The following is a 57,671-nucleotide window of genomic DNA, read 5'->3' as shown; positions in this document are numbered from 1 at the left end:
CCGACGACCCCGCCGAAGACGACGGAGCCCGAGCCGGGCAAGTCGCCCACCGCGGTGCCCTCGCCGACCGCGAGCCCGTCGGCGTCCAAGCCGGTGGAGAAGCCGGCCGAGAAGCCCGTGGCGCCGGCCCAGAAGCAGGCGGTCCCCGCTCCGGCGGCCAAGGCCTCGAACCCGCTGGACCCGCTGGGCGTGGGCGACGCCCTCAAGGGCCTCGTGGACGAGCTCGGCAAGCCCCTCAAGGGCGCGCCCGCTCCTTCCTCGACACCCACCCCGGCAGTGCCGAAGGCCGCGACCCCGAAGCCGGCGGACAAGCCCGCCCCCGCCGCGGACCCGTCCGCGGACGCGATCCGTGCCGCCGCCGACAAGGCGGGCGTCACGGTCACGGACCTCTCCCAGGAGGTCAAGGACACCGCGACCACCCCGAAGGACGAGACGGGCGCCACCGGGGACGCGGCCAAGGCCAAGACGGACACCAAGGCCGCGGACACGAAGGCCACGGACACCAAGGCCGCGGACGGGAAGGAACCCTTCCCCTGCCCGACCTACGACGCCAAGGCCCTGGCCGACGCCGAAGTGGAGCAGGGCATCCCGCTGCTCCCGGACGAGCCCTGGTACCTGAACAGTTCGCTGCTGACCCTCTACGGCCTGGACTACGCGGGCATCGTCGAGGTGAAGACGGCGGGCGGCAAGACCAAGAAGGTCCTGAAGTTCACGGCGGACTCGCTGGACATCAAGGACCTGTACCAGACGGTCGGCACCGGGCAGACCGTCGCCCACCTGAAGTCCCGTCCGGGTTCGACGTCGAAGATCCGCGGGGCCAAGGTGACGATGTACACCGAGAGCCTCAAGGGCAACCTCTTCGGCCTGATCCCGATCGAGTTCACCCCGAACAGCCCGCCGCCCCTGAACGTCCCCTTCGCGTTCTTCACGAACGTCAAGGTCGTCCAGGCCGGCCAGTTCGGCGGCACACTGACCGTCCCGGGCCTGAAGAACTACATCGGCCCGGCGGAGTAACGGCCCGGCAGCGGGCGAACGGTCGGTCCCCGGATGCCCCGTCCTTCGGAAATGAAGGACGGGGCATCCACTTGTCTCGAATCAACCCCCTTTATGTTTACGGAAGTTAAAAACTTCCTTAAGGTGATCTTGTCGCTGCCGCAGGCGCGGCGCGTTGGGTGTCTCAGGGGGGATGCGCGAGTTCTCGGTGTGCCTGTGGCATGCCCGCGCTCGGGACTTCCGTGAGGACCTGTTACTCGATGCTGCTGAAATCCATGAACCGCTCGGTGCGCCGGGCGGTGATCTGCGCGATCGGCCTGGTGCTGGCCGCTGTCGCGGCGGGGCTGTCCGGTGTGGCACCGCCGCTCTGGCCGGGCGGGACGGTCAACGCGGCCTCCGCGGGGACACAGGCCGTGGGCCCGCCTCTGAAGACGTTCCCGCTCTTCGCGCGCAACGCGAGCACCGGCAAGCTCCGGGCGTACGAGCCGCTCGGCACGGGCGGCCTCAAGCCCGCCTTCGAGATGGGCGGCGGCTTCGGCGATGCCACAGCCCTCTTCCAGGCCAACGTCTCCGAAGGGGGCCGGGCCAACGACCTCTACCACCGTGCCGGCGGAACGCTCTACTACACCGCCGAGCACGGCAACGACACCAAGGTCATCGGCGGCGGCTGGGACATCTACGACACGATCGTCTCCGTCGGGAACATGGGCGGAACGGCCGACCCGGACATCCTGGGGCGCGACGCCTCCGGGAACCTCTGGTACTACCAGGGAAGGCCCGACGGGAGCTTCGCGCCCCGGCTGAGGGCGGGTACCGGCTGGGGCGGCATGACCCTCGCGGGACGCGGCGACTACACGGGTGACGGCAAGGCCGACCTCCTCGCGCGCTCCACCGACGGCACCCTGTACGTCTACCCCGGGACGGGCGTGGCCACGGCGGACGCCGTACTCGGGCCGCGTACCACCGTGGGCACCGGCTGGCAGGCGTACAAGACGCTCGTCTCCGCCGGAGACACCAACGGAGACGGGAAGACCGACCTGATCGCCGTGGACACCGCCGGCGCCCTGTGGCTGTTCAAGGGCACCGGCAACGCCGCCGCCCCCTTCGCCGCACGGGCCCAGATCGGCACCTCGGGCTGGGCCGCCTTCGATGTCCTCTTCTGAGCAGAACGGCTGACACGGATATGCGCAAGAACGCACAGCCGTCCGGACGCCGTCGATTCGGCAACTGGACGAGCTTCCTGACCGCCACGGCCGTGGCGACCGCCGCGGCCGTCACCTTCACCAGTAGCGGGGTGCACCCCCTCACCGACGCCCGCCCGGCCGCCGCCGCGGAACCCGCTCCCTACGACCTGGACGCGGCCCAGAAGGTCCGCGAGGCCCAGTGCCTGCTCGGTAACGTGCTCCGCAAGGGCGGCGCGGAGATGAAAGCCGTCGCCCGTACGGGGCTGAAGGGGACCGAGTCCGAGCTGCTCGCCGCCGCGGCGCGCAACTACTGGGACGGAACGCCGCTGTCGGCCGCGTACGCCAAGGACCATGCCGCCGCGAATGCCAAGTTCGGCGAGATGGACGAGCGCAACAAGGCGTGGCAGGCCTCCCTGTACATGAGCGACATCCCACCCGGCTACACGAACACCGGATTCCAGTGGCCACCGGACGATCCGACCATCTTCATGGCGACGGGCTACGCAGGCTGGATCGCAGACCGGTTCTGGACGGGTGAGAGCGAGTTCTACACCAATCCGAACGCGGTCGCCGGCAAGGAATCGGTCGATGCGGCCACCAAGATAGCGAAGGCCCGGTACTACCCGGAGACCGCGGCGAACTACGAGGACCGCTCGGCCTGGGAATGGAAGATGGCCGGGTCCACCCCCATGTACGCCGACGACGCCCGCATCTTCCTCCAGAACGGCGGTTTCCCCACCAGCGCCCCGCCCCTGGACTCGATGGAGTTCCGGATCGACGTGGAGCAGCTGAAGGCGCGCTTCGCCTCCTGCACGACGAGCAACCCGATCGACCCGCACAAGGTCCTGGACGCCGAGGCGGCCGTTGCCGCCCAGGAGTGGCAGGCCGAGATCGCGGGCCAGAGCACCCAGCGGGACGCCATCCTCGGTGCCGAGCAGGCCGCTTCCAAGGACCTGCAGATCGCCGCGCAGGCCATGGCCGAGGCGCTCGGCCAGTCCATGATCGCGAGCCGCCTGACCGACTGGGAGGCGTACTTCCTGAAGGTTCCGGCGGGCAGCGGACGACCGGCGGCAGCCGAGTTCACCAAGGCCCGCACCTGGATCGAGCAGGCCAAGGCCCGCGCGACCGGGCGGCTCTACGTGGCTTCGCGCGCGGCCCAGGACGCCCAGGCGCAGGCCGCCAACGTGACGGCCGCGCAGAACGCTGCCTACGCGATCGCCGACCAGGCGGGACTGCCCCGGGGCCGGGGTCTGCTCTACGGCCAGCAGGCGGCGCAGATCACCAAGGCCTCGGCGGCCGCCGCCCAGGCCGCGGCCAAGGCCACGGAGACCGCGCTGAACGCGACGCGCGCCTCCGCGGCGGACAGCAAGACCCTGAACTCGCTGGCCATGACGCAGGCGCACGCCTCGAAGGCGGAGTTCCGCCGCAAGGCCGCCGAGGAGGCCGCCGCCCAGGCGAAGGCCTCGGCCGAAGGCGCGGCGGCGCAGGCCGTGAAGGCCGCGGAGAACGCCGCGAAGGCCAAGGCGGCGCAGACCAAGGCGGAGAACGCGGAGAAGGACGCCAAGACCGCGGCCCAGGACGCGAAGGCCAAGCGGGAGAAGGCCGAGGCGGAGCGCGACTACGCCAAGGCGCAGAAGGAGCTGGCGGACTCCGAGCGGGCGAAGGCCGCGACGGCGGAGGCGAAGGCCCAGACCCAGCGGACCGAGGCGGGCAACCAGCTGGCCGCGGCGCAGACTGCGGGAACCACCGCCGAGAACAAGATGAAGGACGCGGTCGCCGCCGAGAAGAAGGCAGTGACGGCCCGGAACAACGCGGTCGACGCGGAACAGCAGCGCGACGCACTGGAAGCCAAGGCCTACGCCAAGGAGTCCAAGGCCGCCGCGGACGAGGGAACCGAGGCGGCGGAAGGGTCGCGTGCCGCGGCGACAACCGCGCGTACCGCGGCCGACGACGCGGGTACGGCCGCCAAGGCCGCACGGGCCGAGGCGGACACGGCGACCGAGGCCGCGACCAACGCGCGGGCGGCGGCCACCCGCGCCCAGGGCGCGGCGAAGCGTGCCCAGGCGGCAGCCGACGGGGCCAAGCGGGACGTGGCCGTCACCGAGGCCGCCGTCAGGACGGCGCACGCGGCGGCGGCCGAGGCCATCGACGCCTCGGACGCGGCCAAGTGGAACGCGATCACCGCGAAGTCGCAGGCGGAGACGGCCCATCAGAATGCGGAGAAGGCCAAGACGGATGCCGCGGTGGCCCGCAGCGAAGCGGTGGCCGCCGGAGTGGAATCCATCCGCACGGCCGGGTTCGCCTTCGCCACGGCGCAGGCGGCCGTGGCCGCCAGCGCATCGGCGATGCAGGTGGTCAAGCCGGCCAACGACGCCGTCGAGCTGGGTTCTCCGTACAAGGAGACCGATTCCTCGGCGGGTCTGGCCGTGTTGACCGGCCAGGCCGCCAAGACGGCGGCCGAGCAGCAGGCGGCCCTGGCCCAGGCCAAGGCCGACCAGGCGGCCAAGGCGGCGGCCGAGGCGAAGAAGCTCGCCGAGCAAGCGGACGCGGATGCCAAGGCCGCGGTGGAGGCCGCGGTGCAGGCGGCCGACTGGGCCGCCAAGGCGGCGAAGTCGGCGCAGGCCGCGCAGGCCTCGGCCAACGAGGCGGCAGCGGCGGCGAAGGCGGCGAAGGCCGCCGAGACCAGGACGGTCGAGTACAACCGGCAGGCCACAGCGGACGCCGTGGCGGCCCAGACCGCGGCCACCACGGCGGGCACCTACGCGTCCGCCGCGGACGCCGCGGCCACGGACGCGGAGCGCGACGCCGCTTCGGCCCGCAAGGCGGCAGCGGCGGCGGAGGCCGACGCGGCCACCGCGAACACGGTCGCGACGAAGGCCGAGACCGACGCCACCACGGCGGAGGCTGCGGCGAAGCGGGCCCAGGAAGCAGCGAAGGAGGCGCAGGACGCGGCGACCCGAGCGGAGAACCAGAAGAGCCACGATGCCATCGCCTCAGGCGGTGTGACCGGCCAGAAGGGCGTGTTCGCGCGCAACACCATCGAACCGGTCGGGGATCCGGTCGACCAGAACAAGTGCGTCCTGGACATCGGTTTCGACGGCTGTACGGTGACCTTCAGGCTGACCTACAACCTCACCATCGATTTCTACCTGTGCACGGACCCCGCGGCCCCGGAGAACGTGACCGAGGCGAACTGCCCGGCCGAGTACGTGAACTGGATCAGCGTCGAGCACCTGGGCCTGCAGACGTACGACAAGGACGTGTACTTCAGCCGTCTGGAGATCGCCCTGATCTTCGACAAGGCGTTCCTGAAGACCCTCTGGCACATGATCACGGACGACTTCGTCAGCTGTTACAAGGGCGATGTGAAGGCCTGCATCTCGCTGAACATCGACGCGATCATGGGGCTCAAGAACAAGCGCCTCGAACTCCTCATGGACGCGATGCTGGCCTACCGCGCCGTCATGAGGACCGGGGTGGGGCTGGAGGACGCCAGGGCGCTGGCCAAGAAGGCCGAGATGGACCCGAGCACGATCGCCGCTCTCGAAAACGAGATCGAGGTGTCCCAGCGGCTGTTCAGCTCGTGCAAGCGGAACAGCTTCCCCGCATCGGTGCCCGTGCTCATGGCGGACGGTTCACACAAGACGATCGGGTCTGTGCGGGTCGGTGACATGGTGATGGCGGGCGACATCGCGTCGGGGACGGCCAAGCCGCAGCAGGTGACCGCCGCCTTCGGGCACGACACGAGTCGGTTGATCGACATCACCCTGACCGACGGCAGCCGGCTGAGCACCACGGCCGGTCACCGGCTCTTCGTCGTGGGCCGTGGTTGGATCTTCGCCTCGGACCTGGCGGTGGACGACCGACTGCAGGATCCGGCGGGCCGGGAGCGGGCGATCGCCGCTCTGGGCGATCGCGGGAACATCGCTCCCGTAGGGGTGTTCGACCTCACCGTCGACGGCCTGCACACCTTCTTCGTACAGGCTCAGGGCCCGGAGCCGGTGGACGTGCTCGTCCACAACTGCCTGGACATCGTCGGTGACGAGGGCGTCTCGGGTGCCCACACCATCACCGACCATGTCGGCCTGGACCGGGCGAAGATCCTGGAGAAGCTGGAGAAGGGCCCGTACGCCACCGAGTGGACTGACGAGGCCACCGCTGTTTCCTCCGTCCGGCAGGCCTTCGACGAGTGGAGCGCGGCCCCGGGCAACAAGGAAGCGCTCAAGGCGTGGCTGGACAAGAAGCGGAAGGCGAACAAGAACTTCGACCCGCGCTTCGACCTCTACACGATCAAGTGGACGCTGAAGAACAAGGGCTCCCTGGGCAACAGGTGGACCAAGGGCCCGCCGGACGCGAACGGCAATCCGACCCTCGTGTCGACTCCGGTCGGGAACGAGGTGTTCATCCAGATCAAGATGGTGCCGAATCAGAAGGGCCCCGGCGGAAAGCATCCGGGCGGATACGTTGTGTACACGAGCTACCCGCAGTAAAGGACATATGGGTGAACCACCACCACCGGCTCGGCTCGGACATCGGGCTCAGCTGTCTGATGAAAACGTTCCACTATCCCCGGACGAACAGGATGTCCATCGCCCTCGCCACCGTGTGGTCGTTCGCGGACCGCGAGGACGGTGCGTTCGCCCATCAGCTGCTGGACGACGCCAGGCGACTGTTGGCCTCGGACCTGTCCGGCCCGGAGCTGTCCGTGCTGTGGCGTGCGGGGACGTTCGGTGACTTCGACCTGGAGGCCTGCGGGATCGAGGGACGCCAGTGGCTCACCTGGATCGAGGAGATCGCCGAGTACCGGATCACCTGGAACGTGGGGAACGCACCCGTCCCGGTGGATCCGCCACCCGCTCGTGGGCTGGGGGAAGCGGTGCTGGGTGAGATCGCGCTGGTGGCCCGGGACCTGGAGTCGGCCACGGCCGGGCACGCCTACGCGGCGGTGTCCGGCGTGGTTCCGGCGCTGCGCCGGGTCGTCTCCGAGGTCGATCCCGATCTCGGGTTCAGGCTGCTGCTACGGGTGGTCAAGTCCTACTCCGTGGTGATCGGCCCCGAGCGGGTCGAGGCCTACCGCGCGCTCGCGGAGCCGATGGGGCTGGAGCGGGACGTAGTGGACGATGGTGATTTCAACCTCCGTCGTGACTGATCCCGCCTGAGCGGCGCCCGGAGAAAACCCGAGGGCGGCACCCCGGATCCTCATCGGATCAGGGGTGCCGCCCTCGGTCTCTGTGCGGCAGAGTTCTGACGGCGGGTGCGAGGTCAGTCGCGGGCGCCGCCGCCCAGGTGGTGGACGCGGACCATGTTGGTCGTGCCCGGGACGCCGGGGGGCGAGCCGGCCGTGATGATCATGGTGTCGCCCTTGTTGTAGCGCTTGAGCTTGAGCAGCTCGGCGTCCACGAGGTCGACCATCGCGTCGGTGTTGTCCACGTGGGGGACCACGTAGGAGTCGACGCCCCAGCTCAGGGTGAGCTGGTTGCGGGTGCCCTCGTCGGTGGTGAAGGCCAGGATCGGCTGGGAGGCGCGGTAGCGCGACAGCCGGCGGGCGGTGTCACCGGAGTGGGTGAAGGCGACCAGGGCCTTGCCGTCGAGGAAGTCCGCGATCTCGCAGGCCGCACGGGCGACGGCGCCGCCCTGGGTACGGGGCTTCTTGCCCGGGACCAGCGGCTGGAGGCCCTTGGACAGGAGCTCCTCCTCGGCCGCCTCGACGATCTTCGACATCGTCTTGACGGTCTCGATCGGGTAGGCGCCGACCGAGGATTCGGCGGACAGCATGACCGCGTCCGCGCCGTCGAGGATCGCGTTGGCCACGTCGGAGGCCTCCGCGCGCGTCGGGCGGGAGTTGGTGATCATCGACTCCATCATCTGGGTCGCGACGATCACCGGCTTGGCGTTGCGGCGGCAGAGCTCCACGAGGCGCTTCTGCACCATCGGGACCTTCTCCAGCGGGTACTCCACGGCCAGGTCGCCACGGGCCACCATGACCGCGTCGAAGGCGGCCACGACGCCCTCCATGTTGGCGACGGCCTGCGGCTTCTCGACCTTGGCGATGACGGGGACCCGGCGGCCGACCTCGTCCATGACCTTGTGGACGTCCTTGACGTCGTTGGCGTCACGCACGAAGGACAGGGCGACCATGTCGGCGCCCATCCGCAGGGCGAAGCGGAGGTCGTCGATGTCCTTTTCCGACAGGGCGGGGACGTTGACGGCGGCACCCGGCAGGTTGATGCCCTTGTGGTCCGAGATGACACCGCCCTCGATGACGATGGTCTTGACCAGGGGGCCCTCGACCGAGGTCACCCGGAGCTCGACGTTGCCGTCGTTGATCAGGATCGGGTCGCCCTTGGAGACGTCGCCCGGCAGACCCTTGTAGGTGGTGCCGCAGATGGACTTGTCGCCCGGGACGTCCTCGGTGGTGATGGTGAACTCGTCACCGCGGACGAGTTCGACGGGACCCTCGGCGAAGGTTTCCAGACGGATCTTCGGGCCCTGGAGGTCGGCGAGGACGCCGACGGCACGCCCGGTGTCCGCGGAGACCTGCCGGACGCGGTCGTACCGCTCCTGGTGTTCTGCCTGGGATCCGTGGCTGAAGTTGAATCGGGCCACGTTCATACCGGCCTCTACGAGCGCTTTCAGCTGCTCGTAAGAGTCGACGGCGGGGCCCAGCGTGCAGACGATTTTGGAACGGCGCATGGAGCGGATCCTATCGGTTTGTTTCGTAGCGGAATATTCCGTCTGGTGGAAAGTCCAAAGTGACTACCGGGTAACCAGCTCGTACGTCTGGCTGGCGATCTCCAGTTCCTCGTCCGTGGGGACCACGGCCACGGCCACCCGGGCGTACTCCGCGGAGACCAGGCGCGGCTCGGGGGACCGTACCGAGTTCGCCTCCAGGTCGAGCGCCAGACCCAGCTCGGCCAGACCGGCCAGGGCCATTTCCCGGATCGACGAGGAGTTCTCGCCCACGCCCGCCGTGAAGGCGACCGCGTCGACCCGGCCCAGGACCGCCGAGTAGGCACCGATGTACTTCTTCAGGCGGTGGACGTACGAGGCCAGGGCCAGGCGCGCCGAGGCGTCGCCCTCGTCCGCCCGCCGCTGCACCTCGCGCATGTCGTTGTCGCCGCACAGACCCAGCAGACCGCTCTTCTTGTTCAGCAGCGAGTCGATCTCGTCGATCGACATGCCGCCCACCCGTGCCAGGTGGAAGACGACCGCCGGGTCCAGATCGCCCGAACGGGTGCCCATGACCAGCCCCTCCAGCGGGGTCAGTCCCATCGAGGTCTCCACGCAGACCCCGCCGTGCACGGCCGAGGCCGAGGCGCCGTTGCCCAGGTGCAGCACGATCACGTTCACGTCCTCCTCGGCCTTGCCGAGGAGCCTGGCCGTCGCCCGGGCCACGTAGGCGTGGGAGGTGCCGTGGAACCCGTACCGCCGGATGGAGTACTTGTCCGCCGTCGCCGCGTCGATCGCGTACCGGGCCACGTGCTCCGGCATCGTCGAGTGGAAGGCCGTGTCGAAGACGGCCACCTGGGGCAGGTCCGGGCGGAGCTCGCGCGCCACCTCGATGCCCGTCACGTTCGCCGGGTTGTGCAGCGGCGCCAGCGGGATCAGCGCGCGGATCTCGGCCAGCACCGCGTCGTCGATCAGCGTCGGGTGCGTGAACTTGGTCCCGCCGTGCACCACCCGGTGGCCCACGGCCGCCAGTTCGGGGGAGTCCAGGCCCAGCCCGTCGGTGGCCAGCTCCGCCGCGACCGCCCGCAGCGCGGCCGCGTGGTCCGCGATCGGTCCTTCGTGCACGCGCTTGCCGCCGGCCGCGCCCGGTCCGGTCAGCGGCTCGTGCGTGAGCCTGGAGGTCGCCTCGCCGATGCGCTCCACCAGACCGACCGCCAGGCGGGAGGAGTCCGCCATGTCGAGCAGCTGGTACTTCACCGACGAGGAGCCGGAGTTGAGGACGAGTACGCGCGATGCGGTCACGATGGAGGTCATTCCTTCTGGGTGAGGGCTCGGTGGAGGGCTCGGGTGCGGGAGGGTCAGCCGGCCACGGGCCGGGACTGCGCCTGGATCGCGGTGATGGCGACGGTGGTGACGATGTCCTGGACCAGTGCGCCGCGCGAGAGGTCGTTGACCGGCTTGCGCAGGCCCTGGAGGACCGGGCCGACCGCCACGGCGCCCGCGGAGCGCTGCACGGCCTTGTACGTGTTGTTGCCGGTGTTGAGGTCCGGGAAGATCAGCACCGTGGCGCGGCCGGCCACCTCGGACCCGGGCAGCTTGGTCAGCGCGACCGAGGGCTCCACGGCGGCGTCGTACTGGATCGGGCCCTCGATCAGCAGGTCGGGACGGAGCGCGCGGACGATCTCGGTGGCCTTGCGGACCTTGTCCACGTCCGCACCCGAACCGGAGGTGCCGGTCGAGTACGAGAGCATCGCGATCCGCGGCTCCAGCCCGAAGGCGGCCGCGGTGGTCGCCGACTGGACGGCGATGTCGGCGAGCTGCTCGGCGTTGGGGTCCGGGTTGACGGCGCAGTCCCCGTAGGCGAGGACCTTGTCGGCCAGGCACATGAAGAAGACCGAGGAGACGATGGACGCGTCGGGCTTGGTCTTGATGATCTCGAAGGCCGGGCGGATGGTGGCGGCGGTGGAGTGGACCGAGCCGGAGACCATGCCGTCGGCGAGGCCCTCCTGGACCATCAGGGTGCCGAAGTAGTTGACGTCGGTGACCACGTCGGCGGCCAGCTCGACCGTCATGCCCTTGTGGGCACGGACCTTGGCGTAGTACTCGGCGAACCGTTCCCGCAGCGGGGAGGTCGCCGGGTCGATGAGCTGGGCGGAGGAGATGTCGATGCCCAGGTCGGCGGCCTTCTTCAGGATCGCCTGCTCCTCGCCCAGCAGGGTGAGGTCGCAGACCCCGCGGCGCAGCACCACGTCCGCGGCGCGCAGTACGCGTTCCTCGGTGCCCTCGGGGAGCACCACGCGGCGGCGCTCGGCGCGGGCCTGCTCCAGCAGCGTGTGCTCGAACATCATCGGCGTGACGCGCTCGGAGCGGGCCACGGACAGCACGCCCCGCAGCTCGGCGGTGTCCACGTGACGCTCGAACAGGCCGAGCGCGGTCTCCAGCTTGCGCGGGGTCGCGGAGTTCAACCGGCTCTGCAGGGCGAAGAGTTCGGCGGCCGTCGGGAAGCTGTTGCCGGCCACCGAGATCACCGGGGTGCCGGGCGCCAGCTTCGAGGCCAGCGTCAGGATGTCCCGGCTCGGACGCTCGTTCAGCGTGAGCAGCAGACCGGCGATCGGCGGGGTGCCGGAGGTGTGCGCGGCCAGCGCGCCGATGACCAGGTCCGAGCGGTCCCCGGGGGTGACGACCAGGCAGCCGGGGGTCAGGGCGTTGAGGAAGTTCGGCAGCATGGCGCCGCCGAAGACGAAGTCCAGGGCGTCGCGGGCCAGACCGGCCTCGTCGCCCAGGAGCACCTCGCCGCCGAGCGCCTGGGTGATCTGGGCGACCGTCGGGGCCGACAGGTGCTTGTCGTCCGGGAGTACGTAGCAGGGCACGGGGAGCCGGGCGGCCAGCCGCTCCGCTATCACCTCGCGGTCCTCGGCGGCCACCCGGTTGACGACCATCGCGCCCACGTGGCAGCCCAGCGCCTCGTACGCCCGGTAGGCGTTGCGGGCCTCGGCGCGCACGGCCTCGGCGGGGTGCTTGGTGCCGCCCACGACGGGGATGACCAGCGCGCCCAGCTCGTTGGCGAGGCGGGCGTTGAGGGCCAGCTCGTCGGGGAGGTTGGTGTCGGCGTAGTCGGTGCCGAGGACGAGCATGACCTCGTAGTCGCGGGCCACCTCGTGGTAGCGGTCGACGAGCCGGGAGACCAGTTCGTCGGTCCCGTGCTCGGCCAGGATGGCGGAGGCCTCGTGGTACTCCATGCCGAAGGCGGTCGAGGCGTCCTGCTCGATCCGGTAGCGGCCCTTGAGGAGGTCGAAGAGCCGGTCGGGCCCGTCGTGCAGCAGGGGGCGGTAGACGCCCACCCGGCCCGTCTGGCGGGTCAGGAGCTCCATGATCCCCAGCTCGACGACCTGCCGGCCGTCCCCCCGCTCGATACCGGTCACGTACACGCTGCGCGTCACGCGTGCTCTCCGTCCCAATCGTATGAATGTCGGTACAGCCCCACCATGATCCTCGCCGCTGCGGGGCGGATCTACGAGTCGGTTGTCCCGGTTAGTGTGGACTTGACCTCTTGACGATACCCCCGTGGATCGACAGGACGCCCGCCGGGAAAAGGGCCTGTCCGGGTGGGCCGAAAGGCCTTCCGGGCGCCTTGTGCGGGGAGCACCACAGAGCGCGCTCCACCCCCTGACCGTGGAACAATCGGACAGGCTTCATCAATACGTCCTTCATATGACCCCTCATATGACCCCTCATATGTACGACCGTCCGGCCGGGCGCCCGCACGCGAACGGCCAGGTACGACCAGGAGCAGGAGACACAGCACGATGCGTATCGGAGTTCTCACCGCAGGCGGCGACTGCCCGGGCCTCAACGCTGTCATCCGGTCGGTCGTACACCGTGCCGTGGTCGGCCACGGGGACGAGGTCATCGGTTTCGAAGACGGCTTCAAGGGCCTCCTCGACGGCAACTTCCGCCCCCTCGACATCAACGCCGTCAGCGGCATCCTCGCCCGGGGCGGCACCATCCTCGGCTCCGCCCGCATGGAGCGCGCCCGCCTCCACGAAGCGGCCGAGAACGCCACCGAATTGGCGAAGCGCTACGGCATCGACGCCCTGATCCCGATCGGCGGCGAGGGCACGCTGACCGCCGCCCGGATGCTGTCGGACGCCGGCATGCCCGTCGTCGGCGTGCCGAAGACCATCGACAACGACATCTCCTCCACCGACCGCACCTTCGGCTTCGACACCGCCGTCATGGTCGCCACCGAGGCCATCGACCGCCTCAAGACCACCGCCGAGTCTCACCAGCGGGTCATGGTCGTCGAGGTCATGGGCCGCCACGCGGGCTGGATCGCCCTGGAGTCCGGCATGGCCGGCGGCGCCCACGGGATCTGTCTGCCGGAGCGCCCCTTCGAGGTGGACGCCCTGGTCAAGATGGTGGAGGAACGATTCGCCCGCGGTAAGAAGTTCGCCGTCATCTGCGTCGCCGAGGGCGCGCACCCGGCCGAGGGCTCCATGCCGTACGAGAAGGGCGCGATCGACGCCTACGGCCACGAGCGCTTCGCCGGCATCGGCAACCGCCTCGCCGTCGAACTGGAGCGGCGCCTGGGCAAGGAAGCCCGCCCCGTCATCCTCGGCCACGTCCAGCGCGGCGGCACCCCCACCGCCTACGACCGCGTCCTCGCGACCCGCTTCGGCTGGCACGCCGTCGAGGGCGTCCACCGCGGGGACTTCGGCAACATGACCGCCCTGCGCGGCACCGACATCGTCATGGCCCCGCTGGCCGACGCCGTCACCGAGCTGAAGACCGTACCCGAGGACCGCATGTACGAGGCCGAGTCGGTCTTCTAGGTCCTCCGGACCCCTCCGCGGGACCTTCCTCCCGACTTCGGCGGCCGAACGGCCCCGGCGCGATCCTCGTGCGGACGCGCCGGGGCCGTTCGTCGTACCGGCCGCGTCCGCGCGGTGTGTCCTACGCCGCACCGCCGGCGGCGTGCCAGAAGTGGTCCACGATGTCCGCGAGGAACTCGCGCCCCGCGTCCCCGCTGGCGGCTTCGCCCCCTCCGCCGCCCCAGCTGAGGGTCGCCACCATCTTCGACTGGTAGTCGACGTGCAGCTGCTCCAGCACCCGCTCCAGGTGGGCCTTGGGCACCGGAAGCAGCTTGTTCAGCGGTTTCACGTACGCCTGCCAGCGGGTGGTCGCCGCGCTGCGCAGCATGTCGGCCAGTTCCTCGTTCTTGCCGGTCGCCGTCACGAACTGGGCCAGGCTCAGTCCGAGCACCGTGGCCAGGGCGGCGGACTGCCGCTCGTTGCCCTTCCAGCGGCCGGTCTCCTCCATCTTCTGGTACGAGTTCGACTCCAGGCCGATCCGCCGGGCCAGCTCGTCCACGGCCAGACCCCTGGCGATCCGGTGCTCCCGCAAAGTGACCGGCTCGGCGAGCAGCTCGCCGGGGGAGCACCAGAGCACACCGGCGAGGGCCGTGAGTTCGGCGGAGGTGGGCGATATCTCGCCACGCTCCCACCCCATCACGGTCTCGGGCGTGACGATCAGTCCGTACTGGGCGCGCAGGCCGTAAGCGACATGGCCGGGCGCCATGCCCAGGGCCGCGCGGAGACGACGCGCGGCGGGGGCATTGAAAGGTGGGCTGGAGTGCACACGCCACACCGTAGGAGTGGCCGAGGTGCGGCGACTACAGACCAAACAAACAAGCCCATAAGTCGTAGGAACGTCCTATGGTGTAAAGGGCTTTGGTCGGTTTTCCCTGCGACTGTCCGGTAATCGGATCGATCGGTGATCCACTTCCTAGCGTACGTTTCCGGCCGGTCGAAGCGATAGCCCCCTGCGTGACCTCCCTCACAGGCTTGCGAACGTCGTGAACCGGCCACGCGGCCGGTACGTACTCCCGGGCGGAGGTCCTCGCTCACGGGGGTGGCGAGGGCCTCCCCGTATCCCTCTCCGGATCCCCCTCCGGACCCCTCCTCGGATCTCCTCTTGCCTTGACGTCGACGTCAAGGATTACGTTCGGGCCATGCGAATCGGCGAACTGGCCGAGCGGGCGGGCATCAGCACCCGGACGCTCAGGTACTACGAGTCACGGGGGCTGCTGCCCGCGCGGCGTGACGGCAACGGCTACCGCACCTACGACGAGGAGGACCTGCGGCTGCTTCGCGAGATCCGCACGCTCCAGGACTTCGGCTTCGAGCTGGAGGAGACCCGCCCGTTCGTGGAATGCCTGCGGGCCGGGCATCCGGCCGGCGACTCCTGCCCGGCCTCGCTCGTCGTCTACCGCCGCAAACTCGCCGAGCTGGACGCCCTGCTCGGCCGCCTCGCAGAAGTGCGCGACCAGGTGGCGGGCCAGCTGGCCGAGGCCGAGGCCGAGGCCGAAGCGGCGGCGCGGCCCAGATGCGAACTGACCGGCTGAGACCGACCGGGACCCAATGACCGGAAGAGGGGAAAGAACGATGAAGGCTCATGGCGTGCAAGAAGTGACCGACGCGGACTTCGAGGCGGAGGTGCTCGGCGAGCGCGGCCGGCCCGTCCTCGTGGAGTTCACCGCCGACTGGTGCGGCCCGTGCCGCCAGCTCGCGCCCGTCCTGTCGGCGATCGCCGCCGAGGAGGCCGACCGGCTCAAGGTCGTCCAGATCGAGGCGGACCGCAACCCCGCCGCCCTCGCGCGGTACGGGGTGCTGTCCATGCCGACCCTGCTCGTCTTCCGCGACGGCGAGCCCGTCCGGCAGATGGTCGGGGCCCGGGCCAAGCGCAAGCTCCTCCAGGAGCTGGAGGAGCACATGGCCCGGGCGACGACGGCTCCGGCTCCCGCTACGGCATCGGCCTGAGCCAGACCGTGGCCAGCGGCGGGAGGGTCAGGCGCAGGCTCGCCGCCCGCCCCTGGGCCGCCACCGGCTCCGGCCGCAGCGGCTGCGCGTGGTGGACGCCGCTGCCGCCGTAGGGCTCCCGGTCGGTGTTGAGCACCTCCCGCCACAGCGACACCTCCTCCGGGACCCCGATCCGGTACCCGTGCCGGACCACCGGGGAGAAGTTCGAGACGCACAGCAGCTGCGAGCCGTCCTGCGCGAACCGCAGGAACGCGAAGACGTTGTCCTCCGCGGCGTCCGCCTCCACCCACGCGAAGCCCTCCGGCGCGGTGTCCCGTTCCCACAGGGCGGGCGCCGCCCGGTAGGTGCGGTTCAGGTCGCCCACGAGGCTGCGTACGCCCCGGTGGTCGCCGGCCGCCGCGTAGGAGGAGTCCAGCAGCCACCAGTCCGGCCCGTACGTCTCGGACCACTCCGAGCCCTGCGCGAACTCCTGTCCCATGAAGAGGAGTTGCTTGCCGGGGTGGGCCCACATGAAGCCCAGGTACGCCCGGTGCGCGGCCCGCTGCTGCCACCAGTCCCCGGGCATCTTCGACACCAGCGAGCGCTTGCCGTGCACCACCTCGTCGTGCGAGATCGGCAGCACGTAGTTCTCGCTGAACGCGTAGACCATCCCGAAGGTCATGTCGTGGTGGTGGTACTTGCGGTGCACCGAGTCCTTCGACGCGTAGCGCAGGGTGTCGTGCATCCAGCCCATGTTCCACTTCAGGCCGAAGCCGAGCCCGCCCCCGTCGGTGGGCCGGGTGACGCCCGGCCACGCGGTGGACTCCTCGGCGATCGTCACCACGCCGGGGCAGCGGCGGTAGACGGTCGCGTTCATCTCCTGGAGCAGGGCGACCGCGTCCAGGTTCTCCCGGCCGCCGTGCTCGTTCGGGGTCCACTCGCCCTCGGAGCGCGAGTAGTCGAGGTAGAGCATCGAGGCCACCGCGTCCACGCGCAGCCCGTCGACGTGGAACTCCTGGCACCAGTAGACGGCGTTGGCGACGAGGAAGTTCCTGACCTCGCGGCGGCCGTAGTCGAACTCCAGCGTCCCCCAGTCCGGGTGCGCGGCCCGCTGCGGGTCGTGGTGCTCGTACAGCGGCCGTCCGTCGAACTCGGCGAGCGCCCAGTCGTCGCGCGGGAAGTGCGCCGGCACCCAGTCGACGATCACCCCGATCCCGGCCCGGTGCAGGCAGTCCACCAGGAAGCGGAAGTCGTCCGGGGTGCCCATCCGGGAGGTCGGTGCGTAGAAGCCGGTGACCTGGTAGCCCCAGGAACCGCCGAAGGGGTGCTCGGCGACCGGCATCAGCTCCACGTGCGTGAAGCCGAGCTCCGTCACGTACGCGGGCAGCTGCTCGGCCAGCTGCCGGTACGAGAGCCCCGGCCGCCAGGACGCCAGGTGCAGCTCGTACACGGAGAACGGGGCCTGGTGCGGCGGGCGGGCGCCGCGCGTCGCCATCCACTCGGCGTCCTGCCAGACGTAGGAGGAGGCCGTCACCACCGAGGCGTTGGCCGGCGGGACCTCGGCGTGCTTCGCCATCGGGTCGGCGCGCAGGGTGTGCGAGCCGTCAGGGCGGGTGATGTCGTACTTGTACAGGGCGCCCGCGCCGACCCCCGGCAGGAACAGCTCCCACACGCCGGTCGCGCCGAGCGAGCGCATCGGATAGGCGACCGAGTCCCAGTGCGAGAAGTCCCCGGTGACCCGTACCCCCTGGGCGTTCGGCGCCCACACCGTGAACCGGGTGCCGGCCGTGCCCTGGTGCTCCATCGGCTCCGCGCCGAGCGCCGTCCACAGCTCCTCGTGCCGGCCCTCGCCGATCAGGTGCAGGTCGAGTTCGCCGAGCGCGGGCAGGAAGCGGTAGGGGTCGTGGACCTCCACCTCGTCGCTGTCGTACGCCACCAGCAGCTTGTAGTCCGGTACCCCGGTCAGCGGCAGCAGCCCGGAGAACAGCCCGTCCCCGTCGTCGAAGAGCTCGGCCCGCAGCCCCTTGGCGAGGATGGTCACCGCCTTCGCGTACGGGCGCAGCACCCGGAAGGACACCCCGCCCCGCTGGACGCGGGCGCCCAGCACCCCGTGGGGATCGTGGTGGCGGCCCTCCAGGAGCCGGGCCCGTTCCTCCGCTCCCAGCGCGGGCGCCGGCCGGACCCCGTGCGGCGGGGCGGCCCGGCGGGCCCGCGGCGGCCGGGTCTTCTTCGCGCCCGGTTCGAGGGACGGGCCGGGGGCGGGGGTGGTGACGGCGACAGCGGCTTCGTCGCGGACGGTCGGTGACGGCTGTCGTGCGGCGCTCACGCGAGCGGCCTCCTCGGGGGCTTCGGGTGGGGGGTGGCTCCGCCGGGGGCGGGCGGATGGGTGCGGTGGGAAGGGGGGCGCTGGGGTTCGGACAGCCGGCGGATCGCGGCCATCGGCACGTGCAGCCAGTCGGGGCGGTGCCGGGACTCGTACCGGGCCTCGTACACCGCCTTGTCGGTCTCGTACGCGCGCAGGAGTACGGGGTCCTCGCGCGGGTCCCGTCCGGTGGTGCGGGCGTAGCCCTCGCAGAAGGCGGCCCGGCAGGCGTCCGCCCAGGCGGGGGCGAAGGGCCGGTGCGAGCGGGCGGCGTAGTCGAAGGAGCGCAGTATCCCGGCGATGTCCCGGACCGCGGGCTCGGGGCGGCGCCGGTCGGCCAGCGGCCGGGCCGGTTCGCCCTCGAAGTCGATCAGCGCCCAACTGCCGTCCGCGGTGCGCAGGGTCTGGCCCAGGTGCAGGTCTCCGTGGATCCGCTGGGCGGGGACCCCGGCCCCGCGGGAGGCGGCCAGCGCGTCGAAGGCCCCGCGCAGGCCGGCTTCGTAGGGCCGCAGCGCGGGCACCTCGCGGGCGGTGGCGGCCAGCCGCGCGGTCATCCCGGCGGCCAGCCGGGCCGTCTGCTCCGGACCCAGCGCGACCGTCGGCAGGGCCCCGGCCAGCGCACTGTGCACCTCGGCGGTGGCCCGGCCCAGCGCGTGCGCCTCGGCGGTGAAGTCGGCCCCGGCGCGCAGCCGGTGCAGCGCGAGCTGCCAGCCGTCGTCGGAGCCGCGCAGGTACGGCTGGAGCACGCCCAGGGTCAGCGGTTCGGAGCCGGGCAGCTCGGCCTCGTACCAGGCGACCGGCGCGGGCACCCGGGCGCAGCCGGCGGTGGCCAGGGCGCGGGGGAGCTCCAGATCGGGGTTGACCCCGGGGCCGACCCGTCTGAACACCTTGAGGATGTACGAATCCCCGTAGATCAGGGAGGAGTTGGTCTGTTCACCGGACAGCGGCCGGGGCGTGGGGGCCTCGGGGATCACGGCGGCCGGGTCCCGGTCGAAGCGGAGCGGGCCGAAGGTTCCGGGGGAGCGCAGCCGCTCCAGCAGCAGCGAGGCGATCCGCGGATCGCCGAGGCCCTCGTAGACCGACTGGCCGGCGTACGGGCCCTGCTCGGCGCGGCCGATCAGCGTGGGCGCGAGCGCGGGCGGCAGCGGGCTCGGGCGGATGCCGAGCAGCAGCTGGTAGCAGTCCCCGTCCACGTCCAGCAGCAGGTGCAGGAGTCCGGGCGCGGAGCCCGGCGGCAGCAGTTCGGCGGCTGAGATGGTCCGCAGTCTTCCGATGGCGCGGCCCTTGCCCGCGAACCAGCGCTGCGCGGGCAGCCAGGCCCTCAGCATCGGCTCCAGCGGGCCGAGCCCGGCGGCCCGGTCGGCCGTGAGCCATTCCCGGGCGGATGCAGCCTCCGACATGGCGTCGCGTCCTTTCCCCGGGCCGTCAAAGAATGCGCAGAGTGTCCCGGATCGCATGGGTTGCTTCTCCGGTGTGTGCGAGTGTCGGGTCAGGATGGTCCGTACAGGGGCGGGCGGTTGACCCATTCGCCGCGCCCGCCCCGGGTCCGGTTCCTACTCCGTGCGCAGGCGGAACCAGTAGAAGCCGTGGCCCGCCAGGGTCAGCAGGTACGGCCACTCGCCGATCGGCGGGAAGCGGACGTCGCCGGTGAGTTCCACCGGGACCCGTCCGTGGAACGACCGCAGATCCAGTTCGGTGGGCTGCGCGAAGCGCGAGAAGTTGTGCACGCACAGCACCAGGTCGTCCCCGTACTCGCGCAGGAAAGCGAGCACCGCCGGGTTCGACGAAGGCAGTTCGGTGTACGAGCCGAGCCCGAAGGCGGGGTTCGCCTTGCGGACCTCGATCAGCCGGCGGGTCCAGTGCAGCAAGGACGAGGGCGACGCCATGGCCGCCTCGACATTGGTGACCTGGTACCCGTGGACCGGGTCCATGATGACCGGCAGGTTCAGCCTGCCCGGATCACACGAGGAGAAACCGGCGTTGCGGTCCGGGGTCCACTGCATCGGCGTGCGGACGCCGTCGCGGTCGCCGAGCCAGATGTTGTCGCCCATCCCGATCTCGTCGCCGTAGTACAGCACCGGCGAACCGGGCAGCGACAGCAGCAGGGCGGTGAACAGCTCCATCTGGTTGCGGTCGTTGTCCAGCAGCGGGGCGAGCCGGCGCCGGATGCCGATGTTGGCCCGCATGCGCGGGTCCTTGGCGTACTCGGCGTACATGTAGTCGCGCTCTTCGTCCGTGACCATTTCGAGGGTGAGCTCGTCGTGGTTGCGCAGGAAGATGCCCCACTGGCAGCTCTGCGGGATGGCCGGGGTCTTGGCGAGGATTTCCGAGACCGGGTAGCGGGACTCTCTTCGCACGGCCATGAAGATGCGCGGCATGACGGGGAAGTGGAAGGCCATGTGGCATTCGTCCCCGCCCTTCTCGAAGTCGCCGAAGTAGTCGACCACGTCCTCGGGCCACTGGTTGGCCTCGGCGAGCAGCACGGTGTCCGGGTAGTGCGCGTCGATCTCGGCGCGGACCCGCTTGAGGAGGGTGTGGGTGCGCGGCAGGTTCTCGCAGTTGGTGCCCTCCTCCGCGTACAGGTAGGGCACGGCGTCGAGGCGGAACCCGTCGATGCCGAGGTCGAGCCAGAACCGGAGCGCGGAGACGATCTCCTCGACGACGGCCGGGTTCTCGTAGTTGAGGTCCGGCTGGTGGGAGAAGAACCGGTGCCAGTAGTACTGCTTGCGGACCGGGTCGTACGTCCAGTTCGAGGTCTCGGTGTCGACGAAGATGATGCGGGCGTCCTGGTACTGCTTGTCGTTGTCGGCCCACATGTAGTAGTCGCCGTAGGGCCCGTCCGGGTCCTTGCGGGACTGCTGGAACCACTCGTGCTGATCGCTCGTGTGGTTCATGACGAAGTCGATGATCACCCGCATGCCGCGGGTGTGCGCGGCGTCCACGAACTCCACGAAGTCGGCGAGGTCGCCGAACTCGGGCAGCACGGAGGTGTAGTCGGAGACGTCGTAGCCCCCGTCGCGCAGGGGTGAGGCGAAGAACGGCGGGAGCCAGAGGCAGTCGACGCCGAGCCACTGGAGGTAGTCCAGCTTGGCGGTGAGCCCCTTGAGGTCACCCACGCCGTCGCCGTTGCTGTCGTGGAAGGAGCGGACGAGGACCTCGTAGAAGACCGCCCGCTTGAACCAGTCGGGGTCGCGGTCCTTGACGGGGGTGTCCTCGAAGGTGTCGTGGACGGGATCGTTGATCATCATGAGGTGGGTGACCCTCCGGTGGGCGGGGACGGTCGCAGAGCCGCAAGTACGTGCGCGGGCGTGCGGCCCGGCTCTAGGCGCACGTAGTTCGCCCTGCCCCAGTGATAGGTCTCGCCGGTGAGCTCGTCGCGCACCGCGAGGGACCCGTGCCAGTCGAGGCCGAGTACCGGCATGTCCAACGAGACCGTCGCCTCCTGGGTGTGGTGCGGATCGAGGTTGACGACCACCAGTACGGAATTTGCCCCGGAGTGCTTCGAATAGGCGATCACCTGTTCGTTGTCGGTCGGGTGGAAATGGATGTCGCGGAGCTGCTGGAGCGCGGGGTTGCGGCGGCGCATCCGGTTCAGGGCCGTGATCAGCGGGGCGATCGTGCGGCCCTCGCGGTCGGCGGCGGCCCAGTCGCGCGGGCGCAGCTCGTACTTCTCCGAGTTCAGGTACTCCTCGCTGCCCTCCTTGACGGGGGAGTTCTCGCAGAGCTCGTAGCCGGCGTAGACCCCCCAGGTCGGGGAGAGGGTGGCGGCGAGGACCGCGCGGATCTCGAAGGCGGGGCGGCCCCCGCGCTGAAGGTATTCGTGGAGGATGTCGGGCGTGTTGACGAAGAAATTCGGCCGCATGACGGAGGCGGAGCGGGTGTCCGCGAGCTCGGTCAGGTACTCGGTGAGCTCGGCCTTGGTATTGCGCCAGGTGAAGTACGTGTAGGACTGCTGGAAGCCGACGGCGGCGAGGGTCCGCATCATCGCGGGCCGGGTGAAGGCCTCGGCCAGGAAGATCACGTCCGGGTCGGACTTGTTGATGTCCGCGATCACCTTCTGCCAGAAGACCACCGGCTTGGTGTGCGGATTGTCCACCCGGAAGATGCGGACGCCGTGCTCCATCCAGTGCCGCAGGACCCGTACCGTCTCCTCGATGATGCCGGGCATGTCGGCGTCGAAGTGGATCGGGAAGATGTCCTGGTACTTCTTCGGCGGGTTCTCCGCGTACGCGATCGTCCCGTCGGCGCGGTGGCGGAACCACTCCGGGTGCTTCTCCACCCACGGGTGGTCCGGGGAGCACTGGAGGGCGAAGTCCAGCGCCACCTCGATGCGCAGCTCGCGCGCCTTCGCCACGAAGGCGTCGAAGTCCTCGATGGTGCCGAGCTCCGGGTGGACGGCGTCGTGGCCGCCCTCGGTGGAACCGATGGCCCAGGGCACTCCCGGGTCCCAACTCCCGGCGGAGAGCGTGTTGTTGGGCCCCTTCCGGTACGTACTTCCAATGGGGTGGATGGGCGGCAGGTAGACCACGTCGAAGCCCATGGCGGCGACGGCGGGAAGCCGCTCGGCGGCCGTGCGGAAGGTCCCGCTGACGGGCTCGGCGCCGGGCTCCAGCACCGCCCCCTCCGACCGGGGGAACATCTCGTACCAGGAGCCGAAGAGCGCCCGCTTGCGCTCGATCAGCAGCGGCAGCGGCTTGGAGGCGGTGACCAGCTCCCGGTACGGGCGCTTGGCCAGGGTCTGCGCGACCCGCGGATCGACGGCGGCCGCGTACCGCACGGCGACCTCGCGGTCCTCGTCGCGCATCGCGTCGGCGGCGGCGAGCACGGTCTCGCGCCCGTCGCGCTTGGGAATCTTCGCGGCGGCCCGCTCGTAGAGCTCGGCGCCTTCGAGCAGCGTCAGCCCCGCGTCGATCCCGGCGGGGATCTTGATCGCCGCGTGGGCCCGCCAGGTGGCCACCGGGTCGCTCCACGCCTCGACGGTGTACGTCCACCTCCCCTCGACCTCGGCGGACACCCGCGCCCCCCACCGGTCGGTGCCGGGAGCGAGCTCGGACAGGGGCACGGGAGGCCGCAGCCGCCCGCTCGGATCGCGGAGCACGACATGGGCGGCGACGGCGTCGTGCCCTTCTCGGAACACGGTGGCGGAAATCTCGAAGACCTCGTCCACCACCGCCTTGGCGGGTCTGACGCCGCAGTCGACGGCAGGGCGGACGTCCAGCACGGGAATGCGACCGATCATGATGGGATCACCTGGGGGCAGTTCGCAGGGCTCGGTGACAACAGGCCAGCCGGCATGGCGGCTGGTAGTGCACGCTCTGTTCGCTCTGTTTCTAGCTGCTCGGAAGACGGCTGGGCTGCGGGCATGGCCGCTCCTGTCCGCGTTCACTCGGGTGGCGGGAGAGGTCGGGGGGAGGGTGCGCCGTGCGCGTACCCGGGAGCCCTTCCCACTCCAGCCCGGACCATTCCGCGTCCTTGGTTAACTACTCGTACGTACTCGCACGGGTATCCCCAAGCCCCGGCCCGACTTCCGCCGATGCTCCGTCAACTCGGAAAGGACTACCGGATGTCCACCGCTCCGCTGTTCCGGTACGCGGGCCCGCCCGAACTCGCCGCGGCGGTACTTCCCGGCGCCCGAGGCCGGGCGATACGCACCCCGGCGGACCTGGACGCCACCGGACCGGCCCCGGGAGAGCCCGGGGAACCGCACACCTACGTGGTGGACGCGACAGGCACGCTGCGGCCGTACCTGGGGAAGCTGTTGGAGGCCGCGGGCCCGTAGGGGGTCGGTCGAGGCGCCATGGTCCGGCCGGGGTCCCGGCGCTAGCCTTCCGAGGGTGACGCTCGCGGTGCACAGCGTGGTGCGGCCGCTTCGATCCGTAATCCCCTGCGAAGGTGGAACGCGTGAAGGCTATCCGTCGATTCACCGTGCGCCCCGTCCTCCCCGAGCCCCTTTCGCCGCTCGCCGATCTCGCGCGCAATCTGCGCTGGTCCTGGCATGCGGAGACCCGGGAGCTCTTCCAATCCGTCGATCCCGAGGGCTGGCAGGCAGCCGGAGGGGATCCCGTCCGGCTGCTCGGCGCCGTGTCCGCCGCGCGGATCGCCGAGCTCGCCGGGGACCGGCGGTTCCTGCGGCGGCTCGCCGTCGCGGCCGCCGACCTCGATGACTACGTCCACGGCGGGAGGTGGTACCAAGGCCACGAGGCGGCCGCGGAGCTGCCCGCCGCCATCGCCTACTTCTCCCCCGAGTTCGGGATCACCGCCGCTCTGCCCCAGTACTCCGGCGGGCTCGGGATCCTCGCCGGGGACCACCTCAAAGCCGCCAGCGACCTCGGCGTACCCCTCATCGGCGTCGGACTGCTCTACCGGCACGGGTACTTCCGCCAGTCCCTCTCCCGGGACGGCTGGCAGCAGGAGCACTATCCGGTGCTCGACCCCAACGAACTGCCCGTCGCACTGGTGAGGGAGGAGGGGGGCGCCCCGGCCCGGGTCTCCCTCACCCTCCCCGCCGGCCGCGCCCTGCACGCGCACATCTGGCAGGCCCGGGTCGGCCGGGTGCCGCTGCTGCTCCTCGACTCGGACGTCGAGGACAACGATGCCGTGGCCCGCGAGGTGACCGACCGGCTGTACGGGGGCGGCAGCGACCACCGGCTGTTGCAGGAGATGCTGCTGGGGATCGGCGGGGTGCGGGCCGTACGGGCCTACTGCCGGATCACCGGGCATCCCGACCCCGAGGTGTTCCACACGAACGAGGGACACGCGGGGTTCCTGGGCCTGGAGCGCATAAGGGAACTGGAAGGGCAGCAGGGGCTCGGATTCGACGCCGCCGTCGAAGCCGTCCGCGCCGGGACCGTCTTCACGACGCACACCCCCGTGCCCGCCGGCATCGACCGCTTCGACCGGACCCTGGTCGCCCGCCACTTCGGCGACGGCGGCGAGCTGGCCGGCGTACCGGTCGGCCGGATCCTGGAGCTCGGCGCCGAGACGTACCCCGGCGGCGACCCGGGGGTGTTCAACATGGCGGTCATGGGGCTGCGCCTGGCCCAGCGGGCGAACGGGGTCTCCACCCTGCACGGAGCCGTCAGCCGGGAGATGTTCGCCGGGCTGTGGCCGGGCTTCGACCCCGCCGACGTGCCCATCACCTCCGTGACGAACGGGGTGCACGCCCCGACCTGGGTGGCGCCCGAGGTCGTCAGGCTCGGCGCGAAGCAGATCGGCGCCGGGCGGACCGAGGACGCGCTGTCCGTCGGCGGCTCCCAGCGCTGGGACGCCGTCGCCGACATCCCCGACCAGGACGTCTGGGACCTGCGCCGGGTCCTGCGGGAACAGCTGGTGCAAGAGGTACGGGACCGCCTGCGCGCCTCGTGGCGCCAGCGGGGGGCCGCCAACGCCGAACTCGGCTGGGTGGACTCCGTACTCGACCCGGACGTGCTGACCATCGGCTTCGCCCGCCGGGTCCCGTCCTACAAGCGGCTCACGCTGATGCTGCGCGACCCCGAGCGGCTGCGCCGGCTCCTGCTCGACCCGGACCGGCCCGTGCAGATCGTGGTCGCGGGCAAGGCGCACCCGGCCGACGACGGCGGGAAGCGGCTCGTGCAGGAGCTGGTGCGGTTCGCCGACGACCCGCGCGTGCGCCACCGGATCGTGTTCCTGCCCGACTACGGCATGGCCATGGCGCAGAAGCTCTACCCGGGCTGCGACGTCTGGCTCAACAACCCGCTGCGGCCCCTGGAGGCGTGCGGCACCAGCGGCATGAAGGCCGCGCTGAACGGCTGCCTCAACCTGTCCGTCCTGGACGGCTGGTGGGACGAATGGTTCGAGCCGGACTTCGGCTGGGCCATCCCGACCGCCGACGGCCTCGGCACGGACGAGGACCGGCGCGACGACCTGGAGGCGAACGCCCTCTACGACCTGATCGAGGGCCGGGTCGCCCCCCGGTTCTACGACCGGGCCGGACGCGGCGGACTCCCGGTGCGGTGGATCGAGATGGTCCGGCGCACCCTCGTCTCCCTGGGACCCAAGGTGCTGGCGGGACGGATGGTGCGGGAGTACGTGGAACGGCTCTACGCGCCGGCCGCGCTCGCCCACCGCGCCCTGACCCCGGACGCGGCCCGGGACCTCGCCTGGTGGAAGGGGCGGGTCCGGGCGGCCTGGCCGCAGCTCACCGTCGAGCACGTGGAGGCCCTGCCCGCGGGCCCGGTCGGCGGCACCGCCGAACTCGGGGCCACCCTCACCCTGCGCGTCCAGGTCTCGCTCGACGCCCTCGCGCCCGAGGACGTGGAGGTACAGGCCGTCGCGGGCCGGGTCGACGCCCAGGACGTGATCCAGGGCGGGCGGACCTTCCCGCTCAAGCCCGCCGGCGGACCGGACCTGGAGGGCCGCTGGCTGTACGAGGGCCCGCTCGCCCTCGACCGTACGGGGCCCTTCGGGTACACCGTACGGATCCTGCCGGCGCACCCGCTGCTGGCGACCCCGGCCGAACTGGGCCTGGTCGCCGGGCCGGTGGACACGGACGCGGGAGGCGGCGTACTCCTGCGGTAGCAGGGGCCCGGGAGACGGGGCCTCAGAGGACGGGCGGCGGGTCCACCAGCCGCCCGTCCTCCACCAGCAGCCCGGCCCGCTTGACGTTCAGCAGGGTCGGGATGACCTCCACCTGGCGGATGCCGGGCACCGCGCCGATCCGCTCCGTCAGGTACGTGTACAGGGCGTCGGAGTCCCGGCACACCACCACGGCGAGCAGGTTCGCCGAACCCGTCACCGCGGCCGCGAACGGCACCTCCGGGTGGCTCGTCAGCGCGGCGCCCACCCGGGCGAGCCGGGCCGGGGCCACGGTCAACATCAGGGTGGTCTCCGCCTCGTACCCCAGCGGCTGCGGCACGACCTCCACGTCGAGGTACATCACCCCCGTCTCGCGCAGCCGCTCCAGCCGCCGCCGGGCCGTGGACTCCGACAGCCCGGTCGCGCGGGCCAGCTCCGGGTATCCGGCGCGGCCGTCCTGGGCGAGCACGGCCAGGATCGCGAGCTCGGTGTCGTCGAGCACGTGGCGCTCGGTCCCGGCGTCCGCCGGAGCCGGCGGCTCCAGGGCCGCCACCTGATCGGGGCGCAGCACGTCCAGGCCCAACCACCGCTCGGGACCGCCGCTGAACCGGCGCAGGATGTTGTGCGCGGAGACCCCGGTCACCCGGCGGGTGCGCGGCAGTTTGTCGAGCAGCAGGGCGTCGCGGTCGGCCCGGTTGCGGGCCTTGGTCATGCAGTGGATGTCGGTGCCGCCGGAGCCGAGCTTCACCCAGGCGATGTCCGGGCGTCGGGCCAGCGCGGAGGCGACCGCCCGCGCGGCGTCGGGGGCGCACTGGACGCGCAGCCAGGATTCGGTGAGACCCACGCGGCTGCCCAGCGGCAGCCCGATCACCCGGACCATGCCCCGCGCGTGCAGCCGGCGGTAGCGGCGCACGACGGTCTGGTCCGAGACCTCCAGCACCTCGGCGAGACGGCTGAAGGGGGCCCGGCCGTCGATCATGAGCGCCTGGATCAGCGCGCGGTCGAGGGTGTCCAGCTCCGTGGTCTGCATGGTTTCCATCATCTCAGGGCATCCGATGGCGGGAATCCGCCGGATCTGGTCCATTGGGTGGGGGGTGCGGGGGCCGGGCTGACACCTTGAGCTCATCGAAACGCCCCCGTCCCACCCCAGACCCGCCGCATCCCGGATCCGGCGGATTCCCGAGGAGTCCTCCCATGCGTAAATGGCTGCCCCTGACGGCGGTGTGTCTCGGGGCGTTCATGCTCCTGGTCGACGTCACGATCGTGACCGTCGCCCTGCCCGACATGGCCACCGACATGCGGACCGGGTTCTCCGGCCTCCAGTGGGTGATGGACATATACGCCCTCGCCCTGGCCGCCCTGCTCCTCGGAGCCGGATCGCTCGCCGACCGCATCGGCCGCCGCCGCGTCTACCTCGGCGGGCTCGGGCTCTTCGCCGCCGCCTCGCTGGCCTGCGGTCTGGCGAGCGGACCGGCCGCGCTGATCGCCTTCCGCGCCGTCCAGGGCATCGGCGGCGCCGCGATGTTCGCCACCACCATGGCCCTGCTCAGCTCCGCCTACCAGGGCCGCGACCGGGGCGTCGCCTTCGGCGTCTGGGGCGCGGTCAACGGAGCCGCGGCCGCGGCCGGTCCCATCATCGGCGGGCTGCTCACCGAGCAGTTCGGCTGGCGCTGGATCTTCTTCATCAACCTGCCGGTCTGCGCCCTCGCCGTGTACGTCACCCTCAGGGCCGTCACCGAGTCCCGCGACCCGCACGCCAAGGGCCTGGACCTGCCCGGCATGGTCACCTTCACCACCGGAGCCGCGGCCGTCACCTACGCCCTGATCCGGGTCGGCGAGAACGGCTGGACCTCCGCGACCACCCTCGGCCTGTTCGCCCTGAGCGCGGCGGCCTTCGCCGCCTTCGTCCTCGTCGAACTGCGCAGCTCCCGGCCGATGCTGGACCTCTCGCTGTTCCGCAGCCCGACCTTCGTGGCCGTCATGGCCGCCGCGCTGCTGATGTCCGGCGCCGCCTTCGGGTACATGATGTTCATCTCCCTGTGGCTCCAGAGCGCCGAGGGCCTGGGCCCGGTCGCCGCCGGCATGACGGTGCTGCCGTTGAGCCTGGCCGCCTTCGTGGTCGCCGCCGTGACCGGCAAGCTGATGCACGGGGCCCCGGCCCGGCTCACCATCGGCGGCGGGCTGTTCCTGATCGGCGCGGGCGCCCTGCTCCAGGGCTGGATGCTGGACGACGGGGACGGCTGGACGGCACTGGCGGCCGGTCTGGCGGTCACCGGTGTGGGCGTCGGAATGATCTCCCCGGCCCTCGCGGCCGCCGCGATGGGGGCCGTGCCCCCGGCCCGCGCCGGGATGGCGGGCGGCGCCCTCAACACCGCGCGCCAGCTGGGCATGGCGCTGGGCATCGCGGTGCTCGGCGCGGTCTTCCAGTCCGGGCTGGAAGACGGGCTGGCCGGCTCCGGTCAGCCGCACGGCACGGCCGAGGCGCTGGCCGGGGGCGGGGCGGCCCGGCTGCTGCACACGGTTCCGGCGGCCAGGGAGTGGGTGGACGCGGCCTTCGCGAGCGGGCTGCGGGACACCTTCTGGGTCTCGGGGGCGATGGGCCTGGCGGGCGTGGTGATCGTACTGGCGCTGGTCCGCCGGCCCGCCGCGGCTCCGCAGGGTCCGCAGGGTTCGAACGGTCCGGTGGGTCCGCGCAGCGGCAAGGACCCGGCCGCCGAACGCGCCGCCGCCTGAGCGGTCTTGGCCGGCGCGCGCAGCACCGTACGCAGCCTCGTCCACAGCCCCGTACGCCCCGAATCCCACGCGGATCCGGGGCGTTGCGGCGTTCGGGCCGCCGTGGGGACCGGGAGGGTGAACCTTCGAACGCGCCTCCGTGCCAAATCGTTTCGGCGGGACCGTCCGCTCCTACGCTGCCCGCGGATGCCCACCGGACCAGGCATCCGAGGAACCCGAGGAACGGACTCCCCATGCGTCTTCGCACCACCGCCACAGCACTCGTCGGCGCTCTCGCGATCGTCCTGCCGACCGCGGGGCTGTCGTACGCAAACGACCACGACGACCGCGAGCACCTCGGCACGCTGCACTACCGCTTCGTCGACGAGGACGGCGAGCACCGTGAGGGGAGGATCCGCCCGGCGGACAACGACACCTGCTACCGCCTGACGAACGCCAGCGGGCGCCGTGCGGCCCACCGGGTGGAGAACGACACCGAGTCCCTCGCCGTGCTCTTCCAGGACCGCAATTGCGGAGGGACGGCGCAGGCGGAGCTGGAGCCGGGCGAGGTGTTGCGGGACACGGAGGTGCGCTCCGCCCTCTTCAAGCCGACCGACAACGACGACCGCCACGAGGGCCGTCATGACGGACGCCACGACGGCCGTGACGACGACCGTGATGACGAGGGCCGCCACGAGGGCCGCGGTGACGGCCGCGGTGACGGCCGTGACGACGACGACCGCAGTCACGCCGCCCCCCGCGCCGCCGACGGGCCGGCCCGGTCGGCCCGGTCGGCTCCGGACTTCTTCGCGTCCATCTTCCGCGCCATCGGCTGACCACCCCTGACCACCGCTGAGCACCATCAGCTGACCACTGCCGGTCAGCGGGACGGCCCGGCACCCCCGAGGGGGTACCGGGCCGTCCCGCGTACGGGCGCCGCTCAGCCGGCGGCGGGCCGGACCGCGCCGTCCGACAGCCAGCGCACCACGTCCGCCGCCGTGTACGGCTCGGCGTTCGGGGCGAGCTCCGGCAGGAACGACAGGTCCTTGCCGATCGTCACCAGCGGGGGCTCCACCCGGCCGTGCGGCCGGCGCTGCGCCAACCCGATGGTGGCCAGCAGGCCGTTGCACAGGCACTGGCGGCCCTTGGTGTCGGCCTCGTCGCCGCCCTTGCGCACGTACGCGGCGACCGGCTCGGCCGCACAGCGGTAGACCAGGCCGCGCGGACCCCGTACCGGGGTGCGCAGGAATCCGAGGTCGCAGACCCGGCGCCGGGCCGCGGCCACCTCCGGCTCGGAGACGGTCCCCGGCAGGTCCGCCACCTTGAAGGGGAACGAGGTCGGCGAGGCCTCGGGGTCGTTGCGGACCGAGAGGGTGCCGGTGTGGGCCCGGTCCAGCAGCTCCTCGCGCAGGTGGCGGACCATCCCGGACTCCTCGCACAGCGCGAACGCGCTGCCGACCTGGACCCCGGCCGCCCCCGCGGCGAGGGCTTCGGACACCGCCCCGGGACTGGCCTGGCCGCCGGCGAGCCAGAACGGCAGCCCCAGGGCCGTCATCTTGGCGAGATCCGGGTCGTCGCGCGGGCCGTAGACGGGCTCGCCGGCCTCGTCGAGCTTCATCGGACCGCGGGGCGGGGCGCTGTGCCCGCCCGCCCGGCTGGTCTCGATCACGAAGCCGTCGGGGCGGGTGGCCTCGTCCCGGGCCAGATAGGTGGCGAGGACCGGGAGCGAGACGATGGCCAGGACGTGGGGGCGGCGCAGCGGGCCGGGCAGGTGCCCGGCGAGCAGGGCGCGGGGGTCGAAGAGGTGCTCCAGGGGTTCCTCGTCGCCCTCCACATCGATCTTGTTCACGCAGCGTTCGTAGCGCGCCAGCCTTGAGGCGAGGGCAGGGATCTGACCGGGGACTCCCGCGCCCACGAGCACGTAGTCGACGCCTGCCAGGATCGCGCCGAACATCGCGGGGGCGGTGGCGAGCTGGATCTTCTCCAGGTAGTTGATGCCGATGACACCGTCGTGTCCCTCCTTGGCGAGCCAGACCTCGGCGAAGTTGCCGAGGACGGTGAGGATTTCGGCCTGCGATCCGCCCGTCGCCCGCAGGCGCGGGGTGGTGCGCATCGGTGCGCCGTCCGCGAGGCCGCCCTCGCGGAAGTAGAGGTCGAGCGCGGTCTGGGCGAGCTCCGGCAGCGGGAAGGCGGCCAGGGCCCGGCGGGCGTGGCCGCCGGGGTCGCCGGTCTGGAGCACGCGGGCCAGTACGGCGTCCAGGGCCGTTCCCGAGACCACGCCCAGCTGGCCCTCGCCGGAGACGGCCTTCGCCAGCCGCCAGCCGGAGACGCCGACGCCCATGCCGCCCTGGATCAGCCAGGGGTGCTGTGCGGCGGGGGCTGTCGTGGGGGTCTGGGGCATGGGTCACGTCCTCGGAATCACCCGAACCTACGGTTCCGTAGGTTCGCTGATTTCCACTATGACCCCGGAGCGGCCCGCCGGAAGGCGCCGAAGGTCCCGGCCCCGGGGGGAACTGGACCCTGCCCGGCGGGGGCGAATGGAACAGGACGTGGAACAGGGCCGCCCGGGGGAGTCTGCTCCCGGGCGGCCCCGTGATCTAGCGGTTCAGCTCTGGCTCAGTTCCGCTCCCTCGTGGGGATCAGAAGGTGAGCTTCCAGCTGTTGATGTAGCCGGTGTCCAGGGCGGCCATGTCGGCCACCCGGAGCTTCCAGGTTCCCGCCGCGGCCTTGGCCGAGGCGTTGACCGTGAAGGTCTGGTCGATGTTGTCCGCGCTGCCGCCGGTGCGGTTGCGCAGGTTGAAGACGGTGCCGTCGGGGGCGACGAGGTCGACCTTCAGGTCACCGACGTAGGTGTGGACGATGTGCACTTCCACCTTGAGGGTGCTCGGGGCGTTGCCCGTGCGGTTCACCACGATCGGGGACTCCACCGTGGAGTTGTCCGCGATCTGGTAGTCGTTCGTGTTCTCGAACACGCTCTGCTGCGAGGTGCCGACCGTCCAGACGAGGGAGGCCGTACCGGTCTGGTTCGCCGAGTCCGTCACCGTGATCGTCGTGTTGTACGTACCGGCGGTGGAGGCGGTCCCGGAGATCAGGCCGGTCGAGGAGTTGATCGACACACCGGTCGGCAGACCCGTGGCCGAGTAGGTCAGGGCGCCGGCGTTGGTGCTGCTGGCCTGGACCTGGAGGCTGACGGCGCTGCCCGTGACGGTGTTCTGGTTACCGGGGTTGGTGACCGTGACGCCCTGGACGACGCGGGGGCCGACGTTGATCGCGGCCCAGGCGTTGGCCACGTTGTTGTACGTGGTCGAGCCCAGCCCGTAGAGGTCGGCGGCGGCCTTCAGCGTCTGGGTGCGGGCGTCGGCGTAGTTGGTGGTCGACTTGAAGTAGCCGACCGTCAGCGCGCGGAACCAGATCTTCGAGGCGGCGTCGCGGCCGACCCCGGTGACCGGGAGTCCGTCCGAGGTCGGCGAGTTGTAGCTGACCCCGTTGATGACCTTGGCGCCGGAGCCCTCGGAGGCCAGGTAGAACCAGTGGTTGGCCGGGCCCGAAGAGTAGTGGACGTCGAGGTTGCCGACGCCCGAGTACCAGGCGTCCGCGGAGCTGCCGTCCTTGCTCGGCTTGTCCTGGTAGCGCAGCGGGGAGCCGTCGCCGTTGATGTCGATCTTCTCGCCGATGAGGTAGTCGCCGACGTCGGTCGGGTTGTTGGCGTAGAACTCGACGGAGGTGCCCATGATGTCGGAGGTGGCCTCGTTCAGACCGCCGGACTCACCGCTGTAGGCCATGTTGCCGGTGACCGAGGTCAGACCATGGGTCATCTCGTGCGCGGCCACGTCGATCGAGGTCAGCGGGTGGGTGTTGCTGGTGCCGTCGCCGTAGGTCATGCAGAAGCAGGTGTCGTCCCAGAACGCGTTGACGTACGCGTTGCCGTAGTGGACCCGGCTGTACGGGGCCACGCCGTCGTTGCGGATGCCGTTGCGGCCCATGACGTTCTTGTAGAAGTCCCACGTCAGCTGGGCGCCGTAGTGGGCGTCCGCGCCGGCGGTCTCCCGGCTGGAGGCGGCGCCGGTGCCCCAGATGTCGTCCGGACCGGAGAACAGCGTGCCGGTGCCGGAGCTGCCCCCGTTGAGGTCGTACGTCTTGTGGTTGCCGCGCCCGGTGTCGGTCAGCGTGAAGTTGCTGCCCGAGGCCGCGGTGCCCAGCGTGACCTGGCCGCTGTACATGGTGTTGCCGGTGCCGGTCTCGATGGCCTGCCACTGGGAGATCTTGGCGCCGGTCTTGGCGTTGGTGATCACGTGCAGCTGGCTCGGGGTGCCGTCGTCCTGGAGGCCCCCCACGACGGTCTCGTACGCGAGGACGGGAGCGCCGTCGGCGGCCCAGATCACCTTGCGCGCGCCCTTGGCGGCCTTGGCCTCCTTCGAGCCCGCGGCCGAGGCGGCGGAGACGGCCTGGCCCTCGGCGGCGGCCGTGGTGACCGTCGCGGTGGTGTCGGCGACCTTGATCTCGTGGTTCGTGGCCTTGGTGATGCTCTTGGTGACGCCGCCCTTGGCGTGGACGGTCAGGTCACCGCCGAGCACCGGGAGTCCGCCGTAGGTGCGCTCGTAGGTGGTGTGCGTGGTTCCGTCCGCGTCCTTGACGACATCGCGGACGACCAGCTTCTCCTGGTCGCCGAGACCGAGGGCCTTCGCGGCCTGGACGGTGGTCGAGTTGGCGTCGGCTATGAGCGTCGCACGCTCGGAGGGGCTGAGCTGGTAAGCAGCTGCGCCTGGGTTGGCCTGGGCGACCGAACCGGCCTTCGACGCGGTGGCGTCGGCGGTGGCCGTACCGGTCTGGATGCCTACGGCGAGCATGGCGGCCGCGGCAACAAGCGCGCCGGCCGTGGTGGCACGCCGCTGGGGGGTGAGACTCAACGCAGACTCCTTCTGCAAGGGGGGTTCCGGATGGCTGGGTGGGCCTCCGGGCAGATCGGGCTGGTGCGAAGAACGGTCGAAGAGTGCCATCTGAGAGATGTGATGTCAGGGCCGCGTCAAAAGGTTGGCTGGAAACGGTCCGTTGTCCGAAGCGACGTATCCGGTATCCGGAACATTCACCTGAGTGTGCGAGAGAAGCGCCCAATATCCGGAATGCGTCATACCGACCACTAACGCTCGGACAACAAGACGTCCGGTTCCCTGAAACGGCAATTACCGTACGGGCGTTTGTCGTACTGTTTCCCGGTGCGTCAGATGTCCACTGCCCGGGGAAGCCGCGGACTCGCGCCACTGTCATAAACCACGTGCCAGGGGGGGCCCATGAGGCATGTCCATATTCCTGTGCAAAGAGTGGCCAGAACAGCCAAAGAGGCTGTTGTGCCGGCCCGGAAGCTCGGAGACAAAGCGCGCTGGTACCTGCCCGCCGCAGTCACCGCCGACTTAGTCGGCGCGGGCCTGCCCGTCGGCCTGGTCTTCGAGGCCGCGCAGCAGGCCAGACCCGGTTACTGCGCCCTCGGCGCCGCCGTCGCCTGGACCGGAGTGCAGGCGCTTCGGAGGCGGTACGCGGCCCGTGTGCTCGGGGAGTCCCGGGGTGTTCTGCCGGTCGTACACGACTGGCTGATTCTGATCGGTGTACTCGCCGTGGCCCGCGTGGTCACCGGTGAGAACACCCCCCGGCTGTCCGCGCTCGGCGCCCTGCTGCCCGCTCTGCTCGTCACCGTCGCCTGCCATAAACTGACCTACCGCCACCTCTCCGCCGCCCGGCGCGAGGCCCAGGCCGTGAGCCGGGTACTGGTGGTCGGCGAGCCCGACGCCGCCGAGTCCGTCATCGGACACCTCGCCGCGCGCACCGACCACCCGTACGTGGTCGTCGGCGTCGTCCCCGTCGGGCCCGGCGAGATCGCCAGCGGGGTGCCCGTCGCGGCCCGGCTCGGCCCGGCGATGGCGCCGACCCCGCACGGGGACTCCGGCGCCGTGCTCGGCGCGGTCGCCGCGCACAACGCCGACCTGGTGCTCGTCGCCCCGGGGGCGCGGCTCGCGGGGGATCGGCTGCGCCGGATCGCCTGGGCCCTGCACGACGCCGGGCTGGAACTGGCGGTCTTCCCCGGACTGGTGGAGGTCTCCGTCAAGCGGCTGGAGACCCTGTCCGCGGGCGGCCTGGCCGTGCTCCGGGTGGCGCCGCCGGTGAGCGGGGGCGTGCAGAGCGTGCTGAAGTCCGTACTGGACCGGGTGGCGGCGGCGGTCGGGCTGGTGCTGCTCTCGCCGGCGTTCCTCGGAACGGTCCTCGCGATCCGGCTCGGCTCGCCCGGGCCCGCCTTCTACCGGCAGCGGCGCATCGGGCGGGACGGAGTCCCGTTCGTCATGTGGAAGTTCCGCACGATGGTCGTGGACGCGGACGCGCTGAAGGCCGAGTTATCCGGATCCAACGAGAACGACGGCCTGATGTTCAAGATGCGGCGCGACCCCCGGGTGACCCGGATCGGCCGGCTGCTGCGCCGCACCTCCATGGACGAACTGCCACAGCTGATCAACGTGGTGGCCGGGAACATGTCGCTGGTCGGCCCGCGTCCGCCGCTGCCCGAGGAGGTGGCGAAGTACGACGAGGTCGAGCTGCGCCGGCTCACGGTGCGGCCGGGGATGACCGGGCTGTGGCAGATCAGCGGCCGGTCCGACCTGTCCTGGGACGAGACGATCCAGCTCGACCTGCAGTACGTGGACAACTGGTCCTTCACCAGTGACGTGGACCTCATGGGCCGCACGCTCCGAGCCGTGGTCGACGGACGAGGAGCGTACTGAGGGCCGTTGCTCCCGGCCCGGCGCGGTCGGTCGCGTCCAGATGGCCGAATTCACCGGGACCACAGTCGAATCGGCCATTCGGCAGGCCGAGGACCAACGGGCGGGGGGCAGGTGTCCGCATTGACCGCCGAGGCCATATATTTCACCTACGATTCGCCGTGTCCCGGTCATTCGCGCAGCTGTACGCGGGTGTGGCCGGACTAAACCTGCCATACGTCCGTAGTGCACCCTCCGCCCTCACGCGAGCCCTGGTCTGCGCCAGCACGTATGGCTGTTCGGGTAGTTCCAGCCGTTCAAACCGGGCCATTGCCCTGGGGGGCTCATGCGTAGATCCAGAGGGCTGGCTGCCGCCCTCGCCCTGGCGCTGGCCGGGGCCGGCACCGGGATAGGCCTCGTGCTGATACCGCAGGCGTCGGCCATCACGCAGCCCGTGGCCTTCACCGCCGACAACCTGCCGACGTGGCAGCCGAACGGCACCGTCTTCGCCATGGCCCAGGCCAACGGCACGGTCTTCGCCGGTGGCACCTTCTCGGCCGTCCGCCCGCCCGACGGCGCCGGCGGAGCCGAGCAGGAAGCCGTGAACTTCGTCGCGCTCGACGCGGCGACCGGAGCCCCGAGCTCCTGCAAGCTCTCCTTCACCGTCGACGAAGGCAGCGCGACCGTGCGCGCGCTGACGGTCTCGAAGGACAAGAAGACCCTGTACGCGGCCGGCTACTTCGGCGCCGTCAACGGCACCCCCGTCTCCAGCCTCACCGCCATCAACATCAAGACCTGCACCCCCAAAGCCTCGTTCCACCCGAGGTTCCCGGCCACCGTGCGCGCGCTCGCCGTCTCCGACGACACCCTGTACGCGGCCGGAGACTTCAGCACCGTCGAGGGCGCGCCCCGCGAGCGGTTCGCCGCGGTCGACGCCGCCTCCGGTGCGCTCCTGCCCTTCGTCGCCAACGCCGACGAGCCCGGCCGCGCCATCGAACTCAGCGACGACGGCAAGAACGTCCTGCTGGGCGGCGACTTCTTCACCGTCAACGGCGCCAAGAGCCACGCGCTGGCCGTCGTGAACGCCACCACCGGCGCCGTCGGCAAGACCTACGGCACCATCCCGCCGAACTCGGTCGTCACACACATCGCGGCCGACGCCACCGGCTACTACACCGGCAACGAGGGCACCGGCGGCGGTGCCTTCGACGGCCGCATCGGCCTCGGCACCGACTTCGGCGAGAAGTGGCGCGACCGCTGCCTCGGCGCGACGCAGTTCGTCCTGCCGTACGACGGAGTCCTCTACAGCTCCTCGCGCGCGCACGACTGCTCGCTGGAGGGCCAGTTCCCCGACGGCAGGCGCAACTCCCTCCTCGCCCAGCTGACCGACCACCCGGGCGCCGCGCCCGCGCCCGTGGGCGGATTCGTGCGCAGCCCCGCGAAGTTGGGCTGGCACCCCACCGCCGACGACGGTCCCGGCGGGGACATCGGCCCGCGCGTGATGGCCATCGCGGAGAAGAACGGCACCAAGTACATGTGGGTGGGCGGTGAGTTCACCCAGGTCAACGGAAGGCCCCAGCGGGCCCTGACCCGCTTCGCCTCCACCGGCGACGTCGGCGCCCCGACCACCCCGGTCCCCAGCGCGTCCAGCGTCAGGCCCGGCGAGGTCCAGGTCCGCTGGCGCGCCGGCTATGACCAGGACGACAGCAGGCTGACCTACCGGATCTACCGCAACGGTTCGACGACCCCGGTCGCCACCGTCAGCGCGGACTCCCTGGAGTGGCAGCGCCGACAGGTCTCGTGGACCGACACCACGGTCAAGGCCGGCGTGTCCTACAGCTACCAGGTGACCGCGACCGATGCCGCGGGCAACACCAGCGCCCTGTCGGCCGGCGCCTCGGTGACGGTCCCGCACTCGGTGATCGCGTACCCGAACCAGGTCCGCGCGGACGGCGCCAACCTGTACTGGCGCTACGACGACACCGTCAGCCCGTACGTCGCCGACTCCTCGGACGGCGGCAACACCGGCGGCGTCCAGCTGGGCGCCCCGGCGCTGCGCCAGACCCCCGGCGCCGTCACCGGAGCCAGCACGGCCATGGGCTTCAACGGCACCAGCCAGCAGGTGTACAGCGACCACCGCCAGACGGTCGGCAGCTCGTACTCCATCGAGACGTGGTTCAGGACGAACTCCACGCGCGGCGGCAAGCTGGTCGGCTTCGGCAACAACACCGACCGCAACAGCAGCGACGGCGACAAGCAGATCTACCTGTCCGACACCGGCCGGATCTTCTTCGGCGTCGACTCCGGTGGGGCGAAGACCGTCTCCACCGGTCCCCAGGACACGTTCAACGACAACAAATGGCACCACGTCGTCGCCACGCAGGGCCCGTCCGGTATGGCGTTGTACGTGGACGGCCAGTCCAAGGGCACGCTGGGAGTCACGGGCTCCCGGCAGTTCGAGGGCTTCTGGCACGTCGGCGGAGACAGCCTCGGCGGCTGGCCGTCCAGGCCGGCCGGCGACTTCTTCGCCGGCCAGATCGACGAGACGGCCGTCTACCCGAAGGTGCTGACCCAGGCCCAGGCCAAGAACCACTTCGACCTGGCCCAGGCGCCCACCGACACGGTCTCCAAGGTCAACGCGACCGAGGACACCTACATCGACCAGGGCGCACCCACCGCCGCCTACGGAGCCTCCACCTCGCTCGCGGTGCGCGGTACCTCGGCCTACGAGACGTACCTGCGCTTCGACACCCCGGCGGCCCCGGCCGGCCAGGTGCTGAAGTCCGCCGTGCTACAGGTCAAGACCACGACGGCGACGGGTGCCGGTACGACCGACACCGTCTCCGTGGTCCCGGTCACCGGCACCTGGAGCGGTACGGGCACCACCTTCAAGACGAAGCCGACCCTCGGCACCGCCCCGCTCGGCTCCTTCGCGGGCGTGCCGGACGGCTCGGCGGTGCGGACCGCGAAGCTGGACACGGCAGCGCTCTCCGCGGTGCTCGGCACCAGCTACAGCCTGGGCCTGACGAGCACGGGAACCGACCCGCTGTGGATCTGGTCCTCCGAGGCGAAGGCCGCGGACGCGATGCCGCAGCTGGTCCTCACCTTCGGCGCGAAGTGACCGCTCGGCGCGGTGCGGGGACCGGCCGGCCGCCGGCACGGCCGGGCTCCGCACACCCCTCTCATACGTACGGGAGCCACCTGATGTACCGACGCTCCGCAGCGGCCGCCGTCCTGCTGGCCGCCGCCCTGACGCTGACCGCCTGCGGTGCGGGCGGGGACGGCAGGGCCGAGGCCCCGGTCTCGAAGCCCAAGCCGCCGGCCGCGTCCCCGGTCGCCGATCCGGCGGACGCCCCGGCGGCGCCCGAGGCGGACTCCAAGCCGACGGGCCCCGTCCTGCCGGACACCAGGCTCACCCCGAAGACGGGCAGCTTCACCGCGGCGGAGAAGCGGTACCTGAGCGGGCGGGTTCCCGAGAAGACGGACCCGGCGGCCGTCCTCCAGGGCGGCCAGGAGTCCTGCCAGCGGGTGCAGCGCACCGCGAAGCGCGACCAGGACGCGGCGGTCGGCTCCCTCGTGGCCGGGGAGATCCCGGGCGCGAAGGACGCGATCACCTTCCTCTGCCCGGACCAGCTGCCGGTCCTCGCGGCGGCCGGGCAGGGCTTCCCGGACGGCACGAAGCGCTCCCCGTCGACGGGCACGTACCGCGCGCTGACCCGGAGTACCACGTGCAGCTGGGAAGCCAGGGGCAAGGACGGAGCCGTCCTCTCCTCGGGCCCGCAGACCCCGCCGAAGGCGGGCGACAAGATCACCACCACGATCCCGGCGGGCACGGCGGAGTTCGTCTCCAGCGGCTGCTACGCCTGGATCCCCTCTTCCTGACGCACCCCGGCGGCCGGGGGAGCCCGAAGCCGCGCCCCGGTCGCCGGCCGGCTCAGTCCACCACCTTCAGCAGCAGCACCGCGCGGGCCGGGACCGTCAGGGTCTCGCCCCCTCGGTGGCGGGTGGCGGGGGCCGCCGCCTGGTCCTCCCCGGAGGTGTCCAGGACCAGTTCGTACGACGAGGCCCACGGAGCCCCCGGCAGCACCCACGCCGCCGGCCGGTCCCCGGCGTGGAGCAGCGCCAGGAAACTGTCGTCCGTCACCTGCCGGCCCCGCTCGTCGCGGCCCGGGATGTCCCGCCCCGACAGGTACATGCCCACCGCGGAAGCCGGGGCGTACCAGTCCCGCTCGGTCATCTCCGCCCCCGCCGGGGTGAACCAGGCCAGGTCCCGCAGCCCGTCCGCGCCCTGCGGGTTCCCGGAGAAGAACGCCCGCCGCCTCAGCACCGGATGGGCCCGGCGCAGCTCCAGCAGCCGCCGGGTCAGCGACAGCAGCCCCTGCCAGGACGGGTCCGAGAGCAGCGACCAGTCCACCCAGCTCGTCGCGTTGTCCTGGCAGTACGCGTTGTTGTTGCCGCCCTGCGTCCGGCCGAACTCGTCGCCCGCCACCAGCATCGGCACCCCGGTCGACAGGAGCAGGGTGGTGAGGAGGTTGCGCAGCTGGCGGCGGCGCAGCGCCCCGATCCGCGCGTCGTCCGTCTCCCCCTCCGCCCCGCAGTTCCACGACCGGTTGTCGTTGGTCCCGTCCCGGCCGTCCTCCCCGTTCTCCTCGTTGTGCTTGGACTCGTAGCTCACCAGGTCGCGCAGGGTGAAACCGTCGTGCGCGGTGATGAAGTTGACCGAGGCGTACGGCCGACGCCCGCCCCACGCGTACAGGTCGCTGGACCCCGACAGCCGGTACCCCAGATCCCGTACGTCGGGCAGCGAGCCCCGCCAGAAGTCCCGTACGGCGTCCCGGTAGCGGTCGTTCCACTCCGTCCACAGCGGCGGGAACGCCCCCACCTGGTACCCGCCCGAGCCCACGTCCCACGGCTCGGCGATCAGCTTCACCCGGCGCAGCACCGGATCCTGGGCGATCACCGCGAGGAACGGCGACAGCATGTCCACGTCGTGCATCGAGCGGGCCAGCGCCGCCGCCAGGTCGAAGCGGAAGCCGTCCACCCCCATCTCCGTCACCCAGTACCGCAGCGAGTCGGTGATCAGCCGCAGCACGTGCGGGCGCCCGGCGTGCAGGGTGTTCCCGCAGCCCGTGTAGTCGGCGTACCGGCGCTGGTCCGACTGGAGCCGGTAGTACGCGCGGTTGTCGATCCCGCGCAGCGACAGGGTCGGGCCCAGCTCTCCGGCCTCCGCCGTGTGGTTGTAGACCACGTCGAGGATGACCTCGATCCCGGCCGCGTGCAGGGCCCTGACCATCCGTTTGAACTCGCCGACCTGCTGGCCCGCCGTGCCGCTCGACGAGTAGCCGGCGTGCGGGGCGAAGTAGCCGATCGAGTTGTAGCCCCAATAGTTGCGCAGCCCCCGGCGCAGCAGGTGGTCCTCGTGCGCGAACTGATGGACCGGCAGCAGCTCCACCGCCGTCACCCCGAGCCCGGTCAGGTGCTCGATCGCCGCCGGATGCGCGAGGCCCGCGTACGTACCGCGCAGGTGCTCGGGGATGCCCGGATGGCGCATCGTGAACCCGCGCACGTGCAGCTCGTAGATGACCGAATCGGCCCACGGGGTCTTCGGCCGGACATCGTCCGCCCAGTCGTCGTCATCGTGGACCACGACCCCCTTGGGGACGTGCGGAGCCGAGTCCCGGTCGTCGCGCACGGTGTCCGCGATGTACTGCTGCGGCCAGTCGCGGACGTGCCCGTACACCTCCGGCGGGAGGGTGCCGTAATCATTCCCCGGGGCCCCGTCCACGGCGCGGGCGTACGGGTCCAGGAGCAGCTTCGCCGGATTGAACCGGGCCCCCGTCCACGGGTCCCAGCGGCCGTGGACCCGGAACCCGTACCGCTGGCCGGGGCGCACGCCCGGCAGGAAGCCGTGCCAGATCTCGTGCGTGAGCTCCGTCAGGACGCACCGGGTCTCGGTCCCGTCCTCGTCGAACAGGCAGACCTCCACCGCCTCCGCGCCCTGTGCCCACAGCGCGAAGTTGGTCCCGGCGGCGCCGTCCGGGCCGCGGTGGAACCGGGCCCCCAGCGGATGCGAGGAGCCCGGCCACACCGGTGGTCCCGGGCGGGTACGGACCCGTGCCGTACGGCCCCTGAGCAGGCCGTTCAGCTGGCGGTGCCCGTTTCCGTTTCCGTTCCCCTGTCCGTTCCCGTTTTCGTTCCCGTCGTGCTCGTCCGCGTGCGGAACGGGCGCGGCCGTCCCGCCGCTCCCTACCTCACCCGCGACGGCTTCCACCGCCTCTTGCTCGGCTGCGCTCGACACTGCCCGCCTCCACGGCTCTCGGTACCGGCAGGGGTGGGGGAAGTGCGGCCCCGGCGTCCCGGCCAGGGCCCGCCCCCGTCTGGTCCTTCCCACTGTTCTGCCCGGACTGTTCTGCCTGGAACGTGGGCCGCACCCACGTTTCCCCCGGAGGGCCCCGGTCGTTGGAGGAACGTGACTCATCTGAAGAGGCGGGCAGGGGCGGGATTGGCCGCCGTGGCGGTGTGGGCGGGCCTCCTCGGAGGTCTGACCGGATGCACGGAGAACGGCGGCTCCCCGATCGAGATCCAGCTGCCCGGCAAACCAAGGTCACCGGACGAGGCGATCCGGATCACCCCGGACGACAACGCCAAGGGCGTCCCGGCCGAGGGCCCGCTGACGGTCCGCGTCCCCGAGGGCCGGCTCGAACGGGTCGTGGTCACCAAGGTGGAGGACGCCCAGGAGGACAAGGTGCCCGGCGCCATCGCGGACGACGGGCTCAGCTGGAGCCCCGACCCGGGGGCCGGACGGCTCGCGCTCGCGGCCAAGTACACGGTGGACGCGGTCGCCCTCGACGGGCACAACCGGCGCCAGGCCCGGCACACCACCTTCACCACCTACGTTCCCGAGGAGCGGTTCATCGGCTACTTCAAGCCGGAGAACCGCTCCACCGTCGGTACCGGCATGATCATCTCCTTCGGCTTCAACCGGTCCATCGAGCGGCGCGCCGACGTGGAGCGCGCGATCACCGTCACCTCCGATCCGGCCGTGGAAGTGGTGGGCCACTGGTTCGGCAACGAGCGGCTCGACTTCCGGCCCAAGCAGTACTGGAAGCCCGGCACCGAGGTCACGGTGAGGATGAAGCTGCGCGACGTGGAGGGCGCGTCCGGCTCGTACGGCATCCAGGACAAGACCATCCGCTTCACCGTCGGCCGCTCCCAGATCTCCACCGTGGACGCCGCCGCCCACACCATGGAGGTCCGGCGCGACGGCGAGCTGCTGTCCACCGTGCCGATCACCGCCGGAGCCCCCAAGAACACCACCTACAACGGCAAGATGGTGGTGATGGAGCTCTTCGATGTCACCCGGATGAACGGGCAAACGGTGGGCTTCGGCGGGGAGTACGACATCCCCGACGTCCCGCACGCCATGCGCCTCACCCGCTCCGGGACCTTCCTGCACGGCAACTACTGGACCAGCCCGGAGACCTTCGGCTCCGCCAACGCCAGCCACGGCTGCATCGGACTGCGCGACAACAAGGGCGGCGGCTCGGACACCCCGGCCGGCTGGTTCTTCGACCGCAGCATGGTCGGCGACGTGGTGGAGGTCGTGAACTCGCAGGACAAGACGGTGGCTCCGGACAACGGGCTGGGCGGCTGGAACATGTCCTGGACGGCGTGGGTGGCCGGCTCCGCCACCGGCTGAACCCAGCGCTGCGACCTGGGCAATCGAGTGATTGTCTTACCGGTTTGACGTAGTGGGGGAGTGTCGCTTCGTCCGCCGCGCCGCACCCCCCGCCCAGCCTGTGGAGGCCAGCAGCGCGCAGGAACGGACGGAGCGTCATGTCAGCAAGGAACTGGACCCTCGGGCCTCTCGGGCTCGCCATCGGGGCCGTACTGGCCGCGGGGGCTCCCACGGCCCTGGCGGCCCCACCGGTGCCGGCCCCCGATGGGCAGCCGCGGGCCCAGGCGGGCGCGGCCCAGATGCGCGCGGCCCCGGCGGGCGCGGCCCAGATGCGGGTGGCCCCGGCGCTGCGGGCCACCCTGCCCGACGGGCTCGGCCCCTGCATCGGACCCCGGTGCCCCGATCCGTTCCCGCCGATCGACGTCGGCAACGACCCCAAGGGCTACGACGAGGGCGTCAACATCTTCGTCGGCGGCGACTTCCTCGTCCGCGAGCGCGCCGCCGAAGCCGAGGGCAAGGTCGTCGTCCTCGGCAGCTTCGACCAGGACAAGGACCCCGCCGCGGGCCAGGCCTACAACATCGGCGTCGTCGGCGCCGGCTCCCTGGTCCGCCCCCCGGCGGGCTCCGACTACCTGGCCACCGGCGGCAACGTGCACATCGCCGCCGGCGAGCGGCTGATCTCCGACGCCGGCGTGGTCCGCCACGCGGGCGAGGCCCCCGGGCCCGGCAGGGTCACCGGAACCCTGACCAGGGACCCGAACGCGGTGGCCAAGTACGACGGCCTGCGCGACCGGCTCGAATACGCCAGCAAGTGCTACGCACGCGTCGACGGCCGGCCCCGCCCGACGACCGGCACGGCCGTCGTCGCCGGCGGCTTCGCCGTCTTCACCGGCGACAACACCTCCAAACTCCAGGTGTTCAACCTCGACGCCGACATCGCCGCCGCCAACGGGACCGGGGCCATCGGCATCCGCTTCGACCGCATCCCGTCGGACGCCACCGTCCTGGTCAACGTCCTCGGGTCCGCCCGCACCATCAGCACCTTCAGCGGCGGGATCACCGACACCGGCGACGCGTGGAACGGCTACCGCACCCGGCTGCTGTGGAACTTCCCCGACGCCGGGACGGTACGCCTGCTGGGCAGCGGCCAGTTCCAGGGCAGCGTGCTCGTCGGCGAACCGGCCTCGCTCGCCACCGTCACCGTGCCCGGGGTCAACGGCCGGTTCTTCACCACCGGCAACCTCACCCACACCAGCGCCGCGGGCGGTGGCGGCGGCCAGGAGTTCCACGCCTACCCCTTCAACGGCAACCTGCCGGACTGCGAGGGGACGGTGCCGCCCGTGGAGGGCCAGGTCTCCGTCCTCAAGGAGGACGGCGCGGGCAGGCCGCTGGCCGGAGCCACGTACGAGCTGTGGCGCGAGACCAACGGCATCGGCGGAGCCCAGTTCGGGCAACCGGGCGGCGACACCAAGGTCGGCGCCGACTGCGTCACCCCGGCGAGCGGCATCTGCTCCCGTACCGTCCCCGTCGGTACGTACTACTGGCGCGAGACCAAGGCACCGGCCGGCTACGAGCTCGCCGAGAACTCGATCGCCGAGCTGACGCTGACCGAGGAGAACGCCTCCGCCGGTGCGCGCGCCCGGATGGCCAACGCGAAGATCCCGGCCGCCGCCGAGGTGGTGCTGTGGAAGTCCGACAAGGACACCGGGGCCTTCCTGCCCGGGGCCCGCTTCGAGCTGTGGCGCGAGACCAACGACGTCCCGGGCCTGCAGACCGGGCAGCCCAACCCGGACGAGAAGCTCACCGGCTCCTGCACGACCGACGCGCAGGGCAGCTGCACGGTCCAGCTGCCGGTCGGCGAGAGGTACTACTGGCGGGAGACGCAGGCACCGCCCGGCTACGACCTGCTGAAGGACCCGGTCATCCCCTTCGACCTCGGCGAGGACGACGTGCGGTCCGGCATCACCGTCAACGTCCCGAACGAGAAGCCGAAGGAGCCCGAACACGACGGGACCATCAAGATCCTGAAGAAGGACGGGAAGACGAAGCAGCCGCTGCACGGTGCGGTGTTCGAGGTCTGGAAGGAGACCAACAACACCGAGGGCCTCCAGACCCGGGGCATCAACCCGGACCACAAGGTGTCCTCGGGCTGCGCCACCGACGGGGCGGGCGTGTGCGAGTTCACCGGCCTGGAGGACGGCTGGTACTACCTGGTCGAGACGGACGTCCCCGAGGGCTACGTCCTGCCGCCGAACCGCGTCACCGGTCCGCTCCACCTGGACGGGGAGACCCCGGACCACCGCCTGGTGATCACCCTCGACAACAGGCGCGACGACCACGGCAAGGGCAAGGGCAAGGGCCCCAAGCCGCCCAGGCCGCCCAAGCCGCACCCCAGCACCGGCTGATCCCCGGAGGGCTCCCCGGCCGGGCGGGCCTGCCCGGCCGGCCCGCCCGGGTGGGCCGCCCGGGTGGGCCGCCCGGGTGGGCCGCCCGGGTGGGCCGGTGACCCTACCGGCGCACCCGGCGCGCCGCGTCCGCCCGGCTCCGGTTGGCTCGGGTCCAGCGGCCCGGCCGGCGGGCGCGAGGAGGCCCGTATGACCACAGCCGACGCGGCGGCAGGCGCGATGGCCAGGGCGGCCCTCACGGCCGCGATCCTCGCGACGGCGGCCCTCGGCCCGGCGGCCCCGGCCGCGGCGGCCCGGGCGGACACGGACGCCGGAGCCCCTTCCGCCCCCGCGGCGGCCTGCACCGCCGGGACCGGCCCCTACCAGCGGGAGATGGAGGGGTACCTGAGGCGGAAGGCCGACGGGGTGCAGGACGCGGGGGACTGCGCGGCGATCCGCGAGTTCCAGCAGAACAACGGGGTACGGCCCGCGGACGGGTACGCCGGACTGGCCACTTACCGGACCATGGTCGCGGTGGCGGCCCGCGCGAACCCCAACGCGGACCACGGCTGCCCCGTCCGCCCGCACCGGGTGACCTGCGTGGACCTGGCACGGCAGCTGCTCTGGGTCCAGCGCGACAGCACGGTCGTCTTCCCGCCCGTACCCGTCCGCACCGGCCGGGACGACGAGGAGACCCGGCCCGGCTGGCACGAGGTCTACTGGCGCAACAAGGACCACAAGTCCACGCTCTACGACGACGCCCCCATGCCCTACGCCCAGTTCTTCGACGAGGGCCAGGCGCTCCACGGACGCCCCGGAGACCTCTACGCCCACGGCGGCTCCGCCGGCTGCGTCAACCTCTCCGTCCCCGACGCCGAACGGCTGTGGGACCTGCTCACCGAGGGCGATGCCGTCTACGTATGGGGGACCAAGCCCGGCACCGAGGGCTGACACGCCGACAACCCCGACTCTTGGGACGGAACGGTGACACGTTCGTGCCATCCCGTGATCCCCGCCTGTGATTTCCTGGCAATAAGCGCGCGACTGCCCGCGCGCGGGGGACATGGGGAGAACAAGAGTGAACCTGCAGCCGATATGCGGCCGCGCCCGCACCGGCCTGCCGGCCCTCCTGCTGGGCGCGGCCCTGCTGTTCACCACCGCCTGCAGTGGCGGTGGCGGCAACGGTGGTGGCGCCGGCGGGAGCGGTGGTGGTGGCAACGGGGGTACCGGAACGACCGGCACCGAGGCGTCGAAGGCCGTCGTGAGCATCAAGCCGGACGACGGGGCCAAGGAGGTCGCCACCAGCGGCGTCCTCAAGATATCGAGCACCGGCGGCAAGCTCAGTACGGTGACCGTCGCCGACACCAAGGGCAACGCGGTGGACGGCAAGCTCGCCGAGGACGGCGCGAGCTGGGAGCCCTCCCGCAACCTCGCCTCCGCCACCGAGTACAAGGTCCACGCGGTGGCCAAGGACGAGGCCGGCCGGGAGTCCGCGAAGGACACCACGTTCACGACCCTCACCCCGGCCAACACCTTCATAGGCCAGTACACGCCCGAGGACGGCGCGACCGTCGGCGTGGGCATGCCGGTCTCGATCAACTTCTCCCGCGGCATCACCAACCCCGAGGCCGTCGAGAAGGCCATCACGGTGACGGCCGAGCCGGCCGTACCGGTCGAGGGCCACTGGTTCGGCAACGACCGCCTCGACTTCCGCCCCGAGAAGTACTGGGCCGCCGGCACCAAGGTCACCCTGAGGCTCGCACTCGACGGGGTCGAAGGCCGCCCGGGGGTCTACGGCAAGCAGACCCGTACGGTCACCTTCACCATCGGCCGCTCCCAGGTCACCACGGTCGACGCCGCGGAGCACGAGATGCAGGTCGTCCGCGACGGCCAGGTGGTCAAGAACATCCCGATCACCGCCGGCGCCCCCGCGAACACCACGTACAACGGGCAGATGGTCATCAGCGAGAAGTACAAGGTGACCCGGATGAACGGCGCGACGGTCGGCTTCGGCGGCGAGTACGACATCTCCGACGTCCCGCACGCGATGCGCCTGACCAACTCGGGCACCTTCGTCCACGGCAACTACTGGGCCTCGTCGAGCACGTTCGGCAGCGAGAACGTCAGCCACGGCTGCGTGGGCCTGCGCGACGTGCGCGGCGCGGGCGACGACGACCAGCCGGCGGCGTGGTTCTACAACACCTCGCTGATCGGCGACGTGGTCATCGTGAAGAACTCCAAGGACAAGACGGTGGCCCCCGACAACGGCCTCAACGGCTGGAACATGGACTGGGCCGAGTGGATCAAGTAGTCCTCCGCGTCAAGTAGTCCTCCGTCGTACGGAGTCCGGGTGCGCCCGGTGCTGTGACCCACAGCACCGGGCGCACGTGCGTTAACCGGCGCTAACCTTCCCGTATGACCATCTCTCTCGAAGTCTCCGAAGGCGTCGGCACCATCCGTTTGGACCGGCCGCCCATGAACGCCCTGGACATCGCGACCCAGGACCGGCTGCGCGAGCTCGCGGTGGAGGCCACCGACCGGACCGACGTGCGTGCGGTCGTCCTCTACGGCGGCGAGAAGGTGTTCGCGGCCGGCGCGGACATCAAGGAGATGCAGACGATGGACCACGCGGGCATGGTCGCCCGGTCCCGCGGGCTGCAGGACGCCTTCACCGCCGTGGCCCGGATCCCCAAGCCCGTGGTCGCGGCGGTCACCGGCTACGCCCTGGGCGGCGGTTGCGAGCTGGCGCTGTGCGCCGACTACCGGATCGCCGGCGACAACGCGAAGCTCGGCCAGCCCGAGATCCTGCTCGGTCTGATCCCGGGCGCCGGCGGCACCCAGCGGCTGTCCCGGCTGATCGGCCCCTCCAAGGCCAAGGACCTCATCTTCACCGGCCGCATGGTCAAGGCCGAAGAGGCGCTCGCGCTCGGCCTCGTGGACCGGGTGGTGCCGGCCGCCGAGGTGTACGAGCAGGCGCACGCGTGGGCCGCGAAGCTGGCGCAGGGCCCGGCCCTGGCGCTGCGCGCGGCGAAGGAGTGCGTGGACGCGGGCCTGGAGGCCGACATCGACACCGGGCTGACCATCGAACGCAACTGGTTCGCGGGCCTGTTCGCCACCGAGGACCGCGAGCGCGGGATGCGCAGCTTCGTGGAAGAGGGCCCCGGCAAGGCCAAGTTCCTCTGAGACCGCTCGGTCCTCCCTGTGGGTGGATTAGCCAGGCCTTAAGGGAACCTTAAGGAGAATGAGTGATCCACTCAGGGTGATCACCTCCGTGCGGTGCGTTACCGCAGGTCAGGGTCGGTGCGGTGGCATCCGGATTGCCAAACGCATATGCCAAGACACCCCCTTGGAATCCATGATTCCGGGGGGTGTTTTCCTGCGGAACGGCCCGAACGGCCGTACCGGCCGTCCATGATGGGTGCATGGCGGGTCTGGAGGGTGTGGAACAGCCGCGGCAGCGCAGCAGCGCTTCCGCCGTGCGGCTCACGGCGGCCCCGGAAGACGAACAGGGCCTCAAGTTGCTGGAGTTGTACGGGAATCCAGCCGAGGCGGAAGTGACGCTGCCGTCCATGCCCGAATCGGCGGGCACGGCCCGCCGGCTCGCCCAGTGCGTGGTGGTGCGGCTCTGGGGGCTCTCGCCGCAGATCGCCGAGCACACCGTCCTGCTGGTCTCGGAGCTCGTCGGCAACGCCGTCCGGCACACCGGGGCCCGGTCCTTCGGTTTACGGATGCTCAGGCGCCGCGGCTGGATCCGCGTCGAGGTGCGTGATCCCTCGCGCGGGCTGCCCTGCCTGATGCCGGTCCACGAGCTGGACACCACCGGCCGGGGGCTCTTCCTGGTGGACAAGCTCTCGGACCGCTGGGGCGCGGACCTGCTGCCGCGCGGGAAGATCACCTGGTTCGAGATGCGGGTGGCCGACCGCTGACCGCCTGCCCCTGGAGCGCCGCCCCCTGGAACGCCAGAAACCCCCGGTCGCCGTGGTGGGGCGCTGTGGGGGTTTCATGGGTGTGCCGAGGATCGAAGGGGGTGTGATCCTCGGCAGGGACTTCGCTCGGGTCAACGGGAAGCCGTGATTCCGACTATGGCAGAAGAGGGACCAAATGCCAAAAGTCCCAAGTCGGGCATAAGTGTGCAAATAGTAAGAGTTTCTACCTAAATCTTAGGTGAGATGGGCCACTGGCCTCGTAATCAATGAATAAGTATCGATCGCTATGAGTGAATCGTTGACCACATAGCGGACGGACCCCCCGTCGGGCCGGATTGATCGAAGGTCCCGAATTGGGTCAATCATTACTTACAGGGGCATCCGCCCCTTAAATAGGCAGGTGCTCTGCTACCCGGACCGCCGATCCGCTCTCCTCGCCGGCGCGGCGGTCGCCGCCGGTGCCCTCACCGCCGCCTGCGGTACGGGCAGCCGTCCGGTGACACCGTCGCCGCCCGCGAAGGCCGCCCCGGACAAACCCGCCCCGGTCAAGGCGGCACCGGTCAAGGCGGCCCCCGCACCGCGCCGGTTCGCCGGACAGCCCGTCGAGATCGGAAACGGCCCGCGCGGGCGCCCCGCGGTCGCGCTGACCTTCCACGGCAACGGCGACCCCGCCATCGCCAAGGCGGTCCTCGCCGAGGCGGAGCGGGCGGGCGCGCGGGTCACCGTACTGGCCATCGGAACCTGGCTCGACGCCCACCCGGAGATGGCCCGCCGGGTCCTCGACGGCGGCCACGAGCTCGGCAACCACACCCAGCGCCACCTCGCGATCAACACCATGCCCGAGGCGGAGGCGTACGCCGAGATCACCGGCTGCGCCGACCGGCTCAAGCGGCTCACCGGGTCCATCGGCACCTGGTTCCGGCCGTCGCAGACCCAGTACGCCACCCCGCTCGTGCGAAAACTGGCCCAGCGGGCGGGCTACCCGCACGTCCTCTCGTACGACGTCGACTCCCTCGACTTCACCTCGCCCGGTGCCGCGGCCGTCATCCGCACCGTCATCGGCACGATCCAAGGCGGATCGGTGGTGAGCCTGCACTTCGGCTACGCGGACACGGTCGACGCGATGCCACCCCTCCTCGAAGAACTCGCGCGCCGCAAACTGCGCGCGGTGACCACCACGGAGCTGCTGACCCCATGACGACCACCCGACTTCCCCGCAAGGCCACCGCGCTGCTGGCCGGTCTGGTCCTCGCCGCCCTGGCCGGCTGCGGATCAGCCGACAAGGGACCCGCCGAGGCGCTCGGCTCGAAGGGGCCGGCCGTACCCGCCAAGGCCGTACCGGCCGTGCCGCCGGGCCTGGCCGGGATGCCGCCGCTCCTCGATCCCAACGACGTGTACGCCGCCGACCGGCCGAACAAGCTCTCCCCGGTGGTCAAGGACTTCCCGTCCCGCGTGTACGTACCGAACACCACCTCCAACACGGTGTCGGTCATCGACCCGGTGACGTACAAGGTCATCGACACCATCCCGGTCGGCGCCCAGCCCCAGCACGTGGTCCCCTCCTGGGACATGAAGACCCTCTGGGTCAACAACAACCGCGGCCACACGCTGACCCCGATCAACCCGGCCACCGGCGAGGCCGGCCCGCCCGTAGAGGTGCACGACCCGTACAACCTGTACTTCACGCCCAACGGCAAGTACGCGATCGTCATGGCCTCGATGGACAAGGAACTCGTCTTCCGCGACCCGCACACGATGGACCGGGTGAAGACCGTCCCGGTGAGCTGCTTCGGCGTCAACCACGCCGACTTCTCCGCCGACGGCCGCTACTTCATCGTGAGCTGCGAGTTCTCCGGCGAGCTGCTCAAGGTCGACACCGAGAAGATGGAGGTCATCGGCCAGCAGAAGCTGCCGTTCGAGGGCGCGATGCCGCAGGACGTCAAGGTCTCCCCGGACGGAAAGACCTTCTACGTCGCGGACATGATGGCGCACGGCATGTGGGTGCTCAGCGGCGACAAGTTCGACGAGCCCAAGCTGCTGCCCACCGGCAAGGGCTGCCACGGGCTGTACGTCAGCCGCGACTCCAAGGAGATGTACGTCTCCAACCGGGGCGAAGGGTCCATCTCCGTCTTCGACTTCAAGCAGAACAAGCTGACGAAGAAGTGGGAACTGCCCGACGGCGGCAGCCCCGACATGGGCGGGGTCTCGGCCGACGGCAAGGTGCTGTGGCTCTCGGGCCGCTACAACTCCGAGGTCTACGCGATCGACACCGTCACCGGCAAGGAGATCGCCAAGATCCCGGTGGGCGGCGGCCCCCACGGCCTCGCCGTGTACCCGCAGCCCGGCCGCTACTCGCTCGGCCACACCGGCATCTTCCGGTAGGAAGCCCGGTGCGCGCCGCGAAGGCGCCCCGGGAGCTCCGTGCGTACGGGCTCCCGGGGCGCGCCCCTCACCAGGCGACCGGGAGCCGCTCCGGGAGGCGCTTGATGAAGCCGGTGCGCCACACCAGGTTCTCCGCGGGCACCGCGAGCCGCAGCCCGGGCAGCCGCTCGACCAGCACCTCCAGCGCGATCTCGGCGTGCGCCCGGGCGAGGGCGGTCGCCGGGCAGAAGTGCCGTCCGGCGCCGAAGGCGAGATGGGCGCCCGGACTCTCGCGCTCCAGGTTCAGCTCGTCCGGGTGCTCGAAGGCCGCCGGGTCGAAGTTGGCGCCCTCCAGCAGGACGAGTACGAGCTCCCCCTCCTTGACCAGTACCTCGCCGACCTGGACGTCCGCCATGGCGATGCGCGGCAGCCCGTCGCCGACGGACAGGTTCCAGCGGAGCAGCTCGTCCACCGCCTTGCCCATGCGCTCTGGGTGCGCGCGCAGGTACCCGATGAGCTCGGGCCGTTGCAGCAGCGCGAGGACCGCGAGGGTCAGGAACGCGGAGGTGGAGACCGCGCCGGCGCCGAAGAGGGAGACGGCGACGGTGGCGAACATGTCGTCGGTCAGGTGCGCCGACTCCGGATCCGCCTCCCTCAGCCCGGCGAACGTGCCGAGTAGCCCCGTACGTTCCTCGGCGGGCAGCGCGAGCTGGACCCGGAGCCGCTCGGCGAAGTAGCCGACGTCCTTGTACCAGTTGAGCGCCGAGTCGGGGAAGGGCTCGCGCGCGGTCATGAACGCGACGTCCAGCCCCGACATCAGCCGCCGCCAGTCCTCGAACGGCACCCCCAGCACCTGGCAGTGCAGGGCCGCCGAGAACGGATCGGCGAACCCGGCCCGCAGGTCGGCGGGACCCCCCTCGGCCACGATCCCGTCGATGAGCTCCCCGGCCGCGGCGCGCAGCCGGTCCGCCAGGCCCTTCTGCCGCGGATTGAGCGCCTTCATGACCGCGTTGCGCAGTCCGGCGCTGTTGATGTTGCCCATGTTGTTGACGACCTCGGGCGGGATCGTCAGCGCGTACTGGCGCGGTACGCCGGCGTTCGCCGTGTCCCTGAGGCTGAAGCGCTCGTCCTCCAGCACCTGTCTGGCCAGCGCGTAGCTGCTCACCAGCCAGGCCGGATCCCCGGTGAGGGTACGGACCTTCGCGACCGGAGCCTTCTCGCGCAGCCAGGCGCACTCCTCGGGGAGCACGTCACCGCGCCGCGAGAGCGGGAAGTCGAGGAGCGGCTCGCCGGTCCGGGTCGGACCCTGTCCCTGTGGCTGCCCCTGCCCGGCGCCCTCAAGCTGCTCGACGGTCATCGGCGGTCCCTTCGGCTGGTGAGGTGGGCCTTACGACGGCATAAGCCTGGTTCCTGGTCGCGCGCAGTCCCCCGCCGCGGGCGAAGAGGACGTCCGTCAGCGGCATCTTGACGTGGTAGGCCGCCACCGAGGACGGCACGTCGAGAATGCTGGGGGTGTCGATGAAGAAGGGCAGTTCGGCTGCCATGTAATCGAAGCAGACCCGCAACTGCGAGTCCGTGATCGATTCACCTTCCGGCAACTTCGAACCGACAAAATGCAAGGCCATTTCCTCGCAGCCCTTGCGGAACTCGTCGTCGGTCTCCAGAAAATGCAGAACGCGCCGGTGGAGCAGCTGGTAGACGGGATTCCCCAGGAACTCCGAAAGCGCCCTCACGCGGATCTCGACGCTGGGGTTCCCCGATTCCTCGACGCCCTTGAGGATCCTGCGCCGGACCGCCTTTATCTCCTTCGCGGCACGCTTTCCGGCGTGCTCCTCGGTGTAGCCGAAGGCGGCGAACATCCGGTCCACGTGGAGGTCCGCGTAGACGAAGTCCACCTGTGCGAAGCGGGCCGTGGCCCATCGGGCGAGACTGCTGATGCGCTCGGAACTGAAGTAGCTGTTTCCAGGACTCACTCCGATGAGCACGTGGTCGCCGTCTTCCCAGATATGGCGGCAGGTGCGGGTGAAGGGCAGAACTTCGAATGATGCGTCAGCATGGATCGTCATCTGTGTGATCGCCCTTGTTGCCACTAGTCCCTGGGAGCCCTGCGCTCCTGGTGTGGCGGCAATGCCGGTACGTTATGCCGTGATCCCGGAGCGTGACAAGTGGAAGTTGGAATTGTTGGCAGTAATTATATATTCCACCCTACGGAAGGGTAATTGAATTCATATCTGCCGCCCGACCGGGACCCGGCGCGGGAGGGGTGTCCGGGTGCGGCTACCCTGAGCCGGTCAACAAGCACCAAGAAGGGGTGGACCCAGTGGCGGACATCGAGAGCGCACGGGCGACGTTCGGCAAGTTCGACGCGGACGGCGACGGCTTCGTCACGGCCGACGAGTACAGCGCTGCCATGAAGGCGATGGGTGACGCGTACGTCACCGGCGCGGTCGCGGAAGCCGTGATCGCCGCCAAGGACACCAACGGCGACGGCCTGCTGAGCTTCGACGAGTTCTGGGCCTCCCTGAACAAGTAAGCCCCGGGACAGGCCCCGCGCCGTCCCGCCGGCCCCCCGCCCGCCCCCCTGCCGGGGCAGGGCGCGGGGCCGGTCAGGCCGTGCCCCGGGCCTCTTCCGAGACCTCGGCTTCCATGCCCTCGGCTTCCATGTCCTCGACCTCGGCGAGCGCTTCCTCCAGCCAGGTCAGCCAGAAGCTCTCCAGGGCGATCCCGCCGTGCAGGACGAGCCGGCGCAGCCGGTCCTCGACGGAGTCCCGGCCCGGGGGGAAGTCCTTCGCCTCGATGGCCTCGTACTCCGCCAACTGGCTCCGGTGCAGGTTCAGATGGCGCCGCAGCTCGACCCCGAGTCCCTGCGGTCCGACCACGCCCGCGGCGCGGATCCGCAGCAGCAGGGGGTCGCGCATCGGCTTCGGGTCCTGGCTGTCGCCGACCCACCGGGCCAGCTCCGCGCTTCCGGCGGGCAGTACCTCGTACTCCTTCTTCTGCCCCCGTACGGGCACCTCGCTGGGCAGCGCCCGGATCAGCCCGGCGTCCTCCAGCCGGCCGAGCTCGCGGTAGATCTGCTGGTGCGTCGCGGACCAGAAGTACCCGATCGACTTGTCGAACCGCCGGGTCAGCTCCAGCCCGGACGAGGGCTTTTCGAGCAGGGCGGTGAGGATGGCGTGCGGGAGCGACATGCGGCCATCCTAGGTTCGGGCCGGATCCAGCACGGGTTCGGGCCGGATCCAGCACGGCGACGCCGCCCTGCTCCGGGCCCGGGCCCGTTCCCGGATGGATGCGGTCCGGTGGCCGTCGCGCCCGGCGGCGCCGAGGGTGGTGGCGTGGACTACTCCGACCTCACCGCCGTGTACGTCAACTGCACGCTCAAGCGGTCCCCCGAGCCCAGCAACACCGAGGGCCTGATCGCCAAGAGCCGCGCCGTGATGGAGGCCGCCGGAGCCCGGACCTCGCTCATCCGGGCCGTCGACCACGACATCGCCACGGGCGTCTGGCCGGACATGACCGAGCACGGTTGGGAGGAGGACCAGTGGCCGGTGCTCTACAGCCAGATCATGGACGCCGACATCCTCGTGCTGTGCGGCCCGATCTGGCTCGGGGACAACAGCTCGGTGATGAAGCAGGTCATCGAGCGGCTCTACGCCTGCTCCTCGATCCTGAACGAGCAGGGCCAGTACGCGTACTACGGGCGCGTCGGCGGGGCACTGATCACCGGGAACGAGGACGGCGTCAAACACTGCGCCATGAACATCCTCTACAGCCTCCAGCACCTCGGCTACGCGATCCCGCCGCAGGCCGACGCCGGATGGATCGGGGAGGCCGGGCCCGGACCCTCGTACCTCGACCCCGGCTCCGGCGGCCCCGAGAACGACTTCACCAACCGGAACACGGCCTTCATGAGCTGGAACCTCATGCACCTGGCGGCCCTGCTCAAACGGAACGGCGGGATCCCCGCGCACGGCAACCAGCGCTCGCAATGGGACGCGGGCTGCCGCTTCGACTTCCCCAACCCCGAGCACCGCTGACCCCCGGCCACCACGCACCCCCCCCAGGATCACCGGGGCCGCACCGGCCCCGCGCGGTACCTCACCTGGGCAGCAGGGCGTCCAGCTCGGCGTCGAGGTCGTAGTGGCGGTGCTCCTGGCCGCGCGGGACCATCGCGGTCAGCCGCCGGCACAGCTCGCGCACGTCCTTCGCGCGGGCGGACACCACGCAGCTCTGGCTGCCGTTGCTGAAGGCGAGGCAGATCCGAGGTTCGGTGCCCTGCCAGCGCGGCCACACCTGGATGTCACCCTCCCCGGTGGCGCAGGTCTGACCGTCGAGCAGCAGCTCCCGCGAGAACACCCAGTGCGCGAGGTGGAGTCCCGCGCCCTCGAAGTCGAGGGAGATCTCGTAGGGGCGGTCCGTGCGGTACACGAAGACGCCCCGCATCGGAATGGGAGCGGGGGCGGCCTCCAGCTGGAGCGGGAGGACCCGGTGTTCTGTGCCGGTCATACGGGCCGCCTCTCTCTCGGGGGTCGGGAAAACACACCCACTCGGGCAAGCTAGTCCACCCGAGGGCCTCATCCGCGGGGCAAAGGTCCCATCCGGACGGGTCCCTCGGCCTGTTTTCTCCCGAACGTGACAAGAACGCGACGAGCCCGCCCCGGAAAGGGGCGGGCTCGTCGCGTTCGTCGGGGTGATACGGGCTACGGCAGGGGGTTGTAGATGAAGGACTCGTGCGAGTTGGACTGGCCGATGGCGGTGAAGCCAGAACCGTTGGACTGCGCACCGTTGTTCTGGTTGGACGCACCGAAGCCGGAGGCGACCTGCTGAGCGGTGGAGGAGTTGCCGAGGTTGCTGCCGCCTACGCCGCTGCCGAGGATGTCGGCGAGGGCCGCGTTCGACGCGGTCCCGGCCGCACCGGCCCCGTTGTCGGCCCGGGCGACGCCGGAGAGCAGCGCGAAGGCGAAGGGGAGCGATGCGACAGCCGCCATCACGCGGATGCTGCGGGTGCTTGCCATGATTGAAGTCCTCCGGTTAAGCAAAAGGGCTGTGGTCCAAGACGGTTGGCCGAACCGCCGGGGGTGTGGACGCGACGTCGCACCTCCACCCTCGCGCAGGTGATCATCAAGAAACCAGCCCAGACCTGGTTGTTCCCCCTCAAGCGTGACCAACTCACACCCAAACCTCATATCCCCCCCAATCTCGAACTCAGTTACTGGCGTAACCCACCCAAGCGGGGGGGGGGGCGCGCCCCCGCGGGGGATGGGGGCGCGGGCCGGGGGGCGGCGGGGATCGGGGGCGGGAGGGGGGGCACAGATTATGAATGTCGCCCC

At 71.0% G+C, this 57,671-nt stretch carries 41 protein-coding genes (1 of these 41 running past the window's edge); 24 read left to right on the top strand and 17 right to left on the bottom strand.

From position 1 onward, the window contains the following. The 4 genes from ACFXDJ_RS16130 to ACFXDJ_RS16115 all read left to right on the top strand — a co-directional run. On the top strand, positions 1–1,014 hold the 3' portion of the coding sequence (locus ACFXDJ_RS16130; RefSeq protein ID WP_384849257.1) for a hypothetical protein. It extends 300 nt beyond the left edge of the window; the window shows 1,014 of its 1,314 coding nt (coding positions 301–1,314); its start codon lies off the left edge, out of view; the stop codon is at positions 1,012–1,014. 239 nt (positions 1,015–1,253) lie between these two features. Then, the gene (locus tag ACFXDJ_RS16125; protein ID WP_384661514.1) at positions 1,254–2,156 is read left to right on the top strand and encodes an FG-GAP repeat domain-containing protein; all 903 of its coding nucleotides are present in this window, start codon (positions 1,254–1,256) and stop codon (positions 2,154–2,156) included. Between the two features lie 20 nt (positions 2,157–2,176). Next, positions 2,177–6,667 carry a polymorphic toxin-type HINT domain-containing protein gene (locus tag ACFXDJ_RS16120; RefSeq protein WP_384849254.1) on the top strand — a complete coding sequence of 1,497 codons (4,491 nt, stop codon included), beginning with the start codon at positions 2,177–2,179 and terminating at the stop codon, positions 6,665–6,667. An 11-nt stretch (positions 6,668–6,678) separates the two neighbouring features. Continuing rightward, positions 6,679–7,326 (top strand): hypothetical protein, encoded by a 648-nt coding sequence (locus tag ACFXDJ_RS16115; RefSeq protein WP_384664052.1) that lies wholly within the window; start codon positions 6,679–6,681, stop codon positions 7,324–7,326. Between the two features lie 113 nt (positions 7,327–7,439). On the opposite strand, the gene pyk is transcribed toward ACFXDJ_RS16115, so the two are convergent. The 3 genes from pyk to pta all read right to left on the bottom strand — a co-directional run bounded on the left by pyk (position 7,440) and on the right by pta (position 12,286). Further along, positions 7,440–8,870 (bottom strand): pyruvate kinase, encoded by a 1,431-nt coding sequence (gene pyk, locus ACFXDJ_RS16110; protein WP_384654948.1) that lies wholly within the window; start codon positions 8,868–8,870, stop codon positions 7,440–7,442. 63 nt (positions 8,871–8,933) lie between these two features. Then, complete coding sequence (locus ACFXDJ_RS16105) at positions 8,934–10,148, bottom strand: acetate kinase (protein WP_384654952.1); 1,215 nt, start codon at positions 10,146–10,148, stop codon at positions 8,934–8,936. A gap of 56 nt (positions 10,149–10,204) precedes the next feature. Further along, positions 10,205–12,286: a phosphate acetyltransferase gene (gene pta, locus ACFXDJ_RS16100; RefSeq protein ID WP_384654946.1), complete on the bottom strand. Its 2,082-nt coding sequence runs from the start codon at positions 12,284–12,286 to the stop codon at positions 10,205–10,207. Between the two features lie 366 nt (positions 12,287–12,652). Between pta and ACFXDJ_RS16095 the strand changes: the two genes are divergently transcribed. Then, entirely contained in the window at positions 12,653–13,678 is a 1,026-nt protein-coding gene (locus tag ACFXDJ_RS16095) for an ATP-dependent 6-phosphofructokinase (protein WP_384654943.1), read from the top strand. A gap of 121 nt (positions 13,679–13,799) precedes the next feature. On the opposite strand, the gene ACFXDJ_RS16090 is transcribed toward ACFXDJ_RS16095, so the two are convergent. After that, positions 13,800–14,483, bottom strand: a complete 684-nt coding sequence (locus ACFXDJ_RS16090) for a helix-turn-helix domain-containing protein (RefSeq protein ID WP_384654940.1) — start codon at positions 14,481–14,483, stop codon at positions 13,800–13,802. Positions 14,484–14,856: 373 nt separating this feature from the next. Between ACFXDJ_RS16090 and ACFXDJ_RS16085 the strand changes: the two genes are divergently transcribed. Both ACFXDJ_RS16085 and ACFXDJ_RS16080 read left to right on the top strand, forming a co-directional pair. Next, a complete protein-coding gene (locus ACFXDJ_RS16085) occupies positions 14,857–15,249 on the top strand; it encodes a MerR family transcriptional regulator (RefSeq protein ID WP_384654936.1) in 393 nt (130 codons plus the stop codon). A 40-nt stretch (positions 15,250–15,289) separates the two neighbouring features. Next, positions 15,290–15,664: a thioredoxin family protein gene (locus ACFXDJ_RS16080; RefSeq protein WP_384654933.1), complete on the top strand. Its 375-nt coding sequence runs from the start codon at positions 15,290–15,292 to the stop codon at positions 15,662–15,664. Here ACFXDJ_RS16080 and glgB read toward each other — a convergent pair. The 4 genes from glgB to ACFXDJ_RS16060 form a co-directional block, all read right to left on the bottom strand. After that, on the bottom strand, positions 15,648–17,969 hold the full coding sequence (glgB, locus tag ACFXDJ_RS16075; protein ID WP_384654930.1) for a 1,4-alpha-glucan branching enzyme: 2,322 nt from the start codon (positions 17,967–17,969) through the stop codon (positions 15,648–15,650). The two genes, ACFXDJ_RS16080 and glgB, sit on opposite strands and share 17 nt — an antisense overlap. Continuing rightward, the gene (locus ACFXDJ_RS16070; protein ID WP_384654927.1) at positions 17,966–19,405 is read right to left on the bottom strand and encodes a maltokinase; all 1,440 of its coding nucleotides are present in this window, start codon (positions 19,403–19,405) and stop codon (positions 17,966–17,968) included. The genes glgB and ACFXDJ_RS16070 overlap by 4 nt, the downstream gene beginning before the upstream one ends. A gap of 153 nt (positions 19,406–19,558) precedes the next feature. Next, positions 19,559–21,253: a maltose alpha-D-glucosyltransferase gene (treS, locus tag ACFXDJ_RS16065; RefSeq protein WP_384654924.1), complete on the bottom strand. Its 1,695-nt coding sequence runs from the start codon at positions 21,251–21,253 to the stop codon at positions 19,559–19,561. Next, complete coding sequence (locus tag ACFXDJ_RS16060) at positions 21,250–23,244, bottom strand: maltotransferase domain-containing protein (RefSeq protein WP_384654921.1); 1,995 nt, start codon at positions 23,242–23,244, stop codon at positions 21,250–21,252. The genes treS and ACFXDJ_RS16060 overlap by 4 nt, the downstream gene beginning before the upstream one ends. A 324-nt stretch (positions 23,245–23,568) precedes the next feature. Between ACFXDJ_RS16060 and ACFXDJ_RS16055 the strand changes: the two genes are divergently transcribed. Both ACFXDJ_RS16055 and glgP read left to right on the top strand, forming a co-directional pair. After that, complete coding sequence (locus ACFXDJ_RS16055; protein WP_384654919.1) at positions 23,569–23,784, top strand: hypothetical protein; 216 nt, start codon at positions 23,569–23,571, stop codon at positions 23,782–23,784. Between the two features lie 122 nt (positions 23,785–23,906). Continuing rightward, positions 23,907–26,543, top strand: a complete 2,637-nt coding sequence (gene glgP / locus ACFXDJ_RS16050; RefSeq protein WP_384654916.1) for an alpha-glucan family phosphorylase — start codon at positions 23,907–23,909, stop codon at positions 26,541–26,543. 22 nt (positions 26,544–26,565) lie between these two features. On the opposite strand, the gene ACFXDJ_RS16045 is transcribed toward glgP, so the two are convergent. Continuing rightward, on the bottom strand, positions 26,566–27,570 hold the full coding sequence (locus tag ACFXDJ_RS16045; protein WP_384849251.1) for an Lrp/AsnC family transcriptional regulator: 1,005 nt from the start codon (positions 27,568–27,570) through the stop codon (positions 26,566–26,568). A 164-nt stretch (positions 27,571–27,734) separates the two neighbouring features. Between ACFXDJ_RS16045 and ACFXDJ_RS16040 the strand changes: the two genes are divergently transcribed. Further along, the gene (locus tag ACFXDJ_RS16040) at positions 27,735–29,273 is read left to right on the top strand and encodes an MFS transporter (protein WP_384849248.1); all 1,539 of its coding nucleotides are present in this window, start codon (positions 27,735–27,737) and stop codon (positions 29,271–29,273) included. A 233-nt stretch (positions 29,274–29,506) separates the two neighbouring features. Continuing rightward, entirely contained in the window at positions 29,507–30,088 is a 582-nt protein-coding gene (locus tag ACFXDJ_RS16035; RefSeq protein ID WP_384654907.1) for a hypothetical protein, read from the top strand. A 104-nt stretch (positions 30,089–30,192) separates the two neighbouring features. Here the strand turns inward: ACFXDJ_RS16035 and ACFXDJ_RS16030 are convergent, their stop codons facing one another. Together ACFXDJ_RS16030 and ACFXDJ_RS16025 are read right to left on the bottom strand one after the other, a co-directional pair. Next, a complete protein-coding gene (locus ACFXDJ_RS16030; RefSeq protein WP_384658751.1) occupies positions 30,193–31,653 on the bottom strand; it encodes a nitronate monooxygenase in 1,461 nt (486 codons plus the stop codon). Between the two features lie 238 nt (positions 31,654–31,891). Next, positions 31,892–34,159 (bottom strand): M4 family metallopeptidase, encoded by a 2,268-nt coding sequence (locus ACFXDJ_RS16025; RefSeq protein ID WP_384658748.1) that lies wholly within the window; start codon positions 34,157–34,159, stop codon positions 31,892–31,894. 381 nt (positions 34,160–34,540) lie between these two features. Between ACFXDJ_RS16025 and ACFXDJ_RS16020 the strand changes: the two genes are divergently transcribed. The 3 genes from ACFXDJ_RS16020 to ACFXDJ_RS16010 all read left to right on the top strand — a co-directional run bounded on the left by ACFXDJ_RS16020 (position 34,541) and on the right by ACFXDJ_RS16010 (position 39,874). Next, positions 34,541–36,016: a sugar transferase gene (locus ACFXDJ_RS16020; RefSeq protein ID WP_384658746.1), complete on the top strand. Its 1,476-nt coding sequence runs from the start codon at positions 34,541–34,543 to the stop codon at positions 36,014–36,016. A gap of 322 nt (positions 36,017–36,338) precedes the next feature. Then, positions 36,339–39,113, top strand: a complete 2,775-nt coding sequence (locus ACFXDJ_RS16015) for a LamG-like jellyroll fold domain-containing protein (RefSeq protein WP_384849244.1) — start codon at positions 36,339–36,341, stop codon at positions 39,111–39,113. Between the two features lie 83 nt (positions 39,114–39,196). Further along, positions 39,197–39,874 (top strand): hypothetical protein, encoded by a 678-nt coding sequence (locus tag ACFXDJ_RS16010; protein ID WP_384658742.1) that lies wholly within the window; start codon positions 39,197–39,199, stop codon positions 39,872–39,874. 52 nt (positions 39,875–39,926) lie between these two features. Here the strand turns inward: ACFXDJ_RS16010 and glgX are convergent, their stop codons facing one another. Continuing rightward, positions 39,927–42,137 (bottom strand): glycogen debranching protein GlgX, encoded by a 2,211-nt coding sequence (glgX, locus tag ACFXDJ_RS16005; RefSeq protein ID WP_384658754.1) that lies wholly within the window; start codon positions 42,135–42,137, stop codon positions 39,927–39,929. A 357-nt stretch (positions 42,138–42,494) separates the two neighbouring features. Between glgX and ACFXDJ_RS16000 the strand changes: the two genes are divergently transcribed. The 8 genes from ACFXDJ_RS16000 (at position 42,495) to ACFXDJ_RS15965 (ending at position 52,362) form a co-directional block, all read left to right on the top strand. Beyond that, complete coding sequence (locus ACFXDJ_RS16000; RefSeq protein ID WP_384849241.1) at positions 42,495–43,691, top strand: Ig-like domain-containing protein; 1,197 nt, start codon at positions 42,495–42,497, stop codon at positions 43,689–43,691. Between the two features lie 137 nt (positions 43,692–43,828). Continuing rightward, entirely contained in the window at positions 43,829–46,075 is a 2,247-nt protein-coding gene (locus ACFXDJ_RS15995) for a choice-of-anchor A family protein (protein WP_384849238.1), read from the top strand. 189 nt (positions 46,076–46,264) lie between these two features. Further along, positions 46,265–47,005, top strand: a complete 741-nt coding sequence (locus tag ACFXDJ_RS15990) for a L,D-transpeptidase family protein (RefSeq protein ID WP_384660704.1) — start codon at positions 46,265–46,267, stop codon at positions 47,003–47,005. A gap of 127 nt (positions 47,006–47,132) precedes the next feature. Beyond that, a complete protein-coding gene (locus tag ACFXDJ_RS15985; protein ID WP_384660707.1) occupies positions 47,133–48,365 on the top strand; it encodes an Ig-like domain-containing protein in 1,233 nt (410 codons plus the stop codon). A gap of 104 nt (positions 48,366–48,469) precedes the next feature. After that, complete coding sequence (locus ACFXDJ_RS15980; protein WP_384660710.1) at positions 48,470–49,237, top strand: enoyl-CoA hydratase/isomerase family protein; 768 nt, start codon at positions 48,470–48,472, stop codon at positions 49,235–49,237. A 239-nt stretch (positions 49,238–49,476) separates the two neighbouring features. Further along, positions 49,477–49,980, top strand: a complete 504-nt coding sequence (locus ACFXDJ_RS15975) for an ATP-binding protein (protein ID WP_384660712.1) — start codon at positions 49,477–49,479, stop codon at positions 49,978–49,980. 400 nt (positions 49,981–50,380) lie between these two features. Further along, positions 50,381–51,178 (top strand): polysaccharide deacetylase family protein, encoded by a 798-nt coding sequence (locus ACFXDJ_RS15970; RefSeq protein ID WP_384660715.1) that lies wholly within the window; start codon positions 50,381–50,383, stop codon positions 51,176–51,178. Next, positions 51,175–52,362: a YncE family protein gene (locus ACFXDJ_RS15965; protein WP_384660717.1), complete on the top strand. Its 1,188-nt coding sequence runs from the start codon at positions 51,175–51,177 to the stop codon at positions 52,360–52,362. Before ACFXDJ_RS15970 ends, ACFXDJ_RS15965 begins: the two co-directional genes overlap by 4 nt. 67 nt (positions 52,363–52,429) lie before the next feature. Here the strand turns inward: ACFXDJ_RS15965 and ACFXDJ_RS15960 are convergent, their stop codons facing one another. Both ACFXDJ_RS15960 and ACFXDJ_RS15955 read right to left on the bottom strand, forming a co-directional pair. Beyond that, on the bottom strand, positions 52,430–53,698 hold the full coding sequence (locus ACFXDJ_RS15960; RefSeq protein WP_384660720.1) for a cytochrome P450: 1,269 nt from the start codon (positions 53,696–53,698) through the stop codon (positions 52,430–52,432). After that, complete coding sequence (locus tag ACFXDJ_RS15955; protein WP_384660723.1) at positions 53,679–54,407, bottom strand: tRNA-dependent cyclodipeptide synthase; 729 nt, start codon at positions 54,405–54,407, stop codon at positions 53,679–53,681. The genes ACFXDJ_RS15960 and ACFXDJ_RS15955 overlap by 20 nt, the downstream gene beginning before the upstream one ends. Before the next feature lie 254 nt (positions 54,408–54,661). On the opposite strand from ACFXDJ_RS15955, the gene ACFXDJ_RS15950 reads away from it, so the two are divergent. Next, positions 54,662–54,874, top strand: a complete 213-nt coding sequence (locus ACFXDJ_RS15950; protein WP_330298674.1) for an EF-hand domain-containing protein — start codon at positions 54,662–54,664, stop codon at positions 54,872–54,874. Between the two features lie 73 nt (positions 54,875–54,947). Here the strand turns inward: ACFXDJ_RS15950 and ACFXDJ_RS15945 are convergent, their stop codons facing one another. Then, the gene (locus tag ACFXDJ_RS15945; protein WP_384660726.1) at positions 54,948–55,532 is read right to left on the bottom strand and encodes a PadR family transcriptional regulator; all 585 of its coding nucleotides are present in this window, start codon (positions 55,530–55,532) and stop codon (positions 54,948–54,950) included. 108 nt (positions 55,533–55,640) lie between these two features. Here ACFXDJ_RS15945 and ACFXDJ_RS15940 point away from each other — a divergent pair, with 108 nt between their 5' ends. Beyond that, positions 55,641–56,378: a flavodoxin family protein gene (locus tag ACFXDJ_RS15940; protein ID WP_384660729.1), complete on the top strand. Its 738-nt coding sequence runs from the start codon at positions 55,641–55,643 to the stop codon at positions 56,376–56,378. 61 nt (positions 56,379–56,439) lie between these two features. Here ACFXDJ_RS15940 and ACFXDJ_RS15935 read toward each other — a convergent pair whose 3' ends face one another. Further along, positions 56,440–56,847, bottom strand: a complete 408-nt coding sequence (locus ACFXDJ_RS15935) for an SsgA family sporulation/cell division regulator (RefSeq protein WP_384660731.1) — start codon at positions 56,845–56,847, stop codon at positions 56,440–56,442. Positions 56,848–57,041: 194 nt separating this feature from the next. Next, positions 57,042–57,356: a hypothetical protein gene (locus ACFXDJ_RS15930; protein ID WP_384849235.1), complete on the bottom strand. Its 315-nt coding sequence runs from the start codon at positions 57,354–57,356 to the stop codon at positions 57,042–57,044. Positions 57,357–57,671 lie beyond the last annotated feature (315 nt).

It is taken from the genome of Streptomyces sp. NPDC059443 (assembly GCF_042750105.1).
Taxonomy (GTDB): domain Bacteria; phylum Actinomycetota; class Actinomycetes; order Streptomycetales; family Streptomycetaceae; genus Streptomyces.
Note: the sequence above shows the minus strand (reverse complement) of the source record. Positions and strands in the feature narration are given on the sequence as shown.

Bases quoted from the DNA above. Each gene is read 5' to 3' on its own strand.
- ACFXDJ_RS16125 (WP_384661514.1), top strand. From the start codon at position 1,254: ATGCTGCTGAAATCCATGAACCGCTCGGTGCGCCGGGCGGTGATCTGC.
- ACFXDJ_RS16120 (WP_384849254.1), top strand. From the start codon at position 2,177: ATGCGCAAGAACGCACAGCCGTCCGGACGCCGTCGATTCGGCAACTGG.
- pyk (WP_384654948.1), bottom strand. From the start codon at position 8,870: ATGCGCCGTTCCAAAATCGTCTGCACGCTGGGCCCCGCCGTCGACTCT.
- ACFXDJ_RS16095 (WP_384654943.1), top strand. From the start codon at position 12,653: ATGCGTATCGGAGTTCTCACCGCAGGCGGCGACTGCCCGGGCCTCAAC.
- ACFXDJ_RS16085 (WP_384654936.1), top strand. From the start codon at position 14,857: ATGCGAATCGGCGAACTGGCCGAGCGGGCGGGCATCAGCACCCGGACG.
- ACFXDJ_RS16080 (WP_384654933.1), top strand. From the start codon at position 15,290: ATGAAGGCTCATGGCGTGCAAGAAGTGACCGACGCGGACTTCGAGGCG.
- ACFXDJ_RS16070 (WP_384654927.1), bottom strand. From the start codon at position 19,405: ATGTCGGAGGCTGCATCCGCCCGGGAATGGCTCACGGCCGACCGGGCC.
- treS (WP_384654924.1), bottom strand. From the start codon at position 21,253: ATGATGATCAACGATCCCGTCCACGACACCTTCGAGGACACCCCCGTC.
- ACFXDJ_RS16060 (WP_384654921.1), bottom strand. From the start codon at position 23,244: ATGATCGGTCGCATTCCCGTGCTGGACGTCCGCCCTGCCGTCGACTGC.
- ACFXDJ_RS16055 (WP_384654919.1), top strand. From the start codon at position 23,569: ATGTCCACCGCTCCGCTGTTCCGGTACGCGGGCCCGCCCGAACTCGCC.
- ACFXDJ_RS16045 (WP_384849251.1), bottom strand. From the start codon at position 27,570: ATGCAGACCACGGAGCTGGACACCCTCGACCGCGCGCTGATCCAGGCG.
- ACFXDJ_RS16040 (WP_384849248.1), top strand. From the start codon at position 27,735: ATGCGTAAATGGCTGCCCCTGACGGCGGTGTGTCTCGGGGCGTTCATG.
- ACFXDJ_RS16035 (WP_384654907.1), top strand. From the start codon at position 29,507: ATGCGTCTTCGCACCACCGCCACAGCACTCGTCGGCGCTCTCGCGATC.
- ACFXDJ_RS16030 (WP_384658751.1), bottom strand. From the start codon at position 31,653: ATGCCCCAGACCCCCACGACAGCCCCCGCCGCACAGCACCCCTGGCTG.
- ACFXDJ_RS16020 (WP_384658746.1), top strand. From the start codon at position 34,541: ATGAGGCATGTCCATATTCCTGTGCAAAGAGTGGCCAGAACAGCCAAA.
- ACFXDJ_RS16015 (WP_384849244.1), top strand. From the start codon at position 36,339: ATGCGTAGATCCAGAGGGCTGGCTGCCGCCCTCGCCCTGGCGCTGGCC.
- ACFXDJ_RS16010 (WP_384658742.1), top strand. From the start codon at position 39,197: ATGTACCGACGCTCCGCAGCGGCCGCCGTCCTGCTGGCCGCCGCCCTG.
- ACFXDJ_RS15995 (WP_384849238.1), top strand. From the start codon at position 43,829: ATGTCAGCAAGGAACTGGACCCTCGGGCCTCTCGGGCTCGCCATCGGG.
- ACFXDJ_RS15990 (WP_384660704.1), top strand. From the start codon at position 46,265: ATGACCACAGCCGACGCGGCGGCAGGCGCGATGGCCAGGGCGGCCCTC.
- ACFXDJ_RS15980 (WP_384660710.1), top strand. From the start codon at position 48,470: ATGACCATCTCTCTCGAAGTCTCCGAAGGCGTCGGCACCATCCGTTTG.
- ACFXDJ_RS15975 (WP_384660712.1), top strand. From the start codon at position 49,477: ATGGCGGGTCTGGAGGGTGTGGAACAGCCGCGGCAGCGCAGCAGCGCT.
- ACFXDJ_RS15965 (WP_384660717.1), top strand. From the start codon at position 51,175: ATGACGACCACCCGACTTCCCCGCAAGGCCACCGCGCTGCTGGCCGGT.
- ACFXDJ_RS15960 (WP_384660720.1), bottom strand. From the start codon at position 53,698: ATGACCGTCGAGCAGCTTGAGGGCGCCGGGCAGGGGCAGCCACAGGGA.
- ACFXDJ_RS15955 (WP_384660723.1), bottom strand. From the start codon at position 54,407: ATGACGATCCATGCTGACGCATCATTCGAAGTTCTGCCCTTCACCCGC.
- ACFXDJ_RS15945 (WP_384660726.1), bottom strand. From the start codon at position 55,532: ATGTCGCTCCCGCACGCCATCCTCACCGCCCTGCTCGAAAAGCCCTCG.
- ACFXDJ_RS15935 (WP_384660731.1), bottom strand. From the start codon at position 56,847: ATGACCGGCACAGAACACCGGGTCCTCCCGCTCCAGCTGGAGGCCGCC.
- ACFXDJ_RS15930 (WP_384849235.1), bottom strand. From the start codon at position 57,356: ATGGCAAGCACCCGCAGCATCCGCGTGATGGCGGCTGTCGCATCGCTC.